This is a genomic window from Litorivita sp. NS0012-18, assembly GCF_040371945.1.
Classification (GTDB): Bacteria; Pseudomonadota; Alphaproteobacteria; order Rhodobacterales; family Rhodobacteraceae; genus Litorivita.
The window spans coordinates 113,848-170,110 of the sequence record NZ_BAABWS010000001.1 but is presented as its reverse complement, the minus strand read 5'-3'; the positions used below and the strand labels follow the sequence as shown (position 1 = coordinate 170,110).

The following is a 56,263-nucleotide window of genomic DNA, read 5'->3' as shown; positions in this document are numbered from 1 at the left end:
CATCGCAGAGGCCTCGGGCGCGTCCCGGACCGAAGCTTTGAGCGCATAATAAGGAGCATCGTTATGAGTGACCCCAATCAAGCAACAGATCTTGAATTGCTCACCTTCAAAGTGGCGGATCAAGAATATTCCCTCGACATCATGTCAGTTCGCGAAATTCGCGGCTGGACGCGCACGACGCCTATGCCGCATGCGCCGGATTATATGCGCGGGGTGATCAACTTGCGCGGCACGGTTTTGCCCGTGATGGATCTGGCGCGACGGCTGTGTTTGCCGGTCCAAGAAACCAGCGACCGCAATGTGATCATCGTGGTCAATCTGGGCGGCACGCTCACCGGCCTGCTCGTCGATGCGGTCTCGGACATCGTTGCGATGACCGAAAGCGATTTGCAGCCGCCGCCCGAAATGGCGTCGGAGCCGCATATGTCAGTCGTGCGCGCGCTCACATTGATCGACGACCGGATGATCCGCGTTCTTGATCTTGCGGCGGTTGTCCCTGCGACGGCGGATGAAGCCGCATGAGCGATATGAGTGGGAACCCCGGGGCAAGCGCGAGTTTGAGCCCAAAGGCCTTTGAGGTCATCGCCGGTCTGGCGAAAAGCGAGGCGGGGATCATCTTGACCCCCGCAAAGACCACGATGGTGCAATCGCGCCTGCGCGGCCGCATCCGCGCCGTTGGCTACGCTGATTTCGATGACTATGCCAAATTTGTCTCGTCAGAGTCCGGATTGGCAGAGCGGCGCGAGATGATTTCGGCCCTGACCACCAATGTATCGCATTTCTTTCGCGAGCCGCATCACTTCGACATGCTGCGAGATCAAGCCTTGCCCATCTTGCGCGAACGTGCCCGAAATGGCGGACGGGTGCGGATTTGGTCGGCCGGATGTTCCAGCGGACAAGAACCCTATTCCATCGCCATGACGCTCATGGAGCACGCACCCGAGATGGCACAAAAAGACGTGCTTATTCTGGCCTCTGATATTGATCCGCAGATCTTGGCCAAGGCCAAGGCGGGGATTTACTCCGAGCAACAAATCGGCGGCATTCCAGAGGGCTACCTCAAGAAATATATGCGCAAATCCGGATCCGGCCTTGATGTGCAATATGAGGTTGATCCGGCGTTGAAAAAACTTGTGCGCTTTCGCGAGCTGAACCTGCTGCGCGACTGGCCCATGTCGGGCGGCTTTGATGTGGTATTTTGCCGGAACGTGGTCATTTACTTTGATGCGCCGACACAGGCATCGCTTTGGCCAAGGTTCCACAAGATGCTTGGCAAGGACGCGTGGTTCTTCTTGGGACATTCGGAACGGATTTCCGATTGCGCCCAACCCCTTTTCAAATCGATCGGCTTGACCGCCTATCGCCCTGCCGCATAGCGGCAACAACTCCAGGAGGACTGGTCTATGGCTCTGCGAGACCAATTGAGAGTTATGGTTGTCGACGATATGTCTACCAGCCGCGGCTTGATCACACAGGCACTCGACGGCTTCGGCATTCGCAACGTGGCGAGCACCGACAATGGTGCAACCGCGCTCAAAGCGCTCGAAACCGCACCGGTGCATCTTGTGATTTCGGATTACAACATGCCAGAAATGGACGGATTGAAGCTTTTGCATCAATTGCGCTCGGCGCCCAAGACCAAAGGCGTGGGGTTCATTTTGATCACCGGACGTGCGGAAAAACAGATCATCGAGTATGGTAAGAAGTTGGGAATGAACAACTTTCTCAAAAAGCCCTTCGAGCCTGACGAGCTGCGTAAATGTATCGAAGCGGTGGTGGGGCGGCTGTAATGCACACGGCAAAGACGACACAGGAAGCATCCTCTATGGCAGGTGACAAAGACGAAATCGTCAACATCACCGCTTCGAGCATGATTGAGGTGCTCGCAGGGCAAGTCAAAACCCTGCGCACCATCACAATCGCGCTCGAGAACGCGCTTTCTACGTCTCTTTGCAACTGCAACCCTTTGGACGGCGAGACCTTGCAAAGCTTTCAGCGGGTGGATTTCCTGCGCCAGTCCTTGCAGGACATCGAGGCGATCTTGCTTTATGTCAGCGAACATATGAGTTGGCACGCTGACAGTTCGGTGACCGTCGACGGGTTGCTACGCTCGGTGCATATGCGCGACAGCCTCAAAGACATCGTCCACTCCTTGCCAGAGGACGCCAAACATGGCTGCTCGGATGCCGATTTGTTTCTAGAGGACGGGTTGGACTCCCCCTCCGCATCCGATGACGACGACGACATCTGGCTGTGACGACCGTCAAACTTGGCTCAAAATGCCCGCTCGGCTTTGTCCGCAGCGGGCATTTTTGTGCACATCGGATCAGCCAACGTGCAAGGAGAAGGCCAGCGCGCCTTCCCATGCACCGCCTCTGATCTGCGGCGCGGCGCGTGATGCGATGGAACGAGGAAAACTCAGCGCTGCGAAGAACACAGCCGGCACCTCCCCCCCAAAGGGAACGGGCACCCCCCAAAATCCTTGGCTGCGCACCGATCTCAAGCGCACCAATTCCGTTCCCGTAACAATTTTGCCTATTAGGAAGGCCATGAATAAAATTGCTCTCGGCCTCGCCGCCGCAATCGCTCTGTCTGGCTGCACACCCGACCCCGTGGCCGTCACCTCTGTCCCCGTAACGGCGTCGATGAAGCGCAGGCTGGATACCAGTAAGCTCGCGAAAGACACCACAAAAACAACGGTGCGCGCCTATACTGTCAGTGCAGATGGCAAGAAAACCAATGAGGTGGTCGGGGCGAAATGCTAGATCTGATCCGATGAGCGTCTCGCGGCGGGGGTGACGCCGCAAGTTGTCGTTCTTCCCAAGTTCAAGCAACGCGCCGGATTGGACAATCGCGGCTTGCCCAGTTCGCTCATCGTTACCTGTAAGGCCGATAAATTGAGCGGCGCGGCGTCGGTCTCGTGGCAGGAAAAAGCCATCGGCACCACAGTTGGTGGCGGATTGGCAGCCGCGTTGATCACCGTGGCCGTCTCTGCCGCTGTGGCAAGCTCGGTGCCTTGGGCCTATCCGGCAGATGTTAAAGTCACGCTGAAGTAACCCAATGCGTCTTTTGGGTAAACAAGTTGCCGCCCTTGCTTTGGCGGCAACACTGGGCCTGACAGCTTGCGTTAGCGGCTCCGAGCCTTCCGAACCGCCGTTGGCCGTGACTGCAAAGGCAAGCACGGGCTTGCAGGTTGTCGGCACCTCGTCGATGACTTTGCGCACGTATAAAACTTCAAAAGACGGCAAACGCCAAGACGTGAGCGGCGCTCTATGCCAACTGACGTCGCCGCAAATCAATGCGGCGGTGACATCTCCGCGCGCGGTATCGATGCCAACATATGCGCAAGGTGCGCGCTTCAAGAACCGAGGCGCGCCCGCGCCCGTCAAGATCAGTTGCCGCGCAGGAGATTTGCGCGGCAGCGCGACGGTCATCCCCGAACCCATCGGCGCGCAAAATCAATATCGCGCCGGTGCGAGCACGTCGGGTCAGGTGAGCACCAGTATCGTGACGCTCAACAAAAGGATGCACTCGGCCTATCCTTGGGGCTTTGGCGGCGGCGTTGCGGTAGAGTTGAAGTAGTCGGGGATCGTGCGGCCAATCAGCTATAATCTGACTTGAAAGATGAAAAGCGCCCTGAGCAATCAGGGCGCTTTTCATCTTTATCCATGCTCGCCTTCCGCGGTCTAGAACAGCTCCAGATCGTTGCCTCCGGCCGGCTCGGCCTTGGGGCGCGGCGGCGGCGGCGGCGGGACGGCGGCGCCTGCGATCGATTTTTGCAGCACCCGTCCTTCGCCCGCATAAAAGCGGATTTGCCGCGCGAGAGTTCCACCAAGACTTTTGCCGACACAGGGGATGTTTTCGCGCTCAAGGTATTCAACGACAAAAACGCCGTTGACTTGACCGATATCTGACAGGCCCTCGATCATCTTGGCACCGCCAAATACCTTTGCCTGAAGGTTTTCGCGCTTTGCACCGCGGCGGATCAATCCGTTGATGACCAATTCCATCGCGTTCACACCGGCAAAGTCATTCCGGCTTGCGCCGCTGCCCGATTGGGCCACAAGAATGTGGTTCATTCCCCCGACCCCAGCGACCGGATCCCAAATGCATGTGGCAACGCAAGAGCCCAAGATGGTGGTGATAATGCCATCGGGCTCGGACATGCAGGCAAACTCGCCTTGTGTGATATTTACGGATTTACCCGCAACGCTCGCATCTCTCAATTTTTGGTCCCTTCCTTTCAGGATGGCTTATGTTTCGGGCGCGGCGACACCATTGTATTGCCACTGCCGTTCACAAGTCCTTTACAGCTTTGCGCGCACCGGTTTGCAGACAAGGCTGCTGATCTCGTCCAATGGCACTTGCGCATCGACCGCGCCGATTTCGACGGCGGCACGCGGCATTCCATAGACCACACAACTATCGCGATCTTGCGCAACGCAATGGGCTCCGCCGTCGTGCAATGCCTTCATCCCCTCCGCGCCATCGCGCCCCAATCCGGTCAAAATGACGGCATGGACCCGCGAAGCAAACTCCTGCGCCGAGAAAAACAACTCGTCGACCGAGGGGCAATGCCCGTTGCGTTTGGGTTTGTCGATCAGGCTGCAATAGACCTTGGAGCCGCGCAGGGCGACGCCGGTATGCAATGCGCCGCCAGGTGATACATAGACATTGCCCGGTTTAAGCTCGAGCCCATCAGCGGCCAATTGCACGTCATGGGGAAAAAGCTGTGCCAAGCGTCCGCAAAAGCTGCTCAGGAAGGCTTCGGGCATATGTTGTGACAAAACGATCGGCGGGGCGTTGCGCGGCATTGTCGATAGGACTTTTTCAAACGCGGCCACACCGCCCGTCGAAGCACCGATCAAGATCACCTCGCCGCCCCATTTGCGCGCCATCTCCGGCACAGATTGCGCGACGGGCGTGCCTTTGCTTGGCTCCCAACTGTCGCGCTTGGAGGAGCCGGTGTTCACGACCGCGCTTGCAACCGCATCGCGAAGGCTGAGCAAATCGGCCTTGCTGATACCGCTCAGCGGTTTGGGCAACACATCGAAAGCGCCTAGAGAGAGCGCGCGCACGGCATTGTCGCTGCCTGCTTGCGTGACCGAGGAAAACATCACCACTGGCATCGGGCGCAAACGCATCAAACGCTCAAGGAAATCAAGCCCAGACATGCGCGGCATTTCGACATCCAGAGTAATCACATCGGGGTTGAGGCTCTTGATCAAGCCCCGCGCCTCATAGGCGTCTGATGCTTCACCGACCACTTCAAGGCGCGGATCATTGCTGAGCGCGTGAGCGAGCACCGCACGAATGGCGGGCGAGTCGTCCACAATCAAGACACGGCGCGGGACCGTCATATCATTTGCATGTTTCATCAAAACTCTTCCCATGACTCTTCGATGTTATCTTCGGTTGCAGCGAGAACGGCGCCCGAGCGCCGGTCGATGACCACGCGGCGGCGCTCCGTGCGCCGCTCGGGCTCCCAACCATCGTGTGATGGTTTTGCACGATTGGCCGCGGCCGGTTTCGGCGCCGCTGCGGGCGTGGCCGGTTTCGGGGCCGCAACGGGCGCGGGCTTGCGTGCGGACACAGGCGCAGGTGCTTTCGCAGTGGGTTTCGGCGCGGGCGGCGCTACTGCTGGCCGCTTGTCTTGACCCAATTTGAAACCGCTCAGGCTGCGCGCCAATACATCTGCGCGCCGTGCAAGTGCGTTGCTGGCCGAGGATGTTTCCTCGAACATGGCCGCATTTTGTTGCGTGGTTTGGTCGATCTCCATCACCGCAGCGTTGATCTGCTGCAAGCCTGTCGATTGTTCGCGCCCCGATTTTGCGATGTCGCCAATATAACCGGAAATTTCGGACACGGATTCCATGATGTGTTTGAGCGCATCGCCGGTTTCTCCCACCAAGGTCACGCCCTTATCCACATGCTCGCCCGATTTACGCAAAAGCGTGTTGATCTCTCCGGCCGCGTCCGAGCAACGCTGTGCGAGCGCGCGCACTTCGGTTGCAACCACAGCAAAGCCGCGCCCAGCCTCGCCCGCGCGCGCCGCCTCGACGCCAGCGTTGAGCGCCAAGAGGTTGGTTTGAAACGCGATCTCGTCGATCACGCTGATCACCTTCACGATTTCCTGACTTGAGGCCTCGATCTCCGACATGGCCTCGACGGCTTCGCCAACCACTTCTTCGCTCCGTTCGGCGCGGGTGCGCGCTTCGCTGACAACGGTTTCGGTGCGCGCCGCGCCTTCGGCCGCGCTATGGACGTTGGTTGTCATCTCATCGAGCGCATTGGCGGTGTCGCGCAAGGTCGCGGCCTGACGCTCCGAGCGGATTGCCATATCTTCGGCAGCATTGGAAATTTCGGCGCTTTCGGCGCGCATGTTCAGCGACTCTTCGGCCGCCACTTCAAGCGCACGCGCCAGATCTGCAACCGCAGCGTTGAAATCTCCACGCAATTGCTCGTATTCGGGTGCAAATTCGGCGTCAAGGCGCGTGGTCAGATCCCCTTGCGCAAGGCTTTGCATGCCGATGCGAATTTGCTCGACCATATGCGTCTGCGCGGCTTCCATTGCGGCGCGTTTGGCTTCGGCCTTGCTCAGATGCGCATGATCGACGGTAATATCATTTCCGATCAGAACATATCCGGCGAAGGAGCCAACACGGGTGCGGATCGGAGAGAAGCTCCCCTCAAGGATCGTTTCTTTGGCTTCAGGCGCGTCCGGCTTGAGCACAAAACGGCCGCTGACCGTATCACCCTCAAGCAGTTTCGCATGGGTTTTATCGCCCCCTTGCTGCCCGCGTTTTTCGTCCGCATCACCGCGGAACATGTCGCGCATTTTCACGCCTCGCAACGCGTCAAGCGACAGGTTACAGCATTCAAAGAACCCCGCATTCGCATATTTCAACCCGCCATCTTCATCGAACTCGGCAAAAACCTGACTGGAATCAATGGCCTGTATGATCGCATTGCGGCGGGTTTCTTCGGTCGCATCCGACCATTCAACGACCGATCCAAGCAACTCGCCATCGTCGTCGAAAAAGGGCTGCACATCAATCGCGAGACGGATATCGCCAAGCGGGATTGCTGCGGTAAAGCGTTGCCCCGCAGCGGCACCAACCCGTTTGCGGATCGCCTCTGGTGCACGGTGAAACACATCCATGTTCATTCCGATACAGCCGTCAGGATCAAAGTCGGGCGCGACTTTGCGGATATCATCGGCATAGGTGCGCACAAGCTCGCGGATCGACTGGTTCATATGCGTGACGCAGAAATTCGCATCCGTCATCATCAAGGCGGCCGAAGTGGCCCCGACGGCGGCGCTTTGGAACTTACTGTCGGCATTCTTGGCTTCGGCTCCGACCAATTCGGTTTGAAGCGCGGCCAAAGCTTTGCCGATTGACCCGATCTCATCGCCGCGATCCACGCCGGGCACCGTGACAGTGTAATCCCCATGGCGAATGGCGCTGATGGCATTTGAAAGATCTTTGAGCGGGCGGCTCAAACCGCGGCCCAAGACGATCCCAGCCAGCGCGAAAAGAGCCATAAGCGCAAGACCTTGCACAATCTGGTCACGGCGCAGTTTATTTGCCAGATTAAAGACGTCGGCTTGTGCGGTCTCGACCACAGCCACCCAGGACACGCCTTCGATCATGACCGGTTGAAACCCCGACAAAAGCGGCACATCGCGCTGCGTTTGAGAGACGTTCGCCTCCCCCGCCAGCGCGGTGTTCAACGGTGCCGGATCACGCAGCGGCGCAAGGTCGATAACTGCTGCATCCGATGACAAAATGCCCTGCTCTGCATCAAGCAAAAAGGCATTGCCCTGAGCGCCGTTCCCAGCGGTCCGCGCCATGATCTGCTCGACAGGTGCGGTGGACAAGCGCACGGCAAAGACCCCGTCGGGAGCACCATTCGCACCTTTGACCAATTGCAAGGCAAAGGCCGAAAGCGCCCCGCCGACGGGCGCATAGGGGGCGAAATTTACGAATGTGACCGTCTCGCCCTCGCCGCCGCCATTTTCGAAAAGCGATCGCACGGCTTGGGTCAGCGCAGTTTGCGGTGTTTGCGCGATACTGGAGGCAAAGTCGTCGCGTTTTTCAACCGAATAGACCAAATTGCCAAACTTATCGAAGAGGAACACATCGGCAAAACCGGCACGTTCGGCCAAACCGCGATAGAATGGATGGTAGCGCTTATGCCCGCGGCTATAGGCCGAGCGTAATTCAGGATTGTCCAATGCGGCTCGTTCGCCTTCGGGGTGGGGATTGTCGGTGATAAATGCGCGGGTCAATTCCGCCTGCGCCGCGCCGTCAAAGGCTTTCCACCCTGACCCAAAGACGCGCAGGGCCGTGGCGGTGTTTGGGCTGCTCGCTTGAAACGCGACCTCGGCTTCAACCTGCGCAAACCAATCTTCGATTTCGGAGGCGCGCCGTTTGCTCATCGCACCGATGCTATCGTGCGATTCGTCCAAAAGCAGCGCCCGCGCGCCATAGTAAGACGAGGCACCCATCGTGCCTAAAGCGCTCAAGCTCAAGGCAAAGAACATGGCCGGTAGCACCAATGCGATAGGAATATTCCGAAGCAACTTCATATGCATCTCGGCGAACCGCCGTCCCTAGGTTTGAGTTCTAGCTCAGCCCTTATCGGTGCGAACGGTGAAGATGACTTTAATCGGCGCGGTTTTGGACCGTTATCGGGCGAGAATATTCGCTCAAATAAGAGAAATAATTGCACAGGTTGCCACGCGCGGCGCCGCACATCGCAATCGAGACATCGGGCGGAGCATGTCCCCTTTGGACGGCGCCAAATAGCGCGCAGTCAGATCGGCGGCGCGCTGCAGATCACCGGTCAATCAAGCAAGGCCGCAAGCGGTTTATACCAGATCCAGATCGCGCCCAATCATTGCCGCATGGGTGCGATTGCGCGCATCCAGCTTTCGGCTAAGGGTCTTTACATGAAGCTTGATCGTGACTTCCTGCACGCCCAGATCGCGGGCGATTTCCTTGTTGGATTTACCCTCGCAAATTCCATTCAAAACATCGCGCTCGCGCGGCGTGAGTTTCACCGAAAGCGCATCGGCCTTTTGCGACAAGAATTGCAGCGGACGGTAAACCTCTCCTTCGAGGATATGTTGGACCGCGCTCAGCAGCGTGTCGGGTGACAAGGTTTTGGGCAAAAATCCGGCCGCTCCGGCCTCCAGCGCGCGGCGTGCCACATCCGCAGACGCCGTGCCCGACATCACCGCGACCGCACCGGCATTTGGCAAAGACAAGAGTTTGCGAAGGCCGTCCAACCCGTCCATCCCGGGCATCGTATAGTCCAATACGACCAAATCGAAGGGGCCAGAGGTTTTCACAAGCTCAAGCGCCTGTACAAAATCAGCGGCTTGAACAACGCGAATATCGCTGCTCGCCTCGAGATAGGCCGCAATCGTTTCGCGCACCAATTCATGATCGTCGGCAAGTAGGATTTCGCTCATTTCTCAACGCTCTTTCACACAATGTCCTGCGCATGGGCGGCATTTGAAGGCCGCGCAGGGGATACTCTCGCAAAGCCAGTATCGCCCGTAAAGGGTGAAACAAATCTAAAGGTCGCTCGGGTTTCCTATTCTGTCGGATAGGGGTGTAGACGCGGGCCGCCACAGAGACGAAAGTGAAGCCAGTGAGTCTCGTTAAACTTGTATCACAAATCGCACCGGTTGACCAAATCGGGTTGATTGTGTGCGCTTTTCCCCGCCTATTGTCCATCCGCCCAACCGCTCGGATTGCTAAAACCTTTTAGGAACGACATGCCACAGCCTGATTTTCAGACCCTCATTCAGTCCGCAAAACGTATCTTTATATTGGGTGCCGCGGCCTTGATCCTCATCTTGGCGATGACGCCCCACCGCGCCCAAGCACAAGAGGCGCCGTTGCTGCGCGTCTATGATCTGCGCATGGCCCCGAATGCCGCCCTGCCGCCTGCCGACACATATTTAAGCGCAAGTATGGATTTCGCCGCGCTGCAAGATCTGCCGCAAGAAACACTTGAGACCAGCACAATCTGGACCGACGGCGTGCAACTTTTCGAAGGTGTCAGCCTGCGCGTGTTGCTCGAACCGCTCGCACTTGATGGAGGCCAGTTGATCCTGATCGCCCAAAATGACTATCAAGTCCGCCTGTCGGTCGAGGATGCGCTCACCCAAGAAGGGCTTTTGGCCCATAGCCGCAACGGGCAGCGCATGTCTTTGCGCGACAAGGGGCCGCTATGGCTGGTCTATCCCTATGACAAAAGTGCGGTTTACCGCAGCGAAACGATTTTTGCGCAAAGTGTCTGGCAATTGGACCGCATCGTGATTTTGCCCTAACCTAATCGGGTTGGCAGGACCGGCGCGGACCCGAGTTCAGGACTGCAATCGCCCTGCGGCCAGTACGAAAGGCAGTCGAGATGACGTCTCCCCGCGCCCGATCCGCGCTCCGCCCCCGCTGGATTCAGATCAGCCTGCTGGGACTGGTGGCGATTGCCTCGTTGTTCTTACTGATTTACCTGTCCAGCTCCGTCTCGCAAAAGCTGCGCGAGCTTGGGTCAGCGCGTGCGGACAACGTGCAATGGACCATGAGCCAGATCGAGGTCGAATTTCTTGATTTTCAAGCGGCCGTCGCGCAGGCGCAAACGCGCACTTCGTCGCTCCAAGGACAACCGCAGCCCGAGCTCAAGAGCGCATTGGCCAACCTGCGCAAGCGCTACAACATATTCTATAGCCGCCTAGAGACCATCGCTGGCAGCGCGCTCTATCGTCCGATCCTTGATTACGCAAATCTGCGCGGGCGTTTCGAAGATATCGCTCAGGTGACCTATGGGTTGGTGCCGACCATAGATGCGAATGACACGACGTTGGTGCAAGCCTTGCCAGACGTCGCGAAAGCCATCGCCCCGCTGCGTCAAGACCTGCGCCTCATTTCGACCGAGGGCAACCGGCAGCTGGCTCTACAGGCCGACCGTGCGCGCGAAGACGCCGCGCGCGTGCTCAGGCTCGTTGCCTTGGTCAGCCTGCTGCTGGCAGCGGCGGTGATATGGCTCCTTTTCGTCTTCTGGCGGCTTTACCGTTTGAACCGCAGCCGCGCGATCACCAATCGCGCAATCCTGACGCGGATCGAAACCATTATCTCCACCTCGCGCGATGCGATTATCGTTTGCGATCCCACTGGCCGGATTTCCGACTTCAACTCTGCCGCCGAAACCCTGTTCGGCCGCCCGCGTGCGCAGGCCGAAACCCTTGATCTCGGGGTCTTCTTGCGCAAGCCTCTGGAGTCCTACACAGGCGATAGCGCCGCGCGGCATGAGCAAATCAGCCGGCGCATTGACACGGCAGAGCTATTGGAAAGCTGCGTCGGCGGCGCGAGCCGCAGCGAACAACTTTTGGGCCGCGATGCGCAGGGGCGCCATTTCGCGATCGAGTTGACCGTCGATCGCGCCGAACATGACGGGCGCACGATTTTGGTCTGTTTTGTGCGCAATATCTCGCACCGGCTTGCGGCAGAGCAAGAATTGGTACGCTCGCGCGACAAAGCCTTGGCAGGTGAGCGAGCCAAGGCGCGTTTTCTCGCGGTGATGAGCCACGAGATGCGCACACCGCTCAATGGGATTTTGGGAACCATAGATTTGCTCGACAGCGCCGAGTTGACCGCGCCGCAACGTGAATTGGTAGATGTCTTGCGCAACTCCGGTCAGGTTTTGCTAAGCCATATCAACGAGGTGCTCGACATCACCCGTATCGAGAGCGGCCAACTCCCTCTCGAGCGTGCCCCCTTTGACCTCGATGTTCTGCTTGGCGAAGTGGTGCAAAGCTTGCGTCCGGTTGCTGCTGCAAATGGCAACAGCATCACCTTGAACGCCAACAGCTTGGGGCTGGTGTCGGGCACCCGCGGTCGCCTGAGGCAGGTGTTGGTCAATCTGCTCAGCAATGCCGCCAAATTCACCAAGGACGGCGAGATCGCGATTGAAGCGGCGCGCACCGGCGCGGATCAGATCGAGTTCCAAATCAGTGATACGGGCAGCGGCATCCCGACCGAGGCCCTTGCCCAAGTGTTTGAAGATTTCGTGCGCCTTGGCGAAGGCGGCGCGGATGACATCGAGGGCACGGGGCTCGGGCTGGGCATCACGCGCAACCTCGTCACCGCCATGGGCGGCGAGATCGGCGCAGAAAGCGAATTTGGCGAGGGCAGCCTCTTTTGGGTGCGCCTGCCCCTGCCAGCCGCAGAGATGGATGCGCCTGCAAACCCTCGCGCCGCCGCCTTGCCCGACCAGACCGGCGCCGCCACGCGCAGCGCAAAAGCCGATGATGCCGCAGCGCCGATTTCGGCGCCTGCGACCAAACCAAAGGCAGCGCCCCCTGCGCGAAGTGGATCAAAGCCTCTGGACGTGCTGATCGTCGAGGACAACAAAACCAACCGCTTCATTGCGCGAGAAATGCTGCGCCGAGACGGGCACCGCGTCACCGAAGCACATGATGGGGTCGATGGGGTCGATGCCGCAGCCGCCAAGGCTTATGACTTGATTTTGATGGATATTTCCATGCCCCGCATGGATGGGGTCGAGGCCACCAAAGCGATCCGTGCCTCGGGCGGGGCCTCGAAAGACAGCCGTATCATCGCGTTGACGGCCCATGCCCAGCCCGAAGACCACGCGCGCTACCTTGCTGCGGGGATGGAAGCGGTTCTCAATAAACCGCTGCGTTGGGCGGTTTTGCGCGAAATGCTTTATCATGAAGGGGCGCAATATCCCGAGCACGGGGCGCCAGACCTTGGCCAAGAGACACCGTATCTGGACCGGCAGGCCTTGGGCGAGATGCGCCGCGCCTTGCCGCAACCCACATTCATCCGTCTTGCGCAGGAATTCATCGCAGAAGGCGACGCCTTCATCGGCGCATTGGACAGGTTGATTGACCTGCCCCCCGCTCAGGCGCGCGCCGCATTGCACGGCTTTGCGGGGTCTTGCGCCACATTTGGCGCGCGGGCAATGCACGAAGCGCTTGGCCGTTGTGAGACGGTCGCCAATACAGGCGCGGATTGGAACCAACGTGCGGACAAATCCTTGGCCCCCTTGCCTGCCTTGTGGTCGTCGCTGCGTGCGGCATTGCACGCTGAGCTCGAAGCCGCTCAGCACAGGGATAATGCCACGCAAGAGGCCTCCCCAAAAGCTCAAAACGCCTCCTGACCGCCCAAGATCGGCGCAACAAAAAACGCGGGCCAAACCTTCGGCCCGCGTTCAATCGTATTGTTTGTCCGAGCAGATTACTTCAGCGCTTCATCCGTGATCTCAAGCGTATAGGCCCCTTCGGGTTTCTTGCTGATCACCGGATCGGAGCCGCCCGCCAAAAGCGTCGCAACCGTGCGTTCAAAATCGGCCGGATCAAGCGATCCGTTGGACCCAGCAGTCAGTTTGGCGATCTCGCCCATCATCCGTTTTTGATGCTCTTCGGTTTGCGCACCGGTCTCGTCAAATTCGAGAACGATATCTGCCGCCTCTTCGGGATTTGCCTCGGCATATTTCCAACCCTTCATCGAGGCGCGCACGAATTTCACCATTTTTGCCTTGAAGGCCGGATCGGCCAGTTTCTCTTCGAGCGCGTAGATCCCGTCTTCGAGTGTCGCAACGCCTTGGTCCTCATATTTGAATGTGACCAATTCGTCGGGGCTGACCCCTGCATCGAGGACCTGACCGTATTCATTATAGGTCATGGTCGAGATGCAATCGGCTTGGCGCTGGATCAGCGGATCGACGTTGAACCCTTGTTTGAGAACCGTGACGCCATCCTCGCCGCCTGCGGTGGAAATCCCCTCTTGGCTCATCCACGACAGGAAGGGATATTCATTGCCAAAGAACCACACGCCGATGGTCTTGCCTTTGAAGTCTTGCGGGCTGGTGATGCCGGTGTCCTTCCAGCAGGTCAGCATAAGCCCCGAGGTTTTGAAGGGCTGCGCAATATTGACCACGGGCAAGCCCTTTTCGCGCGCGGCCAATGCCGAGGGCATCCAGTTGAGCATCACATCCGCGCCGCCCCCTGCGAGCACCTGCGGAGGAGCAATATCAGGCCCGCCGGGCAAGATGGTCACCTCAAGCCCCTCGTCGTCGTAAAATCCTTTTTCAAGGGCCACATAATATCCCGCGAATTGCGCCTGCGTGACCCATTGCAATTGCAATTTCACCGTATTGTCGGCATGCGAGGCGGCTTGCGCCATCGGCGCGCTGGCAAGCCCAAGGGCGAGTGCCAAGCTGGCTATGGTCTTCATGATCGTGCTCCCAGTTGTCCAGTTATGGAGCGATGGTTGCACTCATCTGGGTTTCACTCAACCAAATCTTTGACCAAATGGTCCAACGTCGCGTTTGTCGCTCAAATCTTAGGCGTAGATCGCGATTGCCCCCGCGCGCGCAAACGGCGTTAGTTGAAATGCGGCAAAGACTAACGTAAAGTAAATCTGCGCTCTATTTCGAGTGCAGTTCAATAACTACTTTTCGAATTTAAAAAATCAATTCAGGAGGAAACCATGTTTTCCATTACAAGCCTTAAGGGCTATCTGCCCGCCACGCTTCTCTCCATCGGTCTATTGAGCGCGCAAAGCAGCCATGCTGCCGTGCTCGATTTCTCGTCTTTGTCGACGGGGTCCAATGTGGGTGCGTCTTTTGCCATCCCCGATGCCATCGTCACTCCCTTGGAGGGGACGCTCTATCGCTACGGGGGCGTTACGGACAAAATCTGTTCGCTCAACGCCACGGCCTTCCGCTGCGAGGCGGATCTGGAGATCGACTTCATTCCCGACGTTTATGACGTGAGCGTGACCTTCGGCACGTTTAACCCCGGTGATTACGTCGATCTGATGGTCTATGGCGCCGGCGGTGCTTTGCTCGATACTTTGGCCATCGTGGGCAATGCGGTTGTCGATCTGTCGGGCTATGGGCTGATCAGCTCGCTGTTCTTCGATGACAGCTCGACCGGTGCGGGCTACACCTATGAGGCGATCACCTATGAAGTCGCCCCTGCGGTGCCGCTGCCTGCGGGTTTGCCGCTGCTCTTGACGGGCATGGCCGCCTTCGCGGGGCTGCGCCGTTCGAAACGCGCCGCGTAAACACCCGATAAAAACGAAATGCCGGACATCCATTGTCCGGCATTTTATCTGGATTACCCGCGCCGCTGCGACGGGTGCCAAAAGGTCACCAACCGCTCGACAAGCGCGATTGCGCCATAAAACGCGCTGCCTGCGATGGCGGCGACGACAATCTCGGCCCATACCATATCAAGCGCCAATTGCCCGACCGAGGTCGATATGCGAAACCCCATGCCCACCACGGGCGAGCCGAAAAACTCGGCGACGATCGCGCCGATCAGCGCAAGGGTCGAGGCGATTTTCAAACCGTTGAAAACAAACGGCATCGCAGCGGGAAGGCGTAGCTTCCACAGCCCCTGCCAATAGCTCGCGGCCCATGTTTTCATCTGATCGCGCTGCATGGCAGAGGTCTCTTGCAGGCCTGCGGTGACATTCACCAGCACCGGAAAGAAGACCATCACCACCACCACCGCGGCCTTGGACTGCCAATCAAACCCATACCACATCACAAGGATCGGCGCGGTGCCGACGATGGGCAAGGCGGCGACAAAATTACCAACGGGCAAAAGCCCGCGGCGCAAGAACTCCGAGCGGTCCACGATGATCGCCATGGCGCAAGCGGCCACCACCCCGATCACATAGCCCGAGAGCGCGCCTTTGACGAAGGTTTGCACGAAATCGGCCCAAAGGATCGGCAGGCTTGCCGCCAGCCGCGCCGCGATCAACGAGGGTGCGGGCAAGATCACCATTGGCACGCCCAGCCCGCGCACCACCAATTCCCATATCGCCAAGAGCGTCAGACCAAAGATCACCGGCACGGCCAATTTGGCCCCCTGCGTGTCCTTTGCCGGACCCGACGCGATGCGCAAATTGAGATAGAAGGCCGCCGCCCAAAGCAAGAATGCCGCAATCACAAGGCTCATTTGCCATACCCCATTTTCTTGAGCGTCACCCTTTCGACCCCGCCAATGATCGCCACAAGGCAGGCCGCAAGGATCGCGGTGGCAAAGAGCGCCGACCAGATTTGAATGGTCTGGCCGTAGTAGCTACCCGTCAACAGCCGCGCGCCAAGGCCGCGCACCGCGCCCGTGGGCAATTCGCCCACAATCGCCCCGACGAGCGAGGCCGCAATGCCGATTTTGAGCGAGGTAAACAGATAGGGCACCGAGCTGGGCAATCGCAGGGTCCAAAAGCTTTGCGCGGCGCTGGCGCCCCATGTGCGCATCTGGTCAAGCTGCATAGCCGACGGGCTGCGCAGGCCTTTGACCATACCGACGACAACGGGGAAAAACGACAGATAGGCCGAAATGATCGCCTTGGGGATCAACCCCTGAATACCGATGGAATTGAACACCACGATGATCATCGGCGCGATGGCGAGAACGGGGATGGTTTGGCTCGCGATGGCCCAAGGCATCACGCTCATATCCATCGCGCGGCTGTGCACGATGCCGATGGCCAACATGATGCCAGCCGCCGTGCCGATGGCAAAGCCAAGCAAGGTCGCCGACAGCGTGATCCAGCCATGAAACACCAAACTGCGCTTCGAGGTGATCTTCTTCTCGACCGTGGTCTGCCATAGCTCGACCGCGACCTGATGCGGGGCGGGCAAACGCGGTTTGCTTTGCACAAGCGTGTCGCCCCATTGCGCAGGATTGGCCACGGCCAGAGCCATGGCCGAAAGGTCGCGCCGCTCCTTGGCCCCTGCGACCGACACTTCCGCCCCTGCCCGTTCGGCATTGGTGAGCGCGGTTTTGATATTCATCGGCACGCAGGCCAGATACCAAATGCCCAAGATCACGGCCACAACGGTCAGAACCGGAAAAACATTCCTAATCATAGGCATGCCCCGCGCGCAGCCCTTCGCGAACCCGATGCGCGATTTGCAGGAATTCCGGCGTATCGCGGATGTCGAGCGGGCGCTCGCGCGGCAATGTGCTTTCGATCACATCGGTGATCCGCCCCGGACGCGGGCTCATCACGACGATATGGGTCGACAGATAGACCGCCTCGGGGATCGAATGGGTGACAAAACCGATGGTCTTGCCGGTGCGCGCCCAGAGTTTGAGAAGCTCTTCGTTCAAATGGTCGCGCACGATCTCGTCCAGCGCGCCAAACGGCTCGTCCATCAACAGAATATCGGCATCAAAGCCAAGCGCGCGGGCAATCGAGGCGCGCTGCTGCATCCCGCCCGACAATTGCCACGGAAATTTGCCGCCAAATCCTTCGAGATCGACAAGCGCGAGGGTCTTTTCCACCCGCTCGGCCCGCTCGGCTTTGGAAAACCCCATAATTTCAAGCGGAAGCGAGATATTGCCCGCAATCGTGCGCCATGGATAAAGGCCCGCTGCTTGGAACACATAGCCATAGGCGCGCGCTTTGCGGGCCTCTTCGGGGGACATGCCATTGACGGTGATTGTGCCGCCGGTCGGTTGCTCCAACGCCGCGATGGTGCGCAAAAACGTGGTCTTGCCGCAGCCCGAGGGGCCGATAAAGCTGACGAAATCGCCCGCGCCGATATCAAGGTTCACATCGCGCAACGCCTGCACGGGGCCATCTTTGGTTTGAAAGGTCAGGTCGAGCCCCTTGGCGGAAATCACGGGCGATGGGTCAGTCATGGTCATAGAGTCTCGATGCGATAAGAGGAGCGATAATGAGCGAAAGCGCGGCGGGCAGATAAGGCAGCAGATGGTTCAGGACGCCGCCCGTATCGGTGCGCGTGACAAAGAGCGCAAACACCCGATCGCCCAGCAGGAGATATATGGCGAGCGAACACAAAAGCGCGGCCAAACCGCCCGAGCGCCGCAAGCGGGCGGCGGTCCATGTGCCGGTGCCGGAGGCGGACCGGTAGAGCAAGACCCAAACCGGACAGGCGATCGCGATAAAGAACGGGGCAAGAAAAAAAGACGCGAAGATCAAGCCGACCAACAAAATGGCCAAGCCTCCCAAACGGTCAACAAGATAGATTTGCTCGGCGTTGATCTGGGCGATGCCCGCGACGTTCCAGACGAGATAGCAAACAAGCGTCGCCGCCCCCGTAGCTACGGTCGTCAACCAGACAAACCCCAGATAACGCAGCCAAAATCCTTGTAAGGGATCGCCCTTGTCTTCCATCAAACCCCTGCCGGAATGTTCATCGGATCGCGGCTGATGCTACGCGGAGAGTTCAGTTCTTTCCAGTGCGACAAGGCCTTGGCCGCCGAGGAAAACGGCGGGCGCGGCACGAAACGGCCGCGGCCCGGCTGGGGCTGGCTGTTTTGACCCCACGCCCAGATTACCTCGCCGCGGCTCAGCGTATAGCGGCTTTGGGCTTTGACCTCGAACCCCTCGAAGACGTTGTAATCAAGGATCGAATGGTGGTTCGAAGCGCTGATGGTTTTGGTGATTTTGGGATCCCACACCACGATATCGGCATCCGCGCCCTCAACAATCGCGCCCTTTTTGGGGTAGATGTTGAGGATTTTGGCGACGTTGGAGGAGGTCGCGGCGACAAACTCCGACGGCGTCAAACGCCCCGTTTCCACCCCTTCGGTCCACAGCACCGCAAGGCGCTCTTCAAGCCCGTTCGAGCCGTTGGGAATTTTGGTGAAATCGCCGATGCCCATTCGTTTTTGTTCGGTGCTGAAGGCCGCGTGATCGGTGGCGACGACTTGTAGGGAACCCGATTGCAGACCGGCCCACAGGCTGGCTTGGTGGTCCTTGTTGCGAAACGGCGGCGACATCACACGGCGCGCGGCGTGGTCCCAATCCGTGTTGAAATATTCGCTCTCGTCGAGGGTCAGGAATTGAATGAGCGGCTCGCCGTAAATGCGCATGCCTTTCTGGCGCGCACGGCGGATCGCTTCATGGGCCTGCTCGCAGGACACATGCACAATATAGAGCGGCGTGCCTGCCGCATCGGCGATGGTGATGGCGCGGTTTGCGGCCTCGCCCTCAAACTCCGGCGGGCGCGAATAGGCATGCGCCTCTGGTCCTGTCATCCCTTCGGCGAGCAGCTTTTTTTGCATCAGATCAACAAGATCGCCGTTCTCGGCATGGACCATCGGCAAGGCGCCCAATTCGCGGCACCGTTGGAAGGAGGCGAACATTTCATCATCCTCGACCATAAGCGCGCCCTTATAGGCCATGAAATGTTTGAAGGAATTGACGCCCATATCCACGGCGTCTTTCATCTCGTCAAAGATGTTTTCGTTCCAGCCGGTGATCGCCATGTGATAGCCGATATCGGCGCAAATCTGCGGCGCGCTTTTACGGTGCCACTCATGGATCGCGTTTTTGATCGATCCATCCTCACCAGGCAGGCAAAAATCAATCAGCATCGTCGTGCCGCCCGCCGCTGCGGCCCATGTGCCGGTCTCGAAGGTTTCGGCCGCCGTGGTGCCCATAAAGGGCATTTCAAGGTGGGTGTGCGGGTCAATACCGCCCGGGATAACATAGGCGCCCTCGGCGTCGATATATTCGTCGCCCTTGAGGTCTGCGCCGATCTGTTTGATGGTCTCGCCCTCGATCAGAACATCGGCTTTCCATTCACGGTCTGCGGTCACCACGGTGCCGCCTTTGATCACTTTGCTCATCGTTTTCTCCCGCATATCATTCGTTTTGGCCGCGATCCGTCACGTGACGATCTGGGCGGTTTCCACCACCGCATGAAGCAACACATCCGTGCCCGCCGCGGCCCAGTCCTTTGAAATCTCTTCGGCTTCATTGTGGCTCAGCCCATCCACACAGGGGCACATAACCATCGCCGTCGGCGCGACTTGGTTGATCCAGCACGCATCATGCCCCGCGCCCGAAATGATGTCACGGTGGCTATAGCCAAGCCGCTCGGCCGCGTTGCGCAAGGCCGCGACGCATCCGGCGTCAAATTCCACCGGATCAAAACCGCCGGTTTTCTCGATCTCAAGCCCGAGGCCCATTTCGTCGCAAATCGCCTGCGCGCCTGAGGCAAGGCGCGCCTCCATATCCTCAATCACCGCCAGATCGGGCGAGCGAAAATCGACCGTGAACACGGCTTTGCCAGGGATCACGTTGCGCGAGTTGGGATAGACGTCGATATGCCCCGCCGCGCCGACCGCATCGGGGGCGTGAGACCAAGCGATTTCATCGACCAAACTGAGGATCCTCGCCATGCCCAATCCGGCATTCTTGCGCATCGGCATGGGGGTCGATCCGGTGTGACTGTCCTTGCCGGTGACTGTCAATTGGGTCCAGCTGAGGCCTTGGCCATGGGTGACGATGCCGACCTCTTTGCCTTCGGCCTCCAAAATCGGGCCCTGTTCGATGTGCAACTCGAACATCGCATGCATTTTGCGTGCGCCGACGGGTTCTTCGCCCTGCCAACCGATACGTTTCAATTCGCTGCCGAAGGTTTTACCCTCTGCGTCCGTGCGGGCTTTGGCCCAGTCTTCCGTATGCACCCCCGCAAAGACCCCCGAGGACAGCATCGCAGGGGCGAAGCGCGTGCCCTCTTCGTTGGTCCAATTGACCACGACGATCGGGTGTTTGGTTTGCACGTTCAGATCATTCAAGGTCCGCACGAGCTCCAACCCGCCCAGCACGCCCAAGACACCATCGTATTTGCCGCCCGTCGGCTGCGTATCGAGATGGCTGCCGACATAGACCGGCAAGGCATCCGGATCGGTGCCCGCGCGCAGGGCAAACATATTGCCCATGGTATCAAGCCCCATCTCGCATCCCGCCGCCTCGCACCAGCGTTGGAACAAGGCGCGGCCCTCCCCGTCCTCGTCGGTCAATGTCTGGCGGTTGTTGCCCCCCGCCACGCCGGGGCCGATTTTGGCCATCTCCATCAAGCTATCCCACAAACGGTCCGCGTTGATTTTCATATTGGCTGTGGGAGCTGGCATAGCTTTGTCCTTTTGGCTCTTGGCGGCGTGCGTCGGTCGAATACTCACCGAATGGCGCTTGCAGCGGCGGTGACCCGCCTTTTGCAAAGATATCTTTGCATGGCGCATTTTGACCACTTGGTAAAACCTACGCTAGCCGATCCACGCAGCCAGTCAAGCACCGCCGCAGTGTGAGGCCGCACGCATAAGGATGAAGCAGCGACCCAGAGGGGGAATGATTGAATTTTAATCACTCTGGACAAGCTGCGGCGCAGCAATGCAACCTGAGTGCAATTCAAACCATGTCATAAGAGCCTCATGCCCAAAGCCACGCCCCAAACCCGCATTCAGAAAAAGAACACCGACGCGATCCTCGAAGCGGCGCTCGAGGTGTTTTCTGCAAACGGGTTTCGCGGGGCCACGGTGGATATGATCGCCAATGAGGCGGGGCTGTCCAAACCCAACCTGCTTTACTATTTCGCCTCCAAAGAGGCGATCCATGCGGCGGTTCTGGAGCGGCTTTTGGGCACATGGCTTGACCCGTTGCGCGCGCTTGAGCCTGCGGGCGATCCCTTGCTCGAAATCGTGGGATATATGCACCGCAAACTGGACCTTGCGCGCGACTACCCGCGCGAATCGCGGCTCTTTGCCAATGAGATCGTCCAAGGCGCGCCGCGGATCTTGACCATTTTGCAAACCGACCTGAAGGATCTGGTCGACGAGAAGGCCAAAGTCATCGCCGCATGGAGCGCCGCGGGGCGGATCACGCCGGTGGACCCTTACCACCTGATTTTCTCGATCTGGTCGATGACCCAGCATTACGCCGATTTCGATGTGCAGGTGCATGCGATTTTGGGCGGTGACCACGACCCCTACCCCGATGCACGGCGCTATCTTGAGACCCTGTTCACACGGATGCTGCGCCCCTAAGACGCGCCATTCGCCGCCGTATCCGCACCCGCAACCTGCAAGTCGAGAGTGCCATGAACAAAGCGGGTTTTGGGTTTGCGAAACCCCATCGCGGCGAAGGAGGCAAGCATCTTGAAGATGAAGCCGGCGGTGACGGTTTTTGCGTTCACCGTATCTTGGGGCAAAATGCTCGGGTCCGGCAGGCTCGCGGTAAAGCTGCGGCTTTCTACGGGCGGGCGATCTTCAGGCGCGAAATTATGCGCGTAAAGGCTATACCAATGGCCTGGCGTATATTCGATCATCATCGGCGTGTTGCAACAGGTGGCGATGACGCGGCGGGTCTTGCTTTTGGGGTCTAGGCGAAATTCCTTAAGCTGCATCTCGCCCGTTTGCACGCGCAGGCGGTCCTTGCGAAAAACGATCACCTTGGTGCCGCCATATGCGCTCAATATCTGCGGCGCGCCCTTGAGCGATTGCATCATCGCCCCGGCGCTGCGGCAAGAGGTACACACACATTCCCCGCTCAGGATCGGCGCACCGCTGAGGCAGATTTCAACCGCGCCGCATTGGCATGAGATGGTTTTTTGATCCTGCATCACCCTCACCCTTTTTCCTGAGACCGCAGGGCAAAGCTGCGCCTTTGCGCGCCTTGGGTCAAGAGCGGCGCACGCCTTGCGCGACCTGCGCCGATATCCTAAAGGGGAGACAACAGAACGCCGGGTTCACGGCGCTGTTCACCGAAAGCCACCGAACTATGACACTTTTGACGTTCGCTCGTTTCGAGCAGCCGTTGAAATGGATCGCCGTTGTCTTGGGGTTTTGCAGCACGGTTTGCGTGGTGCAAGGCTGGCAACTGGCGGCCATGATGCTTAGCTTGCCGTTTTGCCTGATCTGGATTTACTGCGGATGGCTGCGCAGCGAGCCACAATTGAAATATCTCAACGTGATGTTTTCGGCGCTCTACGTTTACGGAATTGCGCGGTATTTCATCGTGACCTGAGCCGCAATTTCAAACGGGCCGCGCGGGGGAGGTCCGCACGGCCCGTTTGGGCACATCCCTTTGCGGCGCGCGCTACTCGGCCGCGACCGCACCGGGATTATTGGGATGCGTGGTCCAATTGGCATAATCGCCGACCGTCTGTCCGGTGCGCGGATCGGTGGCGCCTTTGGCCATTTCCTCCATCGTGATACATCCCGCCACGGGGCAAACATTGACGCAAAGGTTGCAGGCCACGCATTCGTCATCCTTGACCGTGAAGACGCGCTCGGCGCTCATCTCGATGGCTTGGTGCGAAGTGTCCTCGCAAGCCGCGTAGCAGCGCCCACAAGAAATACAAGCGTCTTGGTCGATCACCGCCTTGGTGACGTAATTGAGGTTCAGGTGCTGCCAATCCGTGACATTGGGCACGGCCATGCCGATGAAATCGGAGGTCGAGGTATGACCCTTTTCGTCCATCCATTCGGACAGGCCGGAAATCATCTCCTGCACGACCTTGAACCCATAGGTCATCGCCGCGGTGCAAACCTGCACATTGCCCGCGCCAAGGGCCATGAATTCGGCCGCATCGCGCCATGTGGTGACGCCCCCGATGCCGCTGATGGGTTTGCGGAAGGTTTCAGGGTCGCGGGCGATCTCGGCGACCATATTCATCGCAATCGGCTTGACCGCAGGGCCGCAATATCCGCCGTGTGTGCCTTTGCCGTCGATCATCGGCTCGGGCGACATGGCGTCAAGATCGACCGAGGTGATCGAATTGATCGTATTGATCAGGCTCACCGCATCCGCCCCGCCCGCAAAAGCCGCGCGGGCGGGGCCTCGGATGTCGGTGATATTGGGCGTCAGCTTCACGATCACCGGTTTGGAGTAATATTGCTTGCACCAGCGGGTGACCATTTCGATATATTCGGGCACTTGCCCGACCGCCGATCCCATCCCGCGTTCGGCCATGCCATGCGGGCAACCAAAGTTCAGCTCGATCCCGTCGGCGCCGGTCGCCTCGACCAAGGGCAAGATCGCCTTCCAGCTTTCCTCGTCGCAGGGCACCATCAAGGACACGATGATGGCGCGGTCGGGGTAATCGGCTTTGACGCGGGTGATTTCCTCAAGGTTGGTTTGCAGCGGGCGGTCGGTGATCAACTCGATGTTGTTGAGGCCCAAAAGCCGCCGGTCCGCCCCGAAAATCGCGCCATATCGCGGGCCGTTGACGTTGACCACGGGCGGGCCTTCCGCGCCGAGGGTCTTCCAAACAACCCCGCCCCATCCGGCCTCGAAGGCGCGGCGCACATTGTATTCCTTATCCGTGGGCGGCGCCGAGGCGAGCCAGAAGGGATTGGGGCTTTTGATGCCCAAAAACTCAGTCGTAAGATCGGCCATGGCTCAAGCCCCCTTTGTCAAAAATGCGTGGATGTCTTCGGCCGCATCGCGCCCTTCGGCAACGGCGGTGACGGTCAAATCATCGCCCCCCGAGGCGCAATCGCCCCCTGCCCAAATGCCGCCCGCTCCGGTACGCCCCGCGCCGGTGACGGCGATTTTACCGCCCTCGATGGCAAGCCCCTCGGGCGCGCCGATCAAGGTTTGGCCAATGGCGGCAAAGACCTGATCGGCCGGCAGGATCAGGCTCTCGCCCGTTCCGGTGAGTTTGCCGCCTTCAACGCTCGAATATTCAAATTCGATCTCGCGCAATCGCCCGCCGCTGCCCGACAGGCGTTTGGGCATGAGATAGGTCAGGATTTGCACGCCTTTGGCGGCGGCAAGCTGTTGCTCGTATTCGGAGGCAGGCATGTCGTCGCGCCCGCGCCGGTAGGCCAGCGTGACGTTCTGCGCGCCCAAAAGCTTGGCCTGCACAGCGGCGTCAATGGCGGTCATCCCACCGCCGATGACCACCACATTGCGCCCGATGGGCAGCGTGGTCAAATCCTCGCTCTGGCGCAATTCGGCAATGAAATCGACGGCATTTTGCGCCATTTCCTCGCCCTCGATGCCAAGCGCATTGACCCCGCCCAGCCCAATCCCGAGAAACACCGCATCATGCGCGCTGCGCAGGCTTTCCAGATCGACACCGCCGCCCAAACGCTCGCCGGTTTTCATCTCGATCCCGCCAATCCCCATTAGCCACGCGACCTCGCGGGCAGCAAAATCATCGGTAGATTTATAGGCGGCGATGCCGAATTCATTCAGCCCGCCCGCCTTGGCGCGCGCATCATAAAGCGTCACGCTATGGCCATGCATCGCCAACCGGTGCGCCGCGGCCAAACCCGCCGGCCCTGCCCCGACTACGGCAACGCTTTTGCCGCTGGGCGCCGCGCGGGTGAAAGGATGCGGCGCATCCAAAACCGCATCGGTGGCGAACCGTTGCAAACGGCCGATCTCGACCGGCTGGCCTTCGGCCTCCATGCGCACGCAGGCCTCTTCGCACAGGGTCTCGGTCGGGCAAACGCGGGCGCACATGCCGCCAAGGATATTGCTTTGCAAAATGGTCTTTGCTGCGGCGGTCTCGGTTCCCGTGGCGATCTGGCGGATAAAGAGCGGAATATCGATCGCGGTGGGACAGGCCGTCATGCAAGGCGCGTCATGGCAAAAATAGCACCGGTCGGCCGCAACCTGCGCCTCATGGCTGTCCAAGGGCGGGTGCAGATCCTCAAAACCCTCGGCCAACTCATCGGGCGCAAGACGCGCAGAGGCGATTCCGGGGGTCATGACCGAAGGGGATGCGGTAAGTCCTGACTGGCTCATGCTGGCTCCTGTGGCTGGCGTGCGGGCGGATGCCCTCTTGCCCCAAACTGTGCCACAGGTTGATTTTTTATCAAATGGTAAATTATTGAAGCGGCCAATTTCGCCCATTTACACGCGGGCAGAACAAGCAGTTCCGCGGATCAATCAAGAATAACGATTTGAAAACAAATAGGTATCTCGGGCTCGGCGCTGCGCCTCATTTTTGCGCAGCGCATCGCGATTTCGTGCCTTCGGGCGGGTTATTCGCTATTGGGGCGCACCCGCGCGGCCGTTTTGTTGGCAAAAGCTTCGAGCCGCCCGCGCGACGCGGGCTGGGTGTTGACGATCCCCGCAACGACGGATTCGGCATAAGACGCATCCAGCGCCGACATATTTCCCAGATGCGAAATAGCCGAGCAAATGGCGAAATTCGACAAGGGCGGGTTTTGCACGGCCGCGCGGGCCAATTCCATCGCCTTGGCCTCGCTGTCCTCGACCAGATACTGGCACAGGCCGACATCGACCGCCTCTTGCCCCTGATAGACGCGGCCCGTGAGCATCATGTCGACCATACGCGCCTTGCCGACCAATCCGGCCACACGGATCGTCGCGCCGCCGCCTGTGAACAGGCCCCTTTGCCCTTCAGGCAGCGCAAAGTAGGTGCTCTTGTCGGCCACGCGGATATGCACGCAAGAGGCCAATTCAAGCCCGCCGCCCACGACCGCCCCCTTGAGCGCCGAAATCACCGGAATGCCGCTATATTCGATCTTGTTGAAGGCCTCGTGCCAGCGCAGGCAGATATGCATGAAATCGGCGGGGCTACGGTCCTGTTCGAAATGTTCGACCAGATCGAGACCGGCGCAAAAATGATCGCCTTGCGCCAAAAGCACCACGGCGCGGGCCTCGCGTTTGGGCAATTCGGCGAAAAGCGTGATCAACTCTTCGATCGTCTGCGCATCAAGCGCATTGCGTTTGGCCGGACGGGCCAGCGTCACGCGTGCGATCCCCGCGTCATCCATCTCGACGTTGATATTTTGCAAGCTGCGGCTTTCAATCGTGAACATGCTCTCTCCCTCATGTGTCTGGCTCAAGTCCTCGCGCGTCCTTGTTTGAACCACAGGGGCGCGCCATGCGAAAGCCCTAGCGGGCCGGACGGGAGTTTCACGGGGGTATGAGGCCATCGGCAGGTGGCGGCGCGCAACGGGCGCGGGCAAGCACAGGTCATGCGCCCCGCTATAGCGCTGGGGCTGAGGTCGGCGCGGCGTTGGCGCGCTCTTATATGGGGGTCTGGCGGAGCGACAGGGATTCGAACCCTGGAGACGGTCTCCCGCCTACACACTTTCCAGGCGTGCGCCTTCGACCACTCGGCCACCGCTCCGGTGGGCGGTGTGTAGCCTCTTTTGGCGGGACTGCGCAAGGGCGAATAGCGCGAAAATATGCGGCAATATTTTCACGGCAACAGCATCCGCAAAACCGGCGCAGGGCGCGCGATCTAACTGTCCAGATGCAGATAGACGCGGCGGTTCTGCTTGCCTTTTTTCTCGATCTTGCCAAGGCGCAAGCGGCCAATCTCGCCTAGGCGTGAAACATGCGTGCCGCCACAAGGTTGCAGATCGATCTGCGTCTCGCCCTCGCCGATGCGCACCAAACGCACATGGCCGGCGCCCATCGGCGGCATGACGGACATGGTTTTCACCAAGTCGGGATTGGCGGCAAGCTCGGCATCGGTGATCCATTCCTCGGTCACCGGCAAATCCAGTGACACCAGAACATTGAGCGCCTCTTCGATCTCGGCGCGGTCTTCCGGGGCCTGCGGCATGTCAAAATCGAGCCGCCCCTTGTCCGCTGCGATCTGCCCGCCAGAGACCGGCAAAGGGATCACCACCGAGAGCAGATGCAGCGCCGTATGCACGCGCATATGACGGTGGCGGCGGTCCCAATCGAGGCTTTGCACCACCACGCTCCCAACCGGCGGCAGCGCCGCAGGTTCGGACGGGAGAAGGATGATATCGCCGCCCTCGCCTTTGACGGCGGTGGCGATGCCGATCGAACAAAGGCCGTTCTCGCCGTGCCAATGCAGCTGGCCGCTGTCTCCGGGCTGACCGCCTCCCGTGGGATAGAAGAGGCAGGCGTCCAAAACGATCCCGCCCTCAAGGGTATGGGCGCTTACGCGGGCCTCGGCCTCGCGCAGATAGGCATCAGTGCGAAAGAGCGGCGCGCTCATGTGGTCTCTCCTTCGCCACCTGCGGCATCATCGCTGCCCTGTGCGCCGCCCTCTGCGCTGCTGTCTTGCACCGCCGTCGGAGCGCCGGTTTGCGGCGGTTTTTGTTGCTCATCCGCGCTGCGCAGCGCTTCGGGGTTGCGAAGCCAGACATCACGCTGTGCGAAGGGAATTTCAATACCTTCTTGCGCGAACCGCGCCGCGATGCCGTGGTTCAGCTCTGACAAGACCACCATTTTCCACGTCACTTCGCGCAGGATACAGCGAATTTCGAAATCGAGACTGTCGGCCCCGAACCCCATAAACAACACCTGCGGCTCTGGATTGGCCAATACCATCGGGTGCTGCCCCGCCAGTTCGAGCAAAATCGCCTCGACCCGCCGTGTATCGGTGCCGTAGGCCACGCCGACGGTGGCGATCATCCGCCCCACCGTATTGCCGCGGGTAAAGTTGGTCACCGTGCCGGACACGAGATCGGCGTTCGGGACGATCACATCGGTACGGTCAAAGGTCTCGATCCGCGTCGAGCGCACCGAAATATCGCGCACAAACCCCTGCTGCCCGCCCACTTCGATCCAATCACCTTCGGAAATCGGACGCTCGACCAAAAGAATGATGCCGGATACGAAATTCGACACGATGTTTTGCAAACCAAAGCCGATACCGACCGAGAGCGCACCGGCGACGATGGCAAGGCTCGACAGATCAATGCCTGCACTGGTGATGGCGATGACGGCGGCCAAAAAGATGCCCAGATAGCCAACCCCCGCCACCATGGCGTTGCGCCCGCCGACGTCGAGTTTGGTTTTCGGCAAAACGGTGGTTTTCAACGTCGATTGCAAGGCCCGCGTGATGCCGAAACCGATGGCGAAGACCACCACAAAGGTCAGGAAATCGGAGGGCGAGATACGGGTGCTGCCGATCGAGAAACCTTCGGTGAACCTTGTCCAGATTTCGGTCAGATCGGTCCAACGCGCGCCCCAGATCAAGCCAAAGGCCGGCAACGACAAAACGAACAACACAACGCCGGTCAGCACGGGCACAAGGCTGTCGCGCCCGCCCTCGCGGTTGCCGGTGAGCAAAACGTAAAATTCGAACAGCAGCCTTTGAAGGATCAACAAGAAACCGAAGACTTCGAGCGACAAGAGCGCCGGAAAGATCATCGCTTCGCTGGCGCGCGCATATCCGATCAGCGCCGCCGTGACTCCCGAAATTGCGATCAAGACCAACAGCCTGCGGATGAACAGGGTCGCGCGACTTTGCAATCTGGTCTCTTCGAGGCTGTCTTCGCCGATCTGCTCGCTTTGGCCAGAGACGGGTTTGGGGGCACGCAAGATACGCGAAATCCGCATCAGCAAGAGCGCACCGGCAACCACCAGACCAAGGGTCAACACACCGCGCGTGCCCGATTGCAAATCGAATGTATCGGCGAACTGGCGGGTGATATCGGAGGTCGCGAGCACCAATCCCGTCAACCCCGCATAAAGCCGCCCCTCGCGGCGACGCTCGAACGGGACATCGAGCGGCGGGTCGACCTGCTCGCTGCGCGGAAACAGCCGCGCGCCGAGCCAGAGTGCGGCGAAAAAGGCAAATCCCGCGGCCGGTATCACATTGACGATCTCGGCGCCGCGCCGCCCGATCAATCCGGTCAGCCCCAAGGCTTCGGTGATCGCGGCCAAGCCCAAAAGCGGCAAAAACAGCTGCCCCAGCGAGAGACCAAAGCCGATCAGCCAGCGCGCCGCCGTGGCGCCGCCCAATTGCACCCGCGTTGCGGCAGTTTCCATCCAGATCCGCCCGCGCAGCATCAACAACAGGCCCAGAACGATCAAAATACCGATCACCGGCGCATTGGCACGCAGCTTGGCGCGCTGCGGCGCGCTGGACCAATTGTCCATCGTCTCGCCGCGCAGGGTATCGATACCGGCTCAGACCGCCGCCGCGGCTTCGGGCCAGCGCGCGGGGTTCAGGGGGCTTGGATCAAGACGCAGCAACGCACGGGTCTGGCGGTCACGGATCACGTCGTCGATGCCGCGAATGATCCCGTCGGCGCGGCTATAGGCGAGGTTGGCCGCCGTGATCGGCGCTTCGAGTTTCGCCAGACGCGTTTTGAGCAACTTGCGCTGCTCGGCGGTATCGGCAGGCTCCTCGACGCCATCGGCGGGCGCAGGGCCGAGCGCCGCAAGCTGGTCGCGCACCGTTTGCAGGGCATTGCCGCCGCCCGATTGCGCCTCAGAAAAACGCGCGCGCCATGTCACGATTTCGGCGCGCAAAGCGTCCAGCTCGTCGGTGCCGGCGGTTTTTGCGGAGATGATCGCATCGGCCGCATCGGCGCGCTCTTCCCAAGCGGCGTAGTCGATTTCCGCGGCCGCATCTTGCGCGTAGAGCGCGCCCGCGCTGACAGCAAAATCCGAGAGCCCCGCCGAAAGTGGTGCGATCAAGAGCAAGCAAAGCGCCAGAAGAGGCGCGAGACCCAAACGGCGCAGCACAGGCGTCACGACGTAAAGACGCCAGGGATCGAGCGCGGCGCATGGGTCAACCAGCTTGGCACCGGCAGGCCATTTTCTTGCAAGAACTCGGGGTTGAAGAGCTTGGATTGATAGCGCGTGCCATAGTCACACAGGATGGTCACAATCGTATGGCCTGGTCCCAATTCACGCGCCAAACGGATCGCACCGGCGACATTGATGCCCGACGAGCCGCCAAGGCAAAGCCCCTCGTGTTGCAGCAGATCGAACACGACCGGAAGCGCTTCTTCGTCGGGAATCTGGTAGGAGAAATCGGGGGTAAAGCCTTCAAGGTTTGCTGTGATCCGCCCTTGGCCGATGCCTTCGGTGATCGAGGTGCCGCTCGAGGCAAATTCGCCCGTGGTGTAAAAGCTGTGCAGCGCCGCGCCCATCGGATCGGCAATCGCGATTTTGACGCCATGCGGTTGCAGCGCCATGCCCACGCCCGCAAGCGTGCCGCCAGAGCCGACCGCCGCCACAAAACCGTCGACCTTGCCGCCGGTTTGCTCCCAAATCTCGGGGCCGGTTCCTTCGATATGGGCTTGGCGGTTGGCGACATTGTCAAACTGGTTCGCCCAGATCGCGCCGTTCGGCTCGGTTTGGGCCAGCTGCGCCGCCAAACGCTCGGAGTAGCGCACATAGTTGTTGGGATTTTTGTAAGGCGCCGCAGGCACTTGCACCAGCTCTGCGCCCGCCAGCTCCAACATGTCTTTTTTCTCCTGAGACTGGGTCTCGGGAATGACAATCACGGTTTTAAACCCCATAGAGGCCCCGACCAAGGCAAGGCCGATACCGGTATTGCCCGCCGTGCCTTCGACAATCGTGCCGCCCGGTTTGAGCTCGCCGCGCGCGATGGCGTCCTTGATGATATAAAGCGCCGCGCGATCCTTGACCGATTGTCCGGGATTGAGGAATTCCGCCTTGCCCAAAATGGTGCACCCCGTGGCCTCCGAGGCCGCGCGCAGCTTGATCAGCGGGGTATTTCCCACCGCATGGGCCAGATCTTGTGCAAACTTCATTGCGGGTGCTCCTTCTCAAGCCTTCAGGTCTTGGAAACGCGGCGCCGTGCTGCGCGTCGTTTCATAAATTCTTGGGTCAAGATGTATTCGGCCTTGGGCGCGAACTCAAGCCGCCATCAGCCTAGATTGCGCAATCGGGGACGCGCCGCCGCAAGCCAAAGCAGCATCAGGATCAGCGGTCCGTTATTGGCCTCGCCAGAGGACACAAGACCCATCGCAGCCTCAAAGGACAGAACATGGGTCCGGATGTCTTCATGCTCGGATGCGAGCCCGCCCTGCCCTTGGGTAAGATCAGGTAAGTCACATAAGCCAAGGAAAAGGTGGAAGAATTCTGTGCTGCAACCGGGGCTTGGGTAATGCGCGCTGATCTTCTCCATGGTGCGCAGCGTCAATCCGGCCTCTTCCACCGCTTCGCGTCTGGCCGCCTCTTCGGGCGTCTCGCCGCCGTCGATCCGGCCCGCGACGGGCTCCAGTTGGAAGGGTTTGGGATCGCCGCGCCCGAAAGGCCCCATGCGAAATTGTTCGACCAAGAGCACGCGGTCGCGCAGCGGATCATAGGGCAAGAGGATCGCCGCATCGCCCGCGACAAAAATCTCGCGCTCCAAGACCGCGCTATGGCCGCCGCCAAACAGCGGCAATTGCAGGCGGTGGGTTTGATGCAAGAAGAACCCCGCGTGATCGGTGCGCGCCCCGTGGGGGATCACCTCACTGCTTTGGGTGGCGCTGCGAACGGCGCTTGGCGCGGATTGGCGCGCCAAAAGCCGCGCGGCGGCGCGGGTGCGGATCATCGGAAATTTTTGCGCAAGCTCTTGCGGGGTGATCTGCCCGAAATAACCCATCGCCTCTTGCGCGGCGGTCATGGCCAAAGCCGCGTGATCTTTGCGCCAGACTTCAAATGACCATGTGCGGTCATGCGACATGGGCGCCTGCGCGTCCAAAGGCTGAATCGGGAAATAGACCTGCGCGGGCGTATCGATGCGTGCACCGGCTTCCTCGCGGCCGGTCTCAACCATTGCGCCGCGCAGCTCGTAACCGAAACCAAGCTCGTAGAAATCGAGCCGCGCGATGTCCTGTGGCGACAGCCCTTGCACCGAGAGCCCTGCGGCCTCGACACCCTTTTGCGCGCAAATCATCGGGTAGCTGCCGTCCGGCGCCCCGTCGTAGCAGCGGTGATCGGGCAAATAGGCGGGCGCAATTTGGAATCTTGCGTCCAAATCCGCCTCGCGCAGGCCCAAAACACAGGCCAGAAGCGGACGATGGCACAGCGTTCCGTATAAAAAAATATCGGCCATTCGCAAAGGCTCCATCGCTGGGCGGGAAACGCCGCGAAACGCTTATTTGAAGCGTGAGGCGGTAAATTCTGTCAAAAGGCCAGAGATCACCGCACCGGCGGCCAAAGTTCCGATCACCAACGGATCGGCGAGGATCAGCGCATATTCAATCGCGGTTTGGAACATTTCGGCCAGTGCTTCCATCGGACCGTCAAACCGGCGCCGCATCGACAGGCGCAGCATCTCGTTGCCCGCATGCACAAAGATGGCCCAAAACACCAACATGAAAACACCGGTGACCCCGTTTGCGATTGCGCCGGCGCGTCCCTGCCCCGCGCGCGTGCCGAGGATAAACCAACCACAGGCGGCCCCGATGACGCCATTGACCACGTTGAACCACCCAAAATCGCCCTGATCGGGCAGTAGCATCCGCACCTCGTTCGACACGATCCACCCAAGCCCCGCCAAACATATGGCTGCCATCAGTTTCGCCCCTGTCGGCATGCGGGCGGAAGAGGTCGGGATCATCCTTTAGCTCGGCCTTGTGATTGTAATTTGCGTTACATCACAGTTTCCCCCCTCAAAGGCACCGGCGCAAGAGGTAAGATAGAAATTCCACATCCGCTTGAAACGCGCGTCAAATCCGAGCTTGGCCACCTCGTCCCAACGCGCATTGAACGTCTCGAACCAGCGGCGCAGCGTCAGGCTATAGCTATGGCCGAACTCGATGGAACGGGTGAACTCCAGCCCCGCTTTGGATATCTCGGCGCGCAGCGCTTTGGGGCTGGGCAGCATCCCCCCTGGAAAAATGTATTTTTGAATGAAATCAACGCCTTTTCGGTAAGTCTCGAAACGTTTGTCTTGCACGGTGATGATTTGCAACGTCGCCTTGGCTCCTGGGTTCAGGCAGCGTTTTACAGTATCGAAATAGACCGGCCAGTATTGCTCGCCCACGGCTTCGAACATCTCGATCGAAGCGATGCCGTCATAGGTGGCTGTTTCGTCGCGGTAGTCTTGCAGCTTGAAATCGACCAGATGCGAAAGCCCTGCCTTTTCAATGCGTTCACGGGCATAGTTCAACTGCTCGACGCTCAAGGTCAGCCCCGTCACCCGCATCCCGCGCTCGCGGGCGGCATATTCTGCAAACCCGCCCCATCCGCATCCGATTTCGAGCAAATGATCGCCTTCTTTGGCGCCGATCTGATCGACCATCGAGGCGTATTTGGCAATCTGCGCCGTCTCAAGGCTCTCTTGGCCGGTCTCGAACATGGCGCTGGAGTAGGTCATCGTATCGTCGAGCCAAAGCGCATAGAAATCGTTGCCCAAATCGTAATGGGCGGCGATGTTTTTCTTGGCTTGTTCGATGGTATTGCGGTTCATCCAATGGCGCATCCGCTCGTAGGAGCGGACAAAAAACATGCCTGGAAATCCGTCGTAAAGCTCGTCGTTCTCGGCATGGAGCAAATCGAGGAAGGCCTGCAAATCGGGCGTCGACCACCATTCGTCCAGATAGGCCTCGCAAAACCCCAAATCCCCTTCTCGCACCAGACGGGCGAAGATCTCGGGGTTATGGACATGCAGTTCGGCAATCGGGCCGGCGTTCTGGCCTTCGGCGCGAAACCTGCGCCTATCGGGCAGAACAAAATCGAGCCGACCGTTGGGCATGTTGCAGGCCACCTCGAAGACCCGCGCAAAATAGCGTGGCAAATCCTTTTGGCCTTTGGTGCTCGTCAAAATCATAGCTGCTCCTCCGCGCGCTTGCCCCTCAGGCGCGCCGTGAAAGGCTAAACCGCGCTGGGGGGTGCAAGCAAGTTTTCGTTAAGATGTTAGTGTAACCGTTTCAAAAGTCACGGTTTTCATAAGCTTCCAAAGCCCTCTGGCGCCCCTGCGCGAGGCTAATCAGCTGCTTTGCGGGCTCCATGTCGGGCGACAGGCCCCACGACCGCGGCACGGCATTGAAATAGGATAGCGCCGTGTCGCTGGGGCGGTCTTGCCCCTCGGCGATCCATGCATGGCGGTAGGCGCCTTCGGGGTCGAATTTCTCGGCCTGCGTCTCGGGGTTGAATATGCGAAAATAGGGCGCGGCATCGGGGCCTGAACCGGCGACCCATTGCCATCCCATGGCGTTGGAGGCGATGTCCCAATCGCTCAGGCAGTCCTCGAACCACGCCTGCCCCACCCGCCAGTCCACCAACAGATGTTTGGTCAAATAGGAGGCCGCGATCATCCGCGCGCGGTTGTGCATTTTGCCGGTGACATACATTTGCCGCATCGCCGCATCGACAAATGCGACCCCTGTGCGCCCTTGCTTCCAACGCAAAACCGCCTCTGCCGCGGCCTCTTCGTCGCGCCAGCCAAAGCGCTCCCAGCCGTCGCGCCAGTTGCGATCCAGAATATGCGGCGTGTGATGCATCAGGTGATAGGCGAACTCGCGCCAGACCAGTTCTTTGAGGAAATGCTCCGCCCCCGCTTTGCCCTCCATTGCGGCGCGCGCGGCGGCGTGCCAGCATTGATGCGGGCTGATCTCGCCGTAGGTCAGCGGCTCGGACAGCATCGAGGTGGCATCTTGGGCGGCAAAATCGCGGCGGGCTTTGTAATCATTGATCTTATGGGCGATGAAGGCGCCAAGCCGCCCCTGCGCCGCCGCCTCGCCGACCAACGCATGTTGCGCCATGACCGCCGCACCGCGCCGCAGAGCTGCGCCCATCTGCCACTCTTTAATGGCCTCGCTTGGCGGCCATATATCGGGCGCTGCAATGGCAGCGGGTTTGGGCAACGGGGCCTCGACCATCACGTCTTTGACCGCGCGCCAGAACGGCGAATAGACTTTGTAATATCCGCCGGTTTTGGTCTCGACTGTCCAAGGTTCAAAGAGCAGATGACCGCCAAAGCTTTTCGCCTCGATCCCTTCGGCACGCAGCTCGGATTTGACATGGGTGTCACGCGCAACCGCATCCGGATCATAAAGCCGCGACCAATAGACGGCATCGGCGCCGGTCTCGCGGATCAGATCGCGCAAGACCTCCGCCGCAGGGCCGCGCCGCAGGATAAGACGCGATCCCGCCGCCTCCAAGGCCTGCGCCAAAACCTCGATACCGCGGCCAAGCCGCCATTTCGCGGCCGCGCCGAGATGGGCGACCTGATCATCGAGGATATAGACAGGCACCACCGCGCCGCGCGCGCAGGCCGCGCAAAGCGCCGGATGATCCGTCAGGCGCAGATCGCGCCGCAGCCAGAGTATCGTCGTCGGTGTGGTCATCGCGCCCCTCGGTTTGTCTTACCTTATCGGGGTATTACGCAGGGCCTGCCGCTTCGGTTCACTTTGGATTGAAATTGTTGCTCTTGCCCATCGCGCGGCTTAGGCGTTCACATCGACCACGACGCGACCTTTGACCTTACCGGCAAGGATATCTTGGCCCAATTCCGGCAAATCGGCCAGTTTAGCCTCTTGCACCATATCTTCGAGCTTACCGAGCGGAAGGTCGGTCGCCACGCGCTGCCATGCACGCAAACGCCCCTCATAGGGTTTCATTACGCTGTCAATGCCGAGCAAATTCACCCCCCGTAGCAAGAAGGGCACAACGCTGGTGGGCAATCGAGCGCCCCCCGCAAGCCCCACGGCGGCAACCGATGCGCCGTATTTCATTTGCCCCAGCACCCGCGCCAGCATATCGCCGCCGACCGCATCGACGCAGCCCGCCCATGTTTCGCTCTCCAGCGGGCGTTTGACGGTTTCGGCCAATTCCTCGCGCGCAACAATCCGCGCGGCGCCGAGGTCTTTGAGATAGGCGGCGGTTTCGGGGCGGCCGGTGACCGCTGCGACCTGATAGCCGAGGTTGGCAAGGATCGCGGTTGCGACCGATCCCACGCCGCCCGCCGCACCTGTGACCAAGACCTCGCCTTGGTCCGGCGTGAGCCCGTGTTCTTCAAGCGCCATCACCGCCAACATCGCGGTGAACCCCGCCGTGCCGACCGCCATCGCCTGTTTCGGGGTCAATCCGTCGGGCAGCGGCACCAACCAATCGGCGCGCACGCGCGCCTTTTGCGCATAGCCGCCCCAATGGGCCTCGCCCACGCGCCATCCGGTCAGGACCACCTTATCGCCCGCCTTGTAGCGCGGATCGTCGGAGGTCTCGACCGTGCCAGAAAAATCGATACCGGGCACATGGGGATAGTTGCGCACCAATCCGCCACCTCCGGGCGACAGGCAAAGCCCGTCTTTGTAGTTCACCGTGGAATATTCGACCGCAACCGTCACGCCGCCATCGACCTTTGGCAAATCCGCATCATCGAGCGCGGTGACCTTTGCTGTGGTGGTATCGGTGGCATCTTTGGTGACGACCAAGGCATTAAACATGTTATATTCCTGCTTATCAAAGAGTTACATCGGCAAGCTCATCTTGGGGATGTTGCAAGCCATTTGATTTATCGCACATAGATCACGGCATTCGGGGCAGATCCGTGACATAGCCGCGCCCGCCTGCTGCGGTGATCATGGCGTGGATCTGGCCGCGGTGATGGGTTTGGTGATTGAACATCTGCATGATCAACAGGCCTTTGCTGTGGCGCGAGGTGATGTTGCTATGGGCCGAGGTCCAGTCAAGATCGCCGGTCAGATCAAGGCTGTGCAATCCGCTCGCCCATTCGCGCAAAAGCCCGTCGGTGTGAAACCGCTCGGATCCCCAGACCGCGATGGTCGGGCACAGGGTGGTGGAATTGTCCGGCCCGCCTTTTGGCGCGGGCCACCCCTCCAAACGGTGCATCCAGATACGATCCCCCCACAAAACATGGTTGGCCGTCGCCAAGATCGAGCCAAAGAACGCCCCGCGGTCCACATGAGCCGCCTCTTCGCCCAAGTCTTGCATCGCCTTCAAAAGCTCGGCGTTTTGCCACGCGTTATAGCGCGCCATTTGAACACAATATTCCTTTGTAATCATCGCCATAAATGCGCCTCCCTCATGGGCCTACTCTGCGCGCGCCGCCTCCCCGCAGCGCGCCCCGCGGCCCGATATTGCCCAAGACTGCCCCGTTCTGCGCGGCTCTGCAAACGTAAAAAGACGCACATCAAATATCGCGATCCCCCTTTGCAAAGCGCAGGCGGGCACCTATATAGGCCCTGTCCTTCGGGACTATAGACATAAACGCGCTCGTAATAAGCGGATCGGACCCGGGGGCGGTACCCGGCGACTCCACCAAATATCCGTCATTTGCGGATCATGGGGTCGAAATAGGATCGACGGACGTCCAAAGGGGTTAGCTTTGTCTCGGTGAGATACCACCGTTATCGGTTCAAACAAGCTAGTTGCAAATGACAACAAAGCACCGATGGCTCTCGCAGCGTAAGCTGTGCGAAATATCGAACCTTAAGCCCTTAGGCTTTGCAGCTTAAGGCGGGGCCCGCAGGAGCCTGGCAACAGAATCCTGCACTTTCCCCTCCTCTCTTGTGATCTGGTCACCCGCACCGCTGCGGTTTGCCGCCTGCGGGGTATTTTCCCAAGAGCCAGCGCGTTTTAACCACTGCCGTCTTTCCAATTGTAGCGAATCCCTTATGTTGATCTGCAACAACATATGGGGGGCTGTAATATGGCTCGGTCGATTGATTACGGAAATCTGATGCACCGCGCGATGCGCGGGCTGATCCAAGAGGTTCTGACAGAGGTTCAAAAGAACGGACTGCCGGGGGCGCATCATTTCTTTATCACCTTCGACACCCGCCACCCCGACGCCAAACTGGCCGACTGGCTGCGCGAGCGCTACCCCTCCGAGATGACGGTTGTGATGCAGCATTGGTATGACGGGCTTGAGGCGACGGATGAGGGGTTTTCGATCACCCTCAATTTCGGCGATGCGCCAGAGCCGCTTTATATCCCCTATGACGCGATCCAGACCTTTGTCGATCCCTCGGTGGAATTCGGCCTCAGGTTCGAAACTCAAGACGATGAGGACGACGGCGAGAGCGACGAGGACGAGATCGAAGCCGAAGATACTGAAGACGGCGCCGCCCCCGAAAAGCCCGCCGCCGGCGATGTGGTCAGCCTCGACAGCTTCCGCAAGTAACGGCTCTGGCGCCAAAGGCGCGGCGCAGCGCACAGGCCCTTTGAACAGGCGACTTGCTCTGGCGATTTGCAATGGCAATTTGCACAGTATTCCATTGTATACAGCATTGAATTTCTGCGGCGTTCGGCTATGAAGGCCGCAACCCAATTTCCGGAGAGTCGCATCATGACCAATACCCGCACAGAAACCGACAGCTTTGGCCCTCTTGAGGTCCCCAATGACAAATATTGGGGCGCGCAAACCCAGCGCTCGATCATGAACTTTCCCATCGGTTGGGAAAAACAGCCCGTCGCCATCGTGCGCGCGCTTGGCGTGATCAAGAAAGCCTGTGCGCAGGCGAATATCGCGTCGGGCGCCTTGGATGCCAAGCTTGGCGCCGCGATCGTGCAGGCGGCGGGTGAAGTCGTTGACGGCAAATTCGACGACAACTTTCCCTTGGTCGTGTGGCAAACCGGATCGGGCACGCAATCGAACATGAATTCCAACGAGGTCATCGCCAACCGCGCGATCGAAATCTTGGGCGGCGTGATCGGCTCCAAAGACCCCGTGCACCCCAACGATCATTGCAACATGGGCCAATCGTCGAACGACACCTTCCCGACCGCAATGCATATCGCCACCGCCATGTCGGTGCGTGATGTTCTGCTGCCCGGCCTGCACAAATTGCTCGCCGGTCTGGAGCAAAAGCAAGACGAATTCAAAGACATCATCAAGATCGGCCGCACCCATACCCAAGATGCGACGCCTTTGACCTTGGGACAGGAATTCTCGGGCTATGCCCATCAAATCCGCCAAGGCATCAAACGGGTCGAGGCCGCCCTGCCCGACATTTACGAGCTGGCGCAAGGCGGCACCGCCGTTGGCACCGGCCTGAACACCAAAAAAGGTTGGGGCGAAACCGTTGCGGCGAATATGGCCGAAATCACCGGTTTGCCCTTTGTCACCGCGCCCAACAAATTCGAAGCTCTCGCCGCCCATGACGCGATGGTCTTCATGTCGGGCGCCTTGGCCACTGTGGCCGGTTCGATGTATAAAATCGCCTCCGACATCCGCCTGCTCGGCTCGGGTCCGCGCTCGGGCCTTGGCGAATTGATCCTGCCCGAAAACGAGCCTGGATCGTCGATCATGCCGGGCAAGGTCAACCCGACCCAAGCCGAGGCCATGACGCAGGTCGCCGCCCATGTGATGGGCAATGATGCCGCGATCAAATTCGCCGGCAGCCAAGGCCATTTCGAATTGAACGTCTATAACCCGATGATGAGCTATAACCTGCTGCAATCGATCCAGCTTTTGGGCGATGTCGCCGACAGCTTTACCGAGCGGATGCTTTTGGGCATCGAGGCCAACGCGCCGCGTATCGACAAATTGATGAAGGAAAGCCTGATGCTGGTCACAGCGTTGGCCCCCACCATCGGTTACGACAACGCGACCAAAGTGGCCAAGACCGCGCATAAGAACGGCACGACCCTGAAGGAAGAGGCGATTGCGCTTGGATTTGTCGATGAGGCGACCTTTGACGCGGTGGTGCGCCCCGAGGATATGATCGGCCCCAAAGACTGATTTGATCCTAACAGTATTGCAGGGGGCGGTCCGAAGGGGCCGCCCTTTTTCGTGTCCGCTGCCGTCTTCTTGCCTTTGCTGCGCGAAGGCAGCGGCTGAACCGCCCTCACGGGGCGGGCGCGAGACCATTGTTTTGCTGGACACCATCACGGCCGCGGCTATCCTGCCCTCATGAGCAATGTCACCAACCTCAACCAGTTCCGCAAAGCCAAGGCCAAGCGCGAGGCCCGCGAAGAGGCCGACCGCAATGCGGTCAAATTCGGCCGCCCAAAGGCCGACAAGGAGCTCGAACGCGCGCGGGCAGAAAAATCCAAGCGCGATCTGGATGGCCATAAATCCGGTGACGGCGATGACGACACCGCCCCATGACCGAGCGCCCTGTTAAACGGTCCTTGACGCTGCACGGGCACCGCACATCGGTGTCTTTGGAAGATGAATTTTGGCAGGCCTTTCGCGAGATTGCCGCCGAAACATCAAAACCGATCAATGCTTTGGCCGCCGAAATTGATGCGCAGCGCGGCGCCGATCTGGGCCTTGCCTCCGCGATCCGGCTTTTCGTGTTGCGCCACTATCGCGGGCCTAATCGCGCGCGGTGATGCGCAGCCATATCCCGTCCTTGCCGCGCACCGTAAGATGGGCAACGGGCATCGCGGGGCGCTCGTTGACCACATCGAAGCGGTAGGATTTGAGCAGCATCGACAAGATCAGCGGCCCCTCAATCATGGCAAACCCCGCACCGGGGCAAACGCGCTGCCCCGCCGAAAACGGCATATAGGCACGGCGAAGCCCGTCGCGGCCATTGTCGGTGGCAAAACGGGCCGGATCAAATTCATCGGGCCGCTCCCAAATCCGCTCATGGCGCTGCAAATGCCACGGCGAAAGCACGATCTGCGCGCCTTTGGCGACCTTGCGCCCGCGAAACTGCTGCGGACAAGCCGCCTCGCGTACCATCATCGGCACGGGCGGATAAAGCCGCAAGGTTTCGCGAAACACATCGCGGCTGAGCGGCAATTTCTTCATATCCGAAAACGCGATCTGATCGCCAAGGGCCGCGCGCGCCTCTGCGGCCAGACGGTCTTGCCACTCGGGGTAGAGCGCCACGAGATAGAGCGCCCAAGCCAAGGCCGAGGCGCTGGTTTCATGGCCCGCGAGGAAAAAGATCGCCACCTGATCGACCATTTCTTCGGTGTCGAAACATTTGCCGTCAACCGGATCGGGCGTTGTCATGATCTTGGTCGCCAGATCCATCGGCGCACCGCCTGCCTCGATCTGCGCCATGCGCGCGGAGGTCAGTTCGGTGATCAGGCCGCGAATACGTTTTGCGGTCTCGAGGGTCGCACGCCGGTGCAGGCGCGGCATCCATTTGGGCAAAGGCAAAAGCGCGGCGATATTGACCACGGGTTGGCTGCGTTGATGGGCACGGAATTCGGAAAACACCGCCGAGGCGGTTTCATGCTCGATCGGGATCGAGAAAAGCGTGCGGAAAATCACATCCGCTGCCGCATGCGAGGCCTCTTCCTCGATCTCATGGGCACGCCCGTCCGCGGCCTTGCCGATCCGCGCCACCGCCGCCTCACCCGCCGCGACCATGGCCTCGAAACTGTCGCGCAGGCGCCCGCCCTCAAAGGCCGGATCAATGATGCGCCGTTGCCGTTTCCATACGTCGCCGTTGGTGACAAAGACCGAATTTCCGAGCAAAGGCTTGAGCCCTTCGCGCACGCGATTGGATTTGGGAAATTCGTCAGGGCGGGTCTTGAGCACCAGATCGACCAGTTCGGGATCGTTGCACATATAGGAGCGAAAAAACGGGGTTTTGAACTCGGCCATCCATGCGCGGTAAAGCCGCGCGGGCTGCGCCGACAGGATGTCTTGGCGAAAGAGTTTCAAGTAGCGCCATAGCGATACGCGCCCCTCGCGCGCGGGGGGTTTGGGCGGCATCGGGTGCATGGGGCAGCCGCTCATGACGCGGCCTTGGCGGTGAATTTATTGACCGGCGTCTCGATGCGGCTTTTGGAGGGCACGCGGCCATGGTAGCGCGCGGCCAAGGTTCGCGGGCCTGCGGTGATCTGGAAATAGTCATAATCGCGCGGCGCATCGAAAGCGCAGAGATATTGGAAATGCAGGCGGAAAAACCGCCAGCGCAGCGCTTTCCATGTTTCGGGTTTGAGCGATTGGGTGAAGGCCGCCGAAATCACCAAGGGCCAGCGTTTATCTGCGGGGGCCACGCCGCTGACCGCGACGGGATCGCAAAGCGCAAAGGCGCATCCGTCACCAGGCGCCGTGACATCGACCCATGCGAGGGACTGCGCGGTGGACAGATAGCAAAGATCGGCGCGCAAACGGTGGGCTTTGGGCAAGAATGACACCATCGGCACCACTTGTCCCAGCGACAAGAACCCCAAGGCCGGACCTTCGGCAGGCGCCCTGCCCGCGCGGATGAGATCGGCGAGGATCGACACCGCCAGATGCGCGCCCGAGCTATGGCCAACGACGAGCACCTCATCCACATCCTCCTCCAAAGCGGCAGCAATGCTATCGCCAAACTCGGCCATGCGGGCCTCAAGCCTGGGCGGATTGGCCCCGCCCCAACGCGCGGAATAGGCATAGTCATGCATCAGATAATAGGCGAAGAACCGGCCGTCCTTGCGCTTGAACCAATCCAGAATGCCCCAAACGGACAATGCGCCCAAGGCCGCAGCCAAGAGGGTGACGGGGTAGAAAAGCGCCGCTGTTTGAGCGTCCAAGGACAAGGCGAGAGCTGCCAGATTGCCGAGCATCATCGTGCCCACGAAAATCCCGTATCCGACCACCAGCGCCAAAATGAGCTGAACAATCAAGAACACCACCGGATAAAGCGCCGCGATCACCGGCCCCTTGCGCAGCCGCATCAGCCGCCAAAGCGCGCCAGAGCCGATATAGGCCCAAGCCGTGCGCAGCAGTTGCACATAGGTGGCGGGAATAGAATTGGACATGCTGCCGCGCACAATATCGGACCAGATCAACACCTCGACATCGGTCTCGACGGGCGCGCCAATATTGCCCGAAACATGCCACCCGTAGGGGCCGCCTTTGGTGGTTTTGGGGCTCAGGGTAATCTCATAGCCGCTGATCGCGGCCTGCGCGGCGCCTTCTTTGCGGTAAAGCTCGCGGTAGCGGCGCGGGTGAATCGGATCATAGCCGGGGATGTAGAACACCCGCCGCCGCCGCACGTTTTGCGCCTGATCTGATGGAGTTGCGTCACTCATACCCTTGCCTCTTGCCGCCGATCATATCCAGAAAATCAGGCAAGAGTAAGGATTTATCCAAGCTTTGCGAGGGCGGGAAAGGTTTCGAGCAGCCAGAAGGAAAAGGCCGAAAAACCGCCCGTCAGCATCATCAAACCGATGGTCCACAGCAAAAGCCCCATAACGCGCTCGATCTGCTCCATATGGCGTTTCATCCACGACAATGTGCCCGTCAGGCGCGGCAAGAAGGCTGCAACCAACAAGAACGGCACGCCCAGCCCGATGGCATAGACCGCCAAAAGCAATGTCCCGCGCGCGACCGAGGCCTCTTGCGCGGCCAGCGACAGGATCGCACCCAATTGCGGGCCGATGCAAGGCGTCCAGCCAAAGGCAAAGGCGAGGCCAAGGATATAGGCGCCGAAGGCCGATCCGCCCTTGTCCCCTGCATCCATACGCGCCTCGCGGTCCAGAAATCCGATCCGGTAGACACCGACAAAATGCGCGCCGAAAATCATCACGAGGATACCGGCGATGGTGTTGAACCAGCCTTGGAATTGTAAAAACAGTGTGCCGATGAGCGAGGCGGTGAAGCCCAAGAACAAAAACACCGTCGACAGGCCCAGCACGAAAAACAGCGCCGCAAGCATCACCGAGCGCCGCCGCGCGTCGCCCGATTGCAGATCGCCCATCGAGATGCCGCTCATATAGGCCAGATAGGGCGGCACGATGGGCAATACGCAGGGGCTGAGAAAGGAAATCCATCCCGCCGCCAGCGCCACAAACATCGCGGGCAACAGCCCCGCGTCGATAAAGTCGAATCCAATCATGTCACAGGCATAGCCGCACATCGCCCCGCCGTCACGCGGCCAGATGTCACAACCCTGTGGACAGGTTGAAACATGCGGCGTATCGAAAGCGCCATGAGTGAGATTGTCGAAATTGATGCGCGCGGGTTGATTTGCCCCTTGCCGGTGTTGCGCGCGCGCAAATGCCTGTTGGGTATGGCCCAAGGCGCGCTGCTGCACATCACCGCCGATGATCCGGTGGCAGTGATCGACCTGCCGCATTTTTGCGCGCAGGCGGGGCATGAGATGGTCGAAATCCGCGAGGGTCAGGACGGCGCGCATCTGTATGTGATCCGGCGCGGATAGGCCTTGGCCATTGCACAATAAAAAACCGCCGCGTGAGGGTCTCATGCGGCGGTTTTATTGTCTTATGCTTCGGGTTAGCGGCTCAGCGACCACCACCCTTTGCGCTTGGGTTTCTCGCCCTCGTCCTTTGCCTCCGGCGCGGCAGCGGGTGCCTGCGGCGTGGGTGTCGGCTCCGGTGCTGCGGGTGCGGGTGCGGGCGCAGGATCGGCAGCGGCGGGTGCCTCTACCGCAACCTCAGCCGCGGGAGCCTCAGCAGCAACGGTTTCGGCCTCTGCCTCGGGCTTTTTCTTGGCCCGCGAGCGGCGTTTGGGCTTGGGCTTCTCGGCGGCTTCGCCTGTCTCGGCTTCGGCGGCGGGTGCCTCCGTTTTGGCCTCGGCCTCTGCCGCGGCAGCCTTCGGCTTGCGGATGCGGGTGCGGCGCTTGGGCTTCTCGGCCTCTGCCTCCGCATCTGCCTGCGCCTCGGGCGCCTCGGCTTGGGTCTCGCCATCGGCTGCGGCCGCCTGAGCCGCTTCGGCTTTCTTGGCGCGCGGTTTGCGCGTGCGTTTGGGTTTGGGCGCTTCTTCGGCACTCTGCGTTTCGGCGTCTGCTTCTACGTTTTGCACAGCCGCATCGGAGGTCTGTTCGCTGTCGTTGTCGCTCGCTCCTGCGTCATTCGTGCTCTCGCCGTTCTCCGCCTCGCCATTACCATTCTTGGACCGGCGGCGACGGCGGCGGCGGCGTTTTTTCGGACGCTCTTCGCCCTCGCCCGCATCGGGGCCCGCATGGCGCGTGCCTGTCTCTTCTGCGGCATCCGCTTCGGCGTCCAAGGCCTCTTGGGCTTCGGCTTCGGCGGCGGCGTCTTCGTCGATCTGGTCCATCAAGGTCGTATCGACCGACACGACAGGCGCGGCGATCTCGGCCACAACGCGCGTGGCGGTTTTGAATTTCTCCATGGTGAAGTCAGGCGAGATCAGCATCGGGTCGCCTTCGACGCGCACCGACATGCCATAGCGACCCTCGATTTGCGCCACATGCTCGCGCTTGTGGTTCATCAAGAAATTGGCGATGCCAACAGGGCATTTGACCAAAACCTCACGGGTGCGGCGGCGGGTGCCTTCTTCTTCGATCTGGCGCAGGATCGACAGCGCGAGGTTGTCGTCCGACCGGATCAGGCCGGTGCCGTGGCACGAGGGGCAAGGCTGTGTCGTGGCCTCGATCATGCCTGGGCGCAGACGTTGGCGCGACATTTCCATCAGGCCGAAACCGGAAATCCGGCCCACCTGAATGCGGGCGCGGTCGGTTTTCAGCTTGTCCTTCATCCGCTTTTCAACGGCGGCATTGTTGCGGCGCTCGTCCATGTCGATGAAATCGATAACGATCAAACCGGCAAGGTCGCGCAGGCGCAATTGGCGCGCCACTTCTTCTGCGGCCTCAAGGTTGGTTTTGGTCGCGGTTTCCTCGATCGAGCCTTCTTTGGTGGCGCGGCCCGAGTTCACATCGATGGCGACAAGCGCCTCGGTGACGCCGATCACGATGTAGCCGCCCGATTTCAATTGAACCGTCGGGTTGAACATCGAGCTAAGGTAGCTTTCCACCTGATAGCGCGCAAAAAGCGGCAGGCTGTCCTCATAGCGTTTCACGTTTTTGGCGTGGGACGGCATGATCATTTTCATGAAGTCCTTGGCGATGCGGTAGCCGCGCTCGCCCTCGACAAACACTTCGTCGATCTCGCGGTTATAAAGGTCGCGGATCGAGCGTTTGATCAGATCGCCTTCCTCGTAAATCTTCGCGGGCGCGATGGATTTGAGGGTCAATTCGCGGATCTGTTCCCACATGCGTTGCAGGTATTCGTAATCGCGCTTGATTTCGGATTTGGTGCGTTTGGCGCCCGCCGTGCGCACGATCAGTCCCGCGCCTTTGGGCACGTCGATCTCTTGCGCGATCTCTTTGAGCTTCTTGCGGTCATCGGCCGAGGTGATCTTGCGGCTGATGCCGCCGCCGCGCGCGGTGTTGGGCATGAGCACGCAATAGCGGCCCGCCAGCGACAGATATGTGGTCAGCGCCGCGCCTTTGTTGCCACGCTCTTCCTTGACAACCTGCACCAGAATGATCTGGCGCACTTTGATCACTTCTTGGATTTTATAACGGCGCGGGCGCGGTTTGCGCACGGGGCGGATGTCTTCGCTGTCGTCCTCATCGGCGACAGATTCGATGCTTTCATCCTTGGCAGAGGCATCAGCGGCCTGCGTCTCATCGGCGTCGTCATCATGAGCGTCATCGTCATGGTCTTCGTGCTCCGCAGCCTCGTCGGCCGGCTCTTCGACCGGCGTTTCGGCAACGGTTTCCATCGGCGATGTGCCCTCGGGCACCTCGGCATTGGCCTCTGCGCTCTCGTCGAGATCTATGGTCACCATGCCGGAGATACCGCCCTCGCCCGCTTCGACCTCTTTGGTCGCAACCGCATCGTCGCTCTTGGCCTCTGCGGCTTTCGAACGTGTCCGGCGGCGGCGGCCGCGTTTGGGTTTTTCGTCTTCTTCCTCGCGCGCGCTTTGCGCTTCGGCATAGGCGCGCTCTTCTTCCATCAAGGCTTCGCGGTCGGCGACCGGAATTTGATAGTAGTCGGGATGGATTTCCGAGAAGGCGAGGAAGCCGTGACGGTTTCCGCCATAGTCCACAAAGGCCGCCTGAAGCGACGGTTCGACGCGCGTTACTTTTGCGAGGTAAATGTTGCCAGCAAGCTGGCGCCGGTTTTCGGATTCAAAATCGAACTCCTCGACCTTGTTTCCGTCCACCACCACAACGCGGGTCTCTTCCGCGTGGGTGGCATCGATGAGCATTTTCTTAGCCATGTTTTCCGTTTGCACGCAGACGAAAGCCGCCCTCCCGGGGGAGCGAGGCTTGTTCTGCGGTGTCTATCAGGGGACAAATGCGCGCGGCAGGGCGTGCCCGAAAGGGCCCCTGCTCCAACATACTGCTGTGTCGCGCGCTTCATCGCGGTTCTTCTCCGACGCTTGCCTCGTTTGACGTGCAAGCGCCCATTCATCGCCCGGAGCACCGGCCATAACAGGCGGGTGGCGGGCATCTCTACTGACAACCGAAGCTGTCCAATCGGTCTATTCGGCGGTGCGGGGTCTGCCCCAGATCCGGCCAAATAGCGAAACTCATGCGGCGGCCCCGTGATGGGGCCGATACCGTTCTTGCACCATAAGGCTTTCGAAGACGCAAAGACAATCCTAAAAAGCGGCGGTTATCCACAGGGAGGGCTATAGGGCGGCCAAATGAGCCCCCGCCGCGCCCGTCATGGCAGGGCCTCGATGTCATCACGGCGTCACCAAGGCTTCGCATTGCAGTCATGTGTTCGTCGCGCAAACGTCATGGGACGCAGGCAATCAAAAACCGACCTAACAGCCTAGAAACAGGACATTGATATGCTGCTCAAATCCTCTTGCGCCCTTGGCGCTCTTGCCTTGACCCTTGCCGCGCCGGCCCATGCCGAGCGGATCGAGCTAGGCCCCCGCCCTGCCTATCTGATCTCGCAAATGGCCGATGGTGCGCTCAAGGATAAATTGGCCTCCTGCGCCGATATGGAGCCGCAGCGCAGAGATTTTTCCATCGGTCACCGCGGCGCGGCGATGATGTTCCCCGAACATACCGAGCAAAGCTACCGCGCGGCGGGGCTGATGGGCGCGGGCATTGTCGAATGCGACGTGACCTTTACGGCGGACAAGCAATTGGTCTGCCGCCATGCGCAAAATGATCTGCACACCACGACCAATATCCTCGCCACCGATCTGGCGGCCAATTGCACCGCCCCCTTCACCCCCGCGCGGGGCGATGTCAAAGCGGGCGCCGAATGCCGCACCTCGGACATCACCTTGGCGCAGTTCAAAACCCTGAACGGCAAGATGGACGCCGCCAATAGCGCCGCCGCCGATGTGGCCGGTTACATGGACGGCACCGCCGCGTGGCGCACCGATCTTTATGCCACCACAGGCACGGTGATGACCCACGCCGAAAGCATCGCGCTGTTCAAGGAAATGGGCGTAAAATTCACGCCTGAATTGAAATCCCCTGCGGTCGACATGCCGTTTGGCGGGTTCACCCAAGCCGATTACGCGCAAAAAATGATCGACGAATACAAAGCCGCCGGCGTCGATGCATCGCAGGTCTGGGCGCAAAGCTTCAATCTCGACGACGTGCTCTACTGGATCAAAAACGAGCCGGAATTCGGCGCGCAAGCGGTCTATCTTGTGGAACTCGGCGAAGGCTTCGATGAGCAAGACAAATCCACATGGAAAGAGGATTTTGACGCGCTCAAGGCCATGGGCGTCAACTACCTCGCGCCGTCGATGAACATGCTGGTCACCGATGCGAATGGCACGATCGAGGCCTCGGCCTATGCGAAAGCGGCCAAAGCCTCGGGTCTCAAGCTGATTTCATGGACGCTGGAACGCTCCGGCCCCTTGGCCTCGGGCGGCGGGTGGTATTTCCAAACCGCAAAGGATGCGCTCAAATCCGATGGCGATTATTTCACCGTTCTGGACGTTCTGGCGCAAGAGGTCGGCATCGAGGGTATGTTCTCCGATTGGCCCGCGACCGTGACCTACTACGCAAGCTGCATGGGCAAAGGCACCAACTGACCGGCCCCGCCGCGCGATGGACAAAGGGCGGCCCGATCAGGCCGCCCTTTTCACATGTCCGATCTCGGGCCGTGCCCGCCGCGCGCTCAAAGGTAATCAGAGCGCTGCAAGCCGTATTTGGCCATTTTCTCGTTCAAGGTCCGGCGCGGCAGGCACAACTCTTCCATCACATTGGTGATCGACCCCTTATGGCGGCGCATCGTGTTGTCGATCAACATGCGCTCAAAGGCCTCGACATATTCCTTGAGCGGCTTGCCCTCGGTGGTCATGACCTGCTGCATCTCGTCGTGATCGGACATCAGCAGCGAGGCAATCGTGCCCGACCCGCGCCGCGATTGCAGCACCGCGCGTTCGGCGACATTGATCAACTGGCGCACATTTCCCGGCCAAGGGGCTTGCAACAATTGCGCTGCCTCTTGGGCCGTGACCTGCGGCGCGTCGCATCCGTATTCATCGGAAAACTGCTCGCTGAGCCGCGTAAACAGGGTCAGGATATCCTCGCCGCGCTGGCGCAGGGGCGGCACGGTGATCCGCAGCGCCGCCAGACGGTAGAACAGATCGGGGCGCAGCGCGTCTTCGCAGGTACGGTCCTGCTCTTGCATATTGCAAATCGCCACGATGCGGGTTTCGGGCGGCGTGCCCTCATCATTGATAAAGCTCAAAAGCTTGGCCTGAACCGCATCCGACATGGCTTCGACATCTTCCAAAACCAATGTGCCGCCGCGCGCCTCTTCGACCGCGGGCAATGTCGTGTCTTCGGGGTTCATCGGGCCAAACAGACGCTTGGACAACGCCTCCTCCTCCATCGCGGCGCAAGACAGCAGCACGAATTTCTTGCCCGCGCGCGCGCCGACCGCATGCAAGGCATGGGCGATCAGGGTCTTGCCGGTGCCGGTTTCCCCGTCGATCAGAACATGCCCGTCGGCTTGGCCCAGATCGAGAATGTCCTCCTTGAGGCGCTCCATCACGGGGCTGGCGCCGATGAGCTTTTTCATCAACTGCCCGCCATCCGACAATTCGCGGCGCAGGGCGCGGTTATCCAGAACCAGACGGCGCGCATTGGTGGCCTTTTTGGCCAATTCGGTCATGCGGTCGGGGTTGAAGGGTTTTTCGAGAAAATCAAACGCCCCGATGCGCATGGCCTCCACCGCAATCGGCACATCGCCGTGACCGGTGATCATGATCACCGGCAGCGCGCTGTCGGTGCCCATGAGTTTTTTCAAAAACTGCATCCCGTCCATTCCGGGCATCTTGATGTCGGAAATCACGATGCCGGGGTAATCGGCGCCCAACCCTTTGAGCGCATCCTCGGCGCTGGGGAAAGTTTCGGTGTCATAGCCCGACAGGGCCAGCCATTGGCTGATCGACTGGCGCATATCCTGTTCGTCGTCGACAATGGCAATCTTCATAGCCTTGGACATCGCTGATCACTCCGCTGCTTGTGTCTCGTTGGTTAAGATAGGCAGTTGCATTTCAAATACAGCCCCCCCCGCTTCGGCGTTGCGCGCCGTCAGCCGTCCCCCAAGGTCGTTGACGATGCCCGAGGAAATGGCAAGCCCCAGCCCAATCCCGTCGCCCGGCTGTTTGGTGGTGTAGAAAGGCTCGAACAGGGTATCGAGGTTTTCGATCCCGTGGCCATTGTCGCGCACTGTGAGGGTCGCGGTTTCGCCCGCCGACAGCAGGATATCAATCTGCGGGTCGTCATTGGCCTCGACCGCATCGAGCGCATTGCGCAGCAGGTTGATCAACACCTGTTCGATCCGCATCCGGTCGCCCATGACCTGCACCGGACCTTCGGGCAGAACGCGGGTGATCTTGACGTGGCGCTGACGCAATTGCGGCTCCATCATCGCAAGCGCCGAGGCCAGCGCATCGCCCATATTTACAGGGGCCAAAGCATCACCGCCCTTGCGCGCATAGGATTTGAGTTGCCGCGTGATCGCGCCCATCCGCTCGATCAGATCGTCGATCCTCTGGAAAGAGGACAGCGCCTCGTCGGGCCGGTTGCGGCGCAGCAAAAGCCCCGCGCCCGCCAGATAGGTTTTCATCGCCGCCAGAGGTTGGTTCAACTCGTGACTGACGGCGGCCGACATCTCGCCCAATGCGGCCAGTTTGGAGCTTTGCGCCAGCGTCTGTTCGGCCACGGCGAGGGTCTCTTGCATGCGTTTACGCTCGGCAATTTCCCGCTGCAGCCTTGCATTCAATGCGCGAAGTTCTGCCGACTCGGCTTGGAAAAACACCATGCGCGACGCGGTCTTGCGGCTCAGGAAGTAGAAGGCCAGCGCCAGCAGAATGGCGAATCCCATGATCTCGAGCGCAAGCACGCCGTTGACCTTTTCGCGCACCGAGGAATAGGTGGTGAAACTGGCCATACGCCAGCCGCGAAAGGCCACGCGCCCCTCCATCCGCATCACCGCCTCGCCCTGCAGATAGGCATCAACGGGCAAAGAGCTCCAATCGGCGGTGGTGGTGATGGCGCGCAAGATCGCGCTGCCCGCCGGTTCGCGCACCAAGGCCTCGTTCTCGGTCAGCCCGCGCCAGCGCGGCTCGGTCGCAAGGATGATGGTGCCGGCGCTGTCGGTGACCAGAACCGCATCCGAAATCCCTGCCCAAGCGCGCTCGAATTTGCGCAAATCGACCTCGGCGACGATCACGCCAACAACGTTGCCGCCGCTTTCGAGCCGCCGCGAATAGGTGAAGCGGTATCCGCCGACCTCGCGCTCCAGCACCGTGAACACCGTATCGGGCGCGCGCAGGGCATCCACAAAATAAGGCGCAGAGCGGTGGTTTTGCCCCAGCAAATTGCGATCCGTCGCCGCCACCGTGCGCCCGTCGCGGTCCATCAAGGTCAAGGAGGCGGCGCCGATTTCCTCGACAAAGGAAATCAGCCGCTGTGTCGAGAGCGCGTAATTGGAAGAATTGAGCGCCGCGATCAGCGTCGGATCGCGCGCCAATAGCTGCGGCACAATGGCGTTCTGGCGCAATTCGCTCAACAGGTTGCCCGAATAGAGCGTCAGCCGCAATTCGGCGCGGTTGCGGGTGTTTTCGGTAAACCGGTGGGTCAAGGCGCGGTTGGTGAAAAACACCGTCACCACCGCCAGAACCACCAAAAACCCGAGCGCCAGCCGCGTGCGCCAACCGGTCATCGGCGCGCGCTTGGCCGCCATAGCGGAAGCAGGAGAACGGGGCAGCAGTTTCATCGCCCCAGACTACGCCGCCCGCGCCGCTGCGGCAAGATCAGGCAGATACCGCCGCATCCACCAATGCGCGGAACATTGCCACCCCATCGGTATTGCCATGGGTTGCCTCAAAGGCCCGCTCGGGGTGCGGCATCATGCCGAGCACACGGCGGTTTTGCGACAAGACACCAGCGATGGCCCCGACCGATCCATTCGGATTGTCGGTATAGCTAAAGGCAATGCGGTCCTCGCCTTTGAGCCGCGCCAAGGTCTCGTCATCGGCGAAATAATTGCCGTCGTGGTGGGCGATCGGAATGTCGATCTGCGCGCCCTTGGCATAGCCCGAGGTAAAGGCGCTATCTGCGGTCTCGACCTGCAAACCGACGGTTTTACAGATATATTTGATCCCCGCATTGCGGCGCAGCGCGCCGGGCAACAGGCGGGTTTCGGTCAGCACCTGAAAGCCGTTGCAGATGCCGAGCGCATAGCCGCCCCGCTCCACATGGGTTTTGAGCGCGCCGCAGATCGGCGAATTGGCCGCAATCGCGCCGCAGCGCAAATAGTCGCCATAGGAAAACCCGCCCGGCACGCCGACGATATCGACGCCTTCGGGCAAAGCCGCGTCCTTATGCCAGACCATCGAAACCTTTGCGCCGGATTTTTCAAATGCCACAGCCAGATCGCGGTCGCAATTGGAGCCGGGGAAAACAAGGACGGCAGCGTGCATCACGACATCTCCACCGCGTAGCTTTCGATCACCGTATTGGCGAGCAGCTTTTCGCACATCTCGGTCACCTGCGCCTCGGTGGTGCCCTCGGCCAGATCCAATTCGATCACCTTGCCTTGGCGCACGCCATTGACGCCGTCAAACCCGAGGCTGCCAAGCGCGTGGCGCACGGCCTCGCCTTGCGGATCCAAAACCCCGTTTTTCAACATGACATGGACGCGTGCTTTCATTTCGGCTCTCCGTAAAGCTGCGGGTCGCCCCGCGGGATAGGTCAGATGCGCGGCTGCGCTGGTTTAGTTGATCAGCGTCGGCTTGCCGGGCTGTGGGTTGTTTTTGGGCATGACGCCCAAACGGGTCGCCACTTCGGTATAGGCATCGGTGAGCGAGCCCAGATCGCGGCGGAACACGTCCTTGTCCAGTTTCTTGCCGGTTTGCATATCCCACAAACGGCAGCTGTCGGGGCTGATCTCGTCGGCGACGATGAGGCGTTGGAAATCGCCATCATAAACGCGGCCGATCTCGATTTTGAAATCCACCAGCTTGATCCCGACGCCATACATCACACCGGCGAGGAAATCATTGACCCGCAACGCAAGGCTGAGGATATCGTCCATATCTTGCTGGCTGGCCCAACCGAAGGCGGCGATATGCTCTTCGGTGACCAATGGATCGCCCAATTTGTCGTCCTTGTAGCAATATTCGACAATCGGGCGCGGCAATTGCGTGCCCTCCTCAATGCCGAGCCGTTTGGCCATCGACCCTGCGGCATAGTTGCGCACGATCACCTCGAGCGGCACGATCTCGCAGGCCCGCACCAATTGCTCGCGCATATTGAGACGTTTGAGAAAATGCGTCGGCACGCCGACTTGTGCCAGACCGGTCATGAAATATTCGGACAGCATGTTGTTCAACACGCCCTTGCCCTCGATCACGGCCTTTTTCTCGGCATTGAACGCGGTTGCGTCATCTTTGAAATACTGCACAATCGTGCCCGGCTCGGGGCCCTCATAAAGGGTTTTTGCCTTGCCTTCGTAGATTTTCTTGCCGCGTGCCATGCCAGCTCCGTCCTTACAGGCGCGGATGAGTCCCCGCCGTCTTGTCGCCCTCTTAGTGCATGGGCCCGATTGCCGCAAGATCAACACCCCCTCTTGCGCCCAATGGCACAGAGTGCATACCTAAGAGATGATATTAACGGCAGCCGGGGGAGATTTCCCATGACCACATTCGATGACCGCGAAAACGCGTTTGAAGCCAAATACGCCCATGACGAAGAAATGCTTTTCAAAGCGCAGGCGCGCTGCAACAAGCTCTTGGGCCTTTGGGCGGCCGAACTGATGGGCAAATCGGGCGACGAGGCCACGGCCTATGCCGCTGCGGTGGTCAAAGCCGATTTCGAAGAGGCGGGCCATGAGGATGTGGTGCGCAAAGTGGTCGGCGATCTGGGCGATATCGCCGATGCCGACACCGTGCGCGCGAAAATGGCCGAATTCTTGGTTGTCGCCAAAACACAGCTGATGAAAGACGCCTGATTTCAGGCCCGCAATCACGGCGGCCAGTCGTTTCGATTTTTAACGGCTCTTGCAACATTCTTTATCGCGCGCGGCCCGCAGGCTGCGCGCGATTTTTATTTTAGATCAATTACTTGATGCAAATCTCTCGCAGAAAAAAACCGCACTCCCGAAACAACCGCGCCCAATTTCATTAAAGAGCAACAGGTTAAACACGCAGCGGTTAAGGCCTGCGTAACCTGCTGTGCTCTAGGCCCTTGGGGTGTGAGTGGGAGAACAAGAGTGCACAAGACAGCCCCGAACCGACGTCGCTCGGATCAAGACAACCGCAGCGCCGCAACCGCGGTGCCGAGCGCCGCGCGCGCCGGATCGCCAATCTGGATGCAACTGGCCAAACAGGCCCTGCCCTTGGGTATTGGCATCATCGGGCTTTGGCTTTTGTGGGGCCGCATTGCCGCGATGGATATCGCGCGGATCGGCGATGCGCTTGGCGCCGTTAGTGCGCCGCAATGGATTGCCGCCTTGGGGGCGACGGCTCTGAGCTTTTGGGCGGTGGGGCGCTATGACGCCGTGGTGCATCGCCATATGCGCACGGGGTTCAACACGCGCACCGCGACGATGACCGGGGCGCTTTCGGTCGCCGCCGCGCAAACCATGGGCATGGGGGTGTTGACCGGCGCTTTGGCGCGCTGGCGGCTGCTCCCCGAATTGGGCGTGATGACAGCGACGAAAATCTCGGCCACGGTGGCTTTGTCCTTTCTGGCCGGATGGGCTTTGATTACGGCCGTTGCGGGGCTGATGTTGCCCGGACCGGATTTTCCCGCCCTGCTCTCGGCTTTGGTGATCGCCGGTTTTGCGGCGCTTTTGGTCATGGCCTTTTTGCGCCCGGAGGCGCAGCTGTGGCGCTGGCATATCCGCTTGCCCAGCATCAAGGCGCTGCTCGCCATTGCCGGCTATACGGCGCTCGACACTCTTGCCGCTGCGGCGGCGCTACAGGTCCTGATGCCGGACACAATGGCGATCGGGCTTGAAAACCTCTATCCGGTGTTTTTGCTGGCGCTCGGGGCGGCGCTGATCTCCGGCACGCCGGGGGGCGTGGGTCCGTTTGAACTGGCCATGCTGACGCTTTTGCCGCATCTGCCCGAGGCCGAGTTGATGGCGGCGATTGTCGGGTTTCGCATTGTCTATTATGCTGTGCCCGCGTTGATTGCGGCGGCGTTCTTGCTGCGCCCGCGTAGCATTGCAGCGCGTCCGGACCCGCTGGGCGCGGGCTATAGCGCCGCGCTGGACCCCGATCTGAGGGAGGCAAAACGCTCGGAATTGGGGGTGATACGGCAAAACGGGGCGCGCGTGCTGCAAGCCTCGGGCGCCACCGCCGCCTTGGTCGAGACCGCGCAAACCATCACACAGCTGTTCGATCCACTGCGCGGCCAGAGCGCGGATCTGGCGCCCGCCTTGCGCCGTCTTGCGCGCGAAAGCAACAAGACCGCCTGTATCTACAAATGCTCGGCGCGCCATGCGCTGCGCTTGCGCCAAAGCGGGATGCGGCTTTTGCATGTGGCCAATGAAACCGTCATCGACCCTGCGCGCTTTGCGCCCCAAGGCAGCGCCTACCGACAGCTTCGCCGCAAGCTCAAACAGGCCGAAAAAGCGGGTCTCGACGTGGCGCGCGC

Annotated in this window: 55 protein-coding genes, 1 tRNA gene and 1 other RNA gene (2 of these 57 running past the window's edge); 22 read left to right on the top strand and 35 right to left on the bottom strand. The window is 60.2% G+C overall.

All coding sequences use genetic code 11. The annotated features are described in order from the left end of the window. The 8 genes from ABWV64_RS00825 to ABWV64_RS00790 form a co-directional block, all read left to right on the top strand. Positions 1-49: the 3' portion of a chemotaxis protein CheA gene (locus ABWV64_RS00825; protein WP_353342364.1), read on the top strand. The gene continues 2,219 nt to the left of window position 1, outside the view; only the last 49 of its 2,268 coding nucleotides appear in the window; its start codon lies off the left edge, out of view; the stop codon is at positions 47-49. A gap of 14 nt (positions 50-63) precedes the next feature. Further along, positions 64-522 (top strand): chemotaxis protein CheW, encoded by a 459-nt coding sequence (locus tag ABWV64_RS00820; RefSeq protein WP_353342363.1) that lies wholly within the window; start codon positions 64-66, stop codon positions 520-522. Between the two features lie 5 nt (positions 523-527). Next, entirely contained in the window at positions 528-1,376 is an 849-nt protein-coding gene (locus tag ABWV64_RS00815; RefSeq protein WP_353342361.1) for a CheR family methyltransferase, read from the top strand. Between the two features lie 27 nt (positions 1,377-1,403). After that, the gene (locus ABWV64_RS00810; protein WP_353342360.1) at positions 1,404-1,790 is read left to right on the top strand and encodes a response regulator; all 387 of its coding nucleotides are present in this window, start codon (positions 1,404-1,406) and stop codon (positions 1,788-1,790) included. 35 nt (positions 1,791-1,825) lie between these two features. Next, a complete protein-coding gene (locus ABWV64_RS00805) occupies positions 1,826-2,257 on the top strand; it encodes a hypothetical protein (protein ID WP_353342359.1) in 432 nt (143 codons plus the stop codon). 292 nt (positions 2,258-2,549) lie between these two features. Continuing rightward, positions 2,550-2,765, top strand: a complete 216-nt coding sequence (locus ABWV64_RS00800; protein WP_353342358.1) for a hypothetical protein — start codon at positions 2,550-2,552, stop codon at positions 2,763-2,765. 30 nt (positions 2,766-2,795) lie between these two features. Continuing rightward, positions 2,796-3,056, top strand: a complete 261-nt coding sequence (locus ABWV64_RS00795; RefSeq protein ID WP_353342357.1) for a hypothetical protein — start codon at positions 2,796-2,798, stop codon at positions 3,054-3,056. Positions 3,057-3,330: 274 nt separating this feature from the next. Further along, a complete protein-coding gene (locus tag ABWV64_RS00790) occupies positions 3,331-3,582 on the top strand; it encodes a hypothetical protein (protein ID WP_353342356.1) in 252 nt (83 codons plus the stop codon). Between the two features lie 104 nt (positions 3,583-3,686). On the opposite strand, the gene ABWV64_RS00785 is transcribed toward ABWV64_RS00790, so the two are convergent. From ABWV64_RS00785 to ABWV64_RS00770, 4 genes are all read right to left on the bottom strand, one after another. Continuing rightward, positions 3,687-4,166 (bottom strand): chemotaxis protein CheD, encoded by a 480-nt coding sequence (locus ABWV64_RS00785; RefSeq protein WP_353342355.1) that lies wholly within the window; start codon positions 4,164-4,166, stop codon positions 3,687-3,689. Positions 4,167-4,307: 141 nt separating this feature from the next. Next, positions 4,308-5,378 (bottom strand): protein-glutamate methylesterase/protein-glutamine glutaminase, encoded by a 1,071-nt coding sequence (locus ABWV64_RS00780; protein WP_353342354.1) that lies wholly within the window; start codon positions 5,376-5,378, stop codon positions 4,308-4,310. Further along, complete coding sequence (locus ABWV64_RS00775) at positions 5,378-8,593, bottom strand: methyl-accepting chemotaxis protein (RefSeq protein ID WP_353342353.1); 3,216 nt, start codon at positions 8,591-8,593, stop codon at positions 5,378-5,380. The genes ABWV64_RS00780 and ABWV64_RS00775 overlap by 1 nt, the downstream gene beginning before the upstream one ends. Before the next feature lie 282 nt (positions 8,594-8,875). Then, positions 8,876-9,481 (bottom strand): response regulator, encoded by a 606-nt coding sequence (locus ABWV64_RS00770; RefSeq protein ID WP_353342352.1) that lies wholly within the window; start codon positions 9,479-9,481, stop codon positions 8,876-8,878. A gap of 309 nt (positions 9,482-9,790) precedes the next feature. On the opposite strand from ABWV64_RS00770, the gene ABWV64_RS00765 reads away from it, so the two are divergent. After that, positions 9,791-10,348 carry a putative pterin-binding protein gene (locus ABWV64_RS00765; RefSeq protein WP_353342351.1) on the top strand — a complete coding sequence of 186 codons (558 nt, stop codon included), beginning with the start codon at positions 9,791-9,793 and terminating at the stop codon, positions 10,346-10,348. Between the two features lie 80 nt (positions 10,349-10,428). After that, complete coding sequence (locus ABWV64_RS00760) at positions 10,429-13,197, top strand: hybrid sensor histidine kinase/response regulator (protein WP_353342350.1); 2,769 nt, start codon at positions 10,429-10,431, stop codon at positions 13,195-13,197. Positions 13,198-13,274: 77 nt separating this feature from the next. Here ABWV64_RS00760 and ABWV64_RS00755 read toward each other — a convergent pair whose 3' ends face one another. Continuing rightward, positions 13,275-14,273: an ABC transporter substrate-binding protein gene (locus tag ABWV64_RS00755; RefSeq protein WP_502902574.1), complete on the bottom strand. Its 999-nt coding sequence runs from the start codon at positions 14,271-14,273 to the stop codon at positions 13,275-13,277. A 255-nt stretch (positions 14,274-14,528) separates the two neighbouring features. Between ABWV64_RS00755 and ABWV64_RS00750 the strand changes: the two genes are divergently transcribed. After that, a complete protein-coding gene (locus ABWV64_RS00750; protein WP_353342349.1) occupies positions 14,529-15,107 on the top strand; it encodes a VPLPA-CTERM sorting domain-containing protein in 579 nt (192 codons plus the stop codon). A gap of 53 nt (positions 15,108-15,160) precedes the next feature. Here ABWV64_RS00750 and ABWV64_RS00745 read toward each other — a convergent pair whose 3' ends face one another. Genes ABWV64_RS00745 through ABWV64_RS00720 form a run of 6 tightly spaced genes read right to left on the bottom strand, consistent with a single transcriptional unit; the run spans position 15,161 to position 20,950 of the window. Beyond that, the gene (locus tag ABWV64_RS00745; RefSeq protein WP_353342347.1) at positions 15,161-16,009 is read right to left on the bottom strand and encodes an ABC transporter permease; all 849 of its coding nucleotides are present in this window, start codon (positions 16,007-16,009) and stop codon (positions 15,161-15,163) included. Beyond that, positions 16,006-16,926 (bottom strand): ABC transporter permease, encoded by a 921-nt coding sequence (locus tag ABWV64_RS00740; RefSeq protein WP_502902573.1) that lies wholly within the window; start codon positions 16,924-16,926, stop codon positions 16,006-16,008. Before ABWV64_RS00740 ends, ABWV64_RS00745 begins: the two co-directional genes overlap by 4 nt. Next, positions 16,919-17,704, bottom strand: coding sequence for an ABC transporter ATP-binding protein (locus tag ABWV64_RS00735; RefSeq protein WP_353342346.1), 786 nt, complete (start codon positions 17,702-17,704; stop codon positions 16,919-16,921). Before ABWV64_RS00735 ends, ABWV64_RS00740 begins: the two co-directional genes overlap by 8 nt. Further along, the gene (locus tag ABWV64_RS00730; protein WP_353342345.1) at positions 17,697-18,200 is read right to left on the bottom strand and encodes a hypothetical protein; all 504 of its coding nucleotides are present in this window, start codon (positions 18,198-18,200) and stop codon (positions 17,697-17,699) included. Before ABWV64_RS00730 ends, ABWV64_RS00735 begins: the two co-directional genes overlap by 8 nt. Continuing rightward, positions 18,200-19,660, bottom strand: a complete 1,461-nt coding sequence (gene hydA, locus ABWV64_RS00725; protein WP_353342344.1) for a dihydropyrimidinase — start codon at positions 19,658-19,660, stop codon at positions 18,200-18,202. Before hydA ends, ABWV64_RS00730 begins: the two co-directional genes overlap by 1 nt. 39 nt (positions 19,661-19,699) lie before the next feature. Next, positions 19,700-20,950: a Zn-dependent hydrolase gene (locus tag ABWV64_RS00720; protein WP_353342343.1), complete on the bottom strand. Its 1,251-nt coding sequence runs from the start codon at positions 20,948-20,950 to the stop codon at positions 19,700-19,702. Between the two features lie 297 nt (positions 20,951-21,247). Between ABWV64_RS00720 and ABWV64_RS00715 the strand changes: the two genes are divergently transcribed. Next, positions 21,248-21,859, top strand: a complete 612-nt coding sequence (locus ABWV64_RS00715) for a TetR family transcriptional regulator C-terminal domain-containing protein (RefSeq protein WP_353342342.1) — start codon at positions 21,248-21,250, stop codon at positions 21,857-21,859. Here the strand turns inward: ABWV64_RS00715 and ABWV64_RS00710 are convergent. Then, positions 21,856-22,434, bottom strand: coding sequence for a GFA family protein (locus ABWV64_RS00710; protein ID WP_353342341.1), 579 nt, complete (start codon positions 22,432-22,434; stop codon positions 21,856-21,858). The genes ABWV64_RS00715 and ABWV64_RS00710 overlap by 4 nt on opposite strands. A 158-nt stretch (positions 22,435-22,592) precedes the next feature. On the opposite strand from ABWV64_RS00710, the gene ABWV64_RS00705 reads away from it, so the two are divergent. Beyond that, positions 22,593-22,838, top strand: a complete 246-nt coding sequence (locus ABWV64_RS00705) for a peptidase (RefSeq protein ID WP_353342339.1) — start codon at positions 22,593-22,595, stop codon at positions 22,836-22,838. 72 nt (positions 22,839-22,910) lie between these two features. Here the strand turns inward: ABWV64_RS00705 and preA are convergent, their stop codons facing one another. From preA to ABWV64_RS00635, 14 genes are all read right to left on the bottom strand, one after another. Then, positions 22,911-24,212, bottom strand: a complete 1,302-nt coding sequence (preA, locus tag ABWV64_RS00700) for an NAD-dependent dihydropyrimidine dehydrogenase subunit PreA (RefSeq protein ID WP_353342338.1) — start codon at positions 24,210-24,212, stop codon at positions 22,911-22,913. A gap of 3 nt (positions 24,213-24,215) precedes the next feature. Continuing rightward, complete coding sequence (locus ABWV64_RS00695) at positions 24,216-25,571, bottom strand: NAD(P)-dependent oxidoreductase (protein WP_353342336.1); 1,356 nt, start codon at positions 25,569-25,571, stop codon at positions 24,216-24,218. Positions 25,572-25,810: 239 nt separating this feature from the next. Further along, positions 25,811-26,614 carry a crotonase/enoyl-CoA hydratase family protein gene (locus tag ABWV64_RS00690; protein WP_353342335.1) on the bottom strand — a complete coding sequence of 268 codons (804 nt, stop codon included), beginning with the start codon at positions 26,612-26,614 and terminating at the stop codon, positions 25,811-25,813. 224 nt (positions 26,615-26,838) lie between these two features. Beyond that, positions 26,839-26,928: transfer RNA gene (locus ABWV64_RS00685), tRNA-Ser, on the bottom strand. A gap of 114 nt (positions 26,929-27,042) precedes the next feature. Continuing rightward, on the bottom strand, positions 27,043-27,774 hold the full coding sequence (locus ABWV64_RS00680) for an alanyl-tRNA editing protein (RefSeq protein WP_353342333.1): 732 nt from the start codon (positions 27,772-27,774) through the stop codon (positions 27,043-27,045). Next, positions 27,771-29,666 carry a mechanosensitive ion channel family protein gene (locus ABWV64_RS00675; protein WP_353342332.1) on the bottom strand — a complete coding sequence of 632 codons (1,896 nt, stop codon included), beginning with the start codon at positions 29,664-29,666 and terminating at the stop codon, positions 27,771-27,773. The genes ABWV64_RS00680 and ABWV64_RS00675 overlap by 4 nt, the downstream gene beginning before the upstream one ends. 30 nt (positions 29,667-29,696) lie before the next feature. Then, positions 29,697-30,266: a DUF3772 domain-containing protein gene (locus tag ABWV64_RS00670; protein WP_353342331.1), complete on the bottom strand. Its 570-nt coding sequence runs from the start codon at positions 30,264-30,266 to the stop codon at positions 29,697-29,699. Continuing rightward, complete coding sequence (locus ABWV64_RS00665) at positions 30,263-31,294, bottom strand: cysteine synthase A (protein ID WP_353342330.1); 1,032 nt, start codon at positions 31,292-31,294, stop codon at positions 30,263-30,265. The genes ABWV64_RS00670 and ABWV64_RS00665 overlap by 4 nt, the downstream gene beginning before the upstream one ends. Positions 31,295-31,410: 116 nt before the next feature. Next, a complete protein-coding gene (locus ABWV64_RS00660) occupies positions 31,411-32,586 on the bottom strand; it encodes an NUDIX domain-containing protein (RefSeq protein ID WP_353342329.1) in 1,176 nt (391 codons plus the stop codon). Positions 32,587-32,628: 42 nt separating this feature from the next. Further along, positions 32,629-33,069, bottom strand: a complete 441-nt coding sequence (locus tag ABWV64_RS00655; RefSeq protein WP_353344432.1) for a TrgA family protein — start codon at positions 33,067-33,069, stop codon at positions 32,629-32,631. Between the two features lie 27 nt (positions 33,070-33,096). After that, positions 33,097-34,305: a class I SAM-dependent methyltransferase gene (locus ABWV64_RS00650; protein ID WP_353342328.1), complete on the bottom strand. Its 1,209-nt coding sequence runs from the start codon at positions 34,303-34,305 to the stop codon at positions 33,097-33,099. Between the two features lie 100 nt (positions 34,306-34,405). Next, the gene (locus ABWV64_RS00645) at positions 34,406-35,824 is read right to left on the bottom strand and encodes a cryptochrome/photolyase family protein (RefSeq protein WP_353342327.1); all 1,419 of its coding nucleotides are present in this window, start codon (positions 35,822-35,824) and stop codon (positions 34,406-34,408) included. Between the two features lie 99 nt (positions 35,825-35,923). Continuing rightward, on the bottom strand, positions 35,924-36,922 hold the full coding sequence (locus tag ABWV64_RS00640; protein WP_353342326.1) for an MDR family oxidoreductase: 999 nt from the start codon (positions 36,920-36,922) through the stop codon (positions 35,924-35,926). An 82-nt stretch (positions 36,923-37,004) separates the two neighbouring features. Then, positions 37,005-37,508, bottom strand: coding sequence for a DinB family protein (locus tag ABWV64_RS00635; RefSeq protein ID WP_353342325.1), 504 nt, complete (start codon positions 37,506-37,508; stop codon positions 37,005-37,007). A gap of 136 nt (positions 37,509-37,644) precedes the next feature. On the opposite strand from ABWV64_RS00635, the gene ssrA reads away from it, so the two are divergent. From ssrA to ABWV64_RS00610, 5 genes are all read left to right on the top strand, one after another. After that, positions 37,645-37,993, top strand: a transfer-messenger RNA (tmRNA) gene (ssrA, locus tag ABWV64_RS00630). A gap of 155 nt (positions 37,994-38,148) precedes the next feature. Further along, a complete protein-coding gene (locus ABWV64_RS00625) occupies positions 38,149-38,622 on the top strand; it encodes an SspB family protein (protein WP_353342324.1) in 474 nt (157 codons plus the stop codon). Between the two features lie 165 nt (positions 38,623-38,787). Then, positions 38,788-40,182, top strand: coding sequence for a class II fumarate hydratase (gene fumC, locus ABWV64_RS00620; RefSeq protein WP_353342323.1), 1,395 nt, complete (start codon positions 38,788-38,790; stop codon positions 40,180-40,182). 171 nt (positions 40,183-40,353) lie between these two features. Continuing rightward, positions 40,354-40,551: a DUF4169 family protein gene (locus ABWV64_RS00615; protein WP_353342322.1), complete on the top strand. Its 198-nt coding sequence runs from the start codon at positions 40,354-40,356 to the stop codon at positions 40,549-40,551. Continuing rightward, positions 40,548-40,778 (top strand): ribbon-helix-helix domain-containing protein, encoded by a 231-nt coding sequence (locus ABWV64_RS00610; RefSeq protein ID WP_353342321.1) that lies wholly within the window; start codon positions 40,548-40,550, stop codon positions 40,776-40,778. The genes ABWV64_RS00615 and ABWV64_RS00610 overlap by 4 nt, the downstream gene beginning before the upstream one ends. On the opposite strand, the gene ABWV64_RS00605 is transcribed toward ABWV64_RS00610, so the two are convergent. From ABWV64_RS00605 to ABWV64_RS00595, 3 genes are read right to left on the bottom strand one after another with little or no spacing between them, the layout of a single operon-like run. Then, entirely contained in the window at positions 40,762-42,144 is a 1,383-nt protein-coding gene (locus ABWV64_RS00605; protein ID WP_353342320.1) for a cytochrome P450, read from the bottom strand. The two genes, ABWV64_RS00610 and ABWV64_RS00605, sit on opposite strands and share 17 nt — an antisense overlap. Further along, positions 42,141-43,427: a hypothetical protein gene (locus ABWV64_RS00600; protein ID WP_353342319.1), complete on the bottom strand. Its 1,287-nt coding sequence runs from the start codon at positions 43,425-43,427 to the stop codon at positions 42,141-42,143. Before ABWV64_RS00600 ends, ABWV64_RS00605 begins: the two co-directional genes overlap by 4 nt. A 53-nt stretch (positions 43,428-43,480) precedes the next feature. Further along, positions 43,481-44,233 (bottom strand): cytochrome c biogenesis CcdA family protein, encoded by a 753-nt coding sequence (locus tag ABWV64_RS00595; protein ID WP_353342318.1) that lies wholly within the window; start codon positions 44,231-44,233, stop codon positions 43,481-43,483. Between the two features lie 93 nt (positions 44,234-44,326). Here ABWV64_RS00595 and ABWV64_RS00590 point away from each other — a divergent pair, with 93 nt between their 5' ends. Continuing rightward, positions 44,327-44,557 (top strand): sulfurtransferase TusA family protein, encoded by a 231-nt coding sequence (locus ABWV64_RS00590; protein ID WP_353342317.1) that lies wholly within the window; start codon positions 44,327-44,329, stop codon positions 44,555-44,557. A 74-nt stretch (positions 44,558-44,631) separates the two neighbouring features. On the opposite strand, the gene ABWV64_RS00585 is transcribed toward ABWV64_RS00590, so the two are convergent. Next, entirely contained in the window at positions 44,632-47,385 is a 2,754-nt protein-coding gene (locus ABWV64_RS00585) for an Rne/Rng family ribonuclease (protein ID WP_353342316.1), read from the bottom strand. 579 nt (positions 47,386-47,964) lie between these two features. Here ABWV64_RS00585 and ABWV64_RS00580 point away from each other — a divergent pair. Then, entirely contained in the window at positions 47,965-49,176 is a 1,212-nt protein-coding gene (locus ABWV64_RS00580) for a glycerophosphodiester phosphodiesterase family protein (RefSeq protein WP_353342315.1), read from the top strand. A gap of 86 nt (positions 49,177-49,262) precedes the next feature. Here the strand turns inward: ABWV64_RS00580 and ABWV64_RS00575 are convergent, their stop codons facing one another. The 5 genes from ABWV64_RS00575 to purC all read right to left on the bottom strand — a co-directional run bounded on the left by ABWV64_RS00575 (position 49,263) and on the right by purC (position 54,137). Beyond that, positions 49,263-50,597 (bottom strand): sigma-54-dependent transcriptional regulator, encoded by a 1,335-nt coding sequence (locus ABWV64_RS00575; protein ID WP_353342314.1) that lies wholly within the window; start codon positions 50,595-50,597, stop codon positions 49,263-49,265. A gap of 6 nt (positions 50,598-50,603) precedes the next feature. After that, the gene (locus ABWV64_RS00570; protein ID WP_353342313.1) at positions 50,604-52,322 is read right to left on the bottom strand and encodes a sensor histidine kinase; all 1,719 of its coding nucleotides are present in this window, start codon (positions 52,320-52,322) and stop codon (positions 50,604-50,606) included. Positions 52,323-52,413: 91 nt separating this feature from the next. Next, positions 52,414-53,082, bottom strand: a complete 669-nt coding sequence (gene purQ / locus ABWV64_RS00565; RefSeq protein ID WP_353342312.1) for a phosphoribosylformylglycinamidine synthase subunit PurQ — start codon at positions 53,080-53,082, stop codon at positions 52,414-52,416. Further along, complete coding sequence (gene purS / locus ABWV64_RS00560; protein ID WP_353342311.1) at positions 53,082-53,312, bottom strand: phosphoribosylformylglycinamidine synthase subunit PurS; 231 nt, start codon at positions 53,310-53,312, stop codon at positions 53,082-53,084. Before purS ends, purQ begins: the two co-directional genes overlap by 1 nt. 63 nt (positions 53,313-53,375) lie before the next feature. After that, positions 53,376-54,137 carry a phosphoribosylaminoimidazolesuccinocarboxamide synthase gene (gene purC / locus ABWV64_RS00555; RefSeq protein WP_353342309.1) on the bottom strand — a complete coding sequence of 254 codons (762 nt, stop codon included), beginning with the start codon at positions 54,135-54,137 and terminating at the stop codon, positions 53,376-53,378. A 159-nt stretch (positions 54,138-54,296) separates the two neighbouring features. On the opposite strand from purC, the gene ABWV64_RS00550 reads away from it, so the two are divergent. Then, positions 54,297-54,611, top strand: a complete 315-nt coding sequence (locus tag ABWV64_RS00550; protein WP_353342308.1) for a DUF1476 domain-containing protein — start codon at positions 54,297-54,299, stop codon at positions 54,609-54,611. A gap of 261 nt (positions 54,612-54,872) precedes the next feature. Then, positions 54,873-56,263 carry the 5' portion of a phosphatidylglycerol lysyltransferase domain-containing protein gene (locus ABWV64_RS00545; RefSeq protein ID WP_353342307.1) on the top strand. The gene runs 574 nt beyond the window's last position, so 1,391 of the gene's 1,965 nt are visible here — the first part of the coding sequence; its start codon is at positions 54,873-54,875; its stop codon lies off the right edge, out of view.

Excerpts from the sequence above, each read along its gene's own strand:
- ABWV64_RS00820 (WP_353342363.1), top strand. The coding sequence starts at position 64 with ATGAGTGACCCCAATCAAGCAACAGATCTTGAATTGCTCACCTTCAAA.
- ABWV64_RS00815 (WP_353342361.1), top strand. The coding sequence starts at position 528 with ATGAGTGGGAACCCCGGGGCAAGCGCGAGTTTGAGCCCAAAGGCCTTT.
- ABWV64_RS00810 (WP_353342360.1), top strand. The coding sequence starts at position 1,404 with ATGGCTCTGCGAGACCAATTGAGAGTTATGGTTGTCGACGATATGTCT.
- ABWV64_RS00805 (WP_353342359.1), top strand. The coding sequence starts at position 1,826 with ATGGCAGGTGACAAAGACGAAATCGTCAACATCACCGCTTCGAGCATG.
- ABWV64_RS00800 (WP_353342358.1), top strand. The coding sequence starts at position 2,550 with ATGAATAAAATTGCTCTCGGCCTCGCCGCCGCAATCGCTCTGTCTGGC.
- ABWV64_RS00790 (WP_353342356.1), top strand. The coding sequence starts at position 3,331 with ATGCCAACATATGCGCAAGGTGCGCGCTTCAAGAACCGAGGCGCGCCC.
- ABWV64_RS00785 (WP_353342355.1), bottom strand. The coding sequence starts at position 4,166 with ATGTCCGAGCCCGATGGCATTATCACCACCATCTTGGGCTCTTGCGTT.
- ABWV64_RS00780 (WP_353342354.1), bottom strand. The coding sequence starts at position 5,378 with ATGAAACATGCAAATGATATGACGGTCCCGCGCCGTGTCTTGATTGTG.
- ABWV64_RS00775 (WP_353342353.1), bottom strand. The coding sequence starts at position 8,593 with ATGAAGTTGCTTCGGAATATTCCTATCGCATTGGTGCTACCGGCCATG.
- ABWV64_RS00770 (WP_353342352.1), bottom strand. The coding sequence starts at position 9,481 with ATGAGCGAAATCCTACTTGCCGACGATCATGAATTGGTGCGCGAAACG.
- ABWV64_RS00765 (WP_353342351.1), top strand. The coding sequence starts at position 9,791 with ATGCCACAGCCTGATTTTCAGACCCTCATTCAGTCCGCAAAACGTATC.
- ABWV64_RS00760 (WP_353342350.1), top strand. The coding sequence starts at position 10,429 with ATGACGTCTCCCCGCGCCCGATCCGCGCTCCGCCCCCGCTGGATTCAG.
- ABWV64_RS00755 (WP_502902574.1), bottom strand. The coding sequence starts at position 14,273 with ATGAAGACCATAGCCAGCTTGGCACTCGCCCTTGGGCTTGCCAGCGCG.
- ABWV64_RS00750 (WP_353342349.1), top strand. The coding sequence starts at position 14,529 with ATGTTTTCCATTACAAGCCTTAAGGGCTATCTGCCCGCCACGCTTCTC.
- ABWV64_RS00745 (WP_353342347.1), bottom strand. The coding sequence starts at position 16,009 with ATGAGCCTTGTGATTGCGGCATTCTTGCTTTGGGCGGCGGCCTTCTAT.
- ABWV64_RS00740 (WP_502902573.1), bottom strand. The coding sequence starts at position 16,926 with ATGATTAGGAATGTTTTTCCGGTTCTGACCGTTGTGGCCGTGATCTTG.
- ABWV64_RS00735 (WP_353342346.1), bottom strand. The coding sequence starts at position 17,704 with ATGACTGACCCATCGCCCGTGATTTCCGCCAAGGGGCTCGACCTGACC.
- ABWV64_RS00730 (WP_353342345.1), bottom strand. The coding sequence starts at position 18,200 with ATGGAAGACAAGGGCGATCCCTTACAAGGATTTTGGCTGCGTTATCTG.
- hydA (WP_353342344.1), bottom strand. The coding sequence starts at position 19,660 with ATGAGCAAAGTGATCAAAGGCGGCACCGTGGTGACCGCAGACCGTGAA.
- ABWV64_RS00720 (WP_353342343.1), bottom strand. The coding sequence starts at position 20,950 with ATGCCAGCTCCCACAGCCAATATGAAAATCAACGCGGACCGTTTGTGG.
- ABWV64_RS00715 (WP_353342342.1), top strand. The coding sequence starts at position 21,248 with ATGCCCAAAGCCACGCCCCAAACCCGCATTCAGAAAAAGAACACCGAC.
- ABWV64_RS00710 (WP_353342341.1), bottom strand. The coding sequence starts at position 22,434 with ATGCAGGATCAAAAAACCATCTCATGCCAATGCGGCGCGGTTGAAATC.
- ABWV64_RS00705 (WP_353342339.1), top strand. The coding sequence starts at position 22,593 with ATGACACTTTTGACGTTCGCTCGTTTCGAGCAGCCGTTGAAATGGATC.
- preA (WP_353342338.1), bottom strand. The coding sequence starts at position 24,212 with ATGGCCGATCTTACGACTGAGTTTTTGGGCATCAAAAGCCCCAATCCC.
- ABWV64_RS00695 (WP_353342336.1), bottom strand. The coding sequence starts at position 25,571 with ATGAGCCAGTCAGGACTTACCGCATCCCCTTCGGTCATGACCCCCGGA.
- ABWV64_RS00690 (WP_353342335.1), bottom strand. The coding sequence starts at position 26,614 with ATGTTCACGATTGAAAGCCGCAGCTTGCAAAATATCAACGTCGAGATG.
- ABWV64_RS00680 (WP_353342333.1), bottom strand. The coding sequence starts at position 27,774 with ATGAGCGCGCCGCTCTTTCGCACTGATGCCTATCTGCGCGAGGCCGAG.
- ABWV64_RS00675 (WP_353342332.1), bottom strand. The coding sequence starts at position 29,666 with ATGGACAATTGGTCCAGCGCGCCGCAGCGCGCCAAGCTGCGTGCCAAT.
- ABWV64_RS00665 (WP_353342330.1), bottom strand. The coding sequence starts at position 31,294 with ATGAAGTTTGCACAAGATCTGGCCCATGCGGTGGGAAATACCCCGCTG.
- ABWV64_RS00660 (WP_353342329.1), bottom strand. The coding sequence starts at position 32,586 with ATGGCCGATATTTTTTTATACGGAACGCTGTGCCATCGTCCGCTTCTG.
- ABWV64_RS00655 (WP_353344432.1), bottom strand. The coding sequence starts at position 33,069 with ATGCCGACAGGGGCGAAACTGATGGCAGCCATATGTTTGGCGGGGCTT.
- ABWV64_RS00650 (WP_353342328.1), bottom strand. The coding sequence starts at position 34,305 with ATGATTTTGACGAGCACCAAAGGCCAAAAGGATTTGCCACGCTATTTT.
- ABWV64_RS00645 (WP_353342327.1), bottom strand. The coding sequence starts at position 35,824 with ATGACCACACCGACGACGATACTCTGGCTGCGGCGCGATCTGCGCCTG.
- ABWV64_RS00640 (WP_353342326.1), bottom strand. The coding sequence starts at position 36,922 with ATGTTTAATGCCTTGGTCGTCACCAAAGATGCCACCGATACCACCACA.
- ABWV64_RS00635 (WP_353342325.1), bottom strand. The coding sequence starts at position 37,508 with ATGGCGATGATTACAAAGGAATATTGTGTTCAAATGGCGCGCTATAAC.
- ABWV64_RS00625 (WP_353342324.1), top strand. The coding sequence starts at position 38,149 with ATGGCTCGGTCGATTGATTACGGAAATCTGATGCACCGCGCGATGCGC.
- fumC (WP_353342323.1), top strand. The coding sequence starts at position 38,788 with ATGACCAATACCCGCACAGAAACCGACAGCTTTGGCCCTCTTGAGGTC.
- ABWV64_RS00615 (WP_353342322.1), top strand. The coding sequence starts at position 40,354 with ATGAGCAATGTCACCAACCTCAACCAGTTCCGCAAAGCCAAGGCCAAG.
- ABWV64_RS00610 (WP_353342321.1), top strand. The coding sequence starts at position 40,548 with ATGACCGAGCGCCCTGTTAAACGGTCCTTGACGCTGCACGGGCACCGC.
- ABWV64_RS00605 (WP_353342320.1), bottom strand. The coding sequence starts at position 42,144 with ATGAGCGGCTGCCCCATGCACCCGATGCCGCCCAAACCCCCCGCGCGC.
- ABWV64_RS00600 (WP_353342319.1), bottom strand. The coding sequence starts at position 43,427 with ATGAGTGACGCAACTCCATCAGATCAGGCGCAAAACGTGCGGCGGCGG.
- ABWV64_RS00595 (WP_353342318.1), bottom strand. The coding sequence starts at position 44,233 with ATGATTGGATTCGACTTTATCGACGCGGGGCTGTTGCCCGCGATGTTT.
- ABWV64_RS00590 (WP_353342317.1), top strand. The coding sequence starts at position 44,327 with ATGAGTGAGATTGTCGAAATTGATGCGCGCGGGTTGATTTGCCCCTTG.
- ABWV64_RS00585 (WP_353342316.1), bottom strand. The coding sequence starts at position 47,385 with ATGGCTAAGAAAATGCTCATCGATGCCACCCACGCGGAAGAGACCCGC.
- ABWV64_RS00580 (WP_353342315.1), top strand. The coding sequence starts at position 47,965 with ATGCTGCTCAAATCCTCTTGCGCCCTTGGCGCTCTTGCCTTGACCCTT.
- ABWV64_RS00575 (WP_353342314.1), bottom strand. The coding sequence starts at position 50,597 with ATGTCCAAGGCTATGAAGATTGCCATTGTCGACGACGAACAGGATATG.
- ABWV64_RS00570 (WP_353342313.1), bottom strand. The coding sequence starts at position 52,322 with ATGACCGGTTGGCGCACGCGGCTGGCGCTCGGGTTTTTGGTGGTTCTG.
- purQ (WP_353342312.1), bottom strand. The coding sequence starts at position 53,082 with ATGCACGCTGCCGTCCTTGTTTTCCCCGGCTCCAATTGCGACCGCGAT.
- purS (WP_353342311.1), bottom strand. The coding sequence starts at position 53,312 with ATGAAAGCACGCGTCCATGTCATGTTGAAAAACGGGGTTTTGGATCCG.
- purC (WP_353342309.1), bottom strand. The coding sequence starts at position 54,137 with ATGGCACGCGGCAAGAAAATCTACGAAGGCAAGGCAAAAACCCTTTAT.
- ABWV64_RS00550 (WP_353342308.1), top strand. The coding sequence starts at position 54,297 with ATGACCACATTCGATGACCGCGAAAACGCGTTTGAAGCCAAATACGCC.